Raw genomic sequence first — 57,506 nt, 5'->3', positions numbered from 1 at the left:
GCGTGCGCGTGATAACCCGTGCCTCTGGTGTCACCCTGACCGACAGCGAGGGGCATGAAATTCTCGATGCGATGGCGGGCCTGTGGTGCGTCAACATTGGCTATGGCCGTGAAGAGCTGGCCGATGTCGCCGCCCGCCAGATGCGCGAGCTGCCGTATTACAACACGTTTTTCCAGACCACGCATGTGCCCGCGATTGCCCTCGCGGCGAAGATTGCCGAGCTGGCACCGGGCGATCTGAACAATGTCTTCTTTGCGGGCTCCGGCTCCGAGGCGAATGACACCAATATCCGGATGGTGCGCCACTACTGGGCGATGAAAGGTAAACCGACAAAGTCCGTCATCATTTCGCGCAGGAATGCCTATCACGGGTCCTCGGTCGGCTCCGGTTCCCTCGGGGGGATGTCGGCCATGCATGCGCAGGGCGGCTTGCCGATCCCGGACGTTCACCACATCAATCAGCCGCACTGGTGGGCCGAAGGCGGGGATATGTCCCCCGAAGACTTCGGTCTGGCGCGCGCGCAGGAGCTGGAGCAGGCGATTCTCGACCTGGGCGAAGACCGTGTCGCGGCCTTTATCGCCGAGCCCGTACAGGGGGCCGGCGGTGTCATTGTGCCGCCCGCAACCTACTGGCCGGAGATTCAGCGGATCTGCGACAAGTATGAGATCCTGTTGATCGCAGATGAGGTCATCTGTGGCTTCGGGCGTACCGGTGAGTGGTTCGGCAGCCAGACGCTGGGGATCCGTCCTGACATCATGACCATCGCCAAGGGCCTGTCCTCGGGCTATGCGCCGATCGGGGGCTCCATCGTCTCGGATGAGGTCGCAGGCGTGATCGCGCAGGGGGAATTCAACCACGGCTACACCTATTCCGGGCACCCGGTTGCCGCGGCGGTTGCGTTGGAAAACCTGCGCATCCTTGAGGAAGAAGACATCATCGGCCACGTGCAGAAGGTCGCCGCCCCCTACCTCAAGGAAAAATGGCAGGCCCTGACCGATCATCCCCTGGTGGGCGAGGCCAATATCGTCGGCATGATGGGCTCTCTCGTCCTGACGCCGAACAAGGCGACCAGGGCTGCGTTTGCGGCCGAAGCGGGCACCGTGGGATTCATCTGCCGCGAACGGTGTTTTGCCAACAATCTGGTGATGCGTCACGTGGGCGACCGGATGATCATTTCGCCGCCGCTGGTGATCACACCGGAAGAGATCGATACGTTGATTTCCCGCGCCAGAACCTCGCTGGATGAATGTCTGGCCCGGATCGAAGCGGAGGGTCTGAACCGGTCCGCGTGACTTTCGGTTGTCGATAAGCGACCTGGACCAACTGAAAACATGTCGTTTTTGGTTGGTCAGCCTGCCTGGTGGGGCGAATCTGCCTGTTTGGCGGCGCGGACGGTTTCTCTATGGAATTCAAATCGCGGGTCAGACGTGCAATTTGCCCCCTCAATCAGCGTAATTTGGCCTGCGATGCCCGCTTTTTAGAGCCGAACGGCCTGCAATAGCGGAATTGCGCAGGGGACGGTTGCGCCCGGTTGCCCTTGTGTGCTTACAATTCAGTCAAGAAGCGCGGAAAAATATCCGGCACGAAGAAAAAAACGGGGAGCCTGCTTTTGGCTGATGCGTCGATGACAGATGCGTTCGTAGAGTTCGAACGTGTGCAAAAAAGCTATGACGGTGAGACACTTGTCGTCAAAGACCTGAACCTCACAATGCCCAAGGGCGAGTTTCTGACCATGCTCGGGCCGTCAGGGTCCGGCAAGACAACCTGCCTGATGATGCTGGCAGGATTTGAAACGGCAACCCACGGTGACATAAGGCTCGCCGGTACATCGATCAACAACATCCCGCCGCACAAACGCGGCATCGGCATGGTTTTTCAGAACTACGCCCTGTTCCCGCATATGACGATTGCCGAGAACCTCAGCTTCCCGCTGGAAGTGCGCGGCATGGGCAAATCCGAACGCGAACAGAAGGTCAAGCGCGCCCTCGACATGGTCGAGATGGGCACGTTTGGTGGCCGTCGTCCGGCGCAATTGTCGGGCGGTCAACAGCAGCGTGTGGCCCTGGCCCGCGCCCTGGTGTTTGAACCGGAACTGGTGTTGATGGACGAACCGCTTGGCGCTCTGGACAAGCAGCTGCGCGAAAAGATGCAGTTTGAAATCACCCACCTGGCCCATGAACTCGGCATCACGACGGTCTATGTCACCCACGACCAGACCGAGGCTCTGACCATGTCGGACCGCGTCGCCGTGTTCAACGACGGCCGCATCCAGCAACTGGCGCCGCCGGACCAGCTCTATGAAGAGCCCGCCAACAGCTTTGTGGCGCAGTTCATCGGCGAAAATAACACGCTCGAAGGTGTCGTGAAGGAAATCAGCAAGAACCACGCGCTGGTTCAGCTGGATGACGGCGAAGTGATTGACTGCATGCCCGTGAACGTCACCGAGGCCGGACAGCGCACCCGCGTGTCGATCCGCCCGGAGCGGGTGGAATACAACAAGGAACGCCTGCAGGAGGGCGCCCATACCCTCAAGGCAGAAGTGCTGGAATTCATCTATATGGGTGATATTTTCCGCACGCGTCTTCGGGTCGCGGGCAACGATGAGTTCATCATCAAGACCCGCAATGCCCCGGACCAGGTCCGTCTCAAGCCCGGACAGCAGATCGAAATCGGTTGGCTGCCCGAGGACTGCCGCGCGCTGGACGCCTGAGGCGAACTCCGGCAGCGCATCTGAACCCCTGGCGACACGACATGGACCGGGGGCCAATCACCTGAAAATACAGTGTCTCAACAAGGAGTATACACTTATGAAACTGCGTAACCTGACGGCACTTGCCGCTACGACCGCTCTCTGCGCGCCGTTGGCCTTTGCTGCGGATATGGCTGACGAAATGACCATTGTGTCCTGGGGCGGAGCCTACTCCAACTCCCAGATCAAAGCCTACAGCGAACCCTATGCTGAAAAGACCGGCGTCACCATCATCAACGATGAAAGCTCCGCCGAAGCGGTGGCCAAGCTGCGCGCGATGAACGAAGCGGGCAATGTCACCTGGGATGTGGTTGACGTGGTTGCGGCGGATGCGATGCGTCTGTGCGACGAAGGTCTGGCGATGGAAATCGACCCGGACGAGCATCTCGCGGCCGCTCCCGATGGCACCTCCGCCGAGGATGACTTTGGCGACCTGCTGGTGTCCGACTGCTTCATTCCGCAGATCGTCTATTCCACCACCTTCGGCTATCGCACCGATCTGGTTGGCGACACGCCGCCGTCCAAAATCTGCGACGTGTTCGATCTCGAAGCCTATCCGGGCAAACGTGCGCTGGAAAAGCGTCCGATCAACAACATGGAATGGGCTCTGCTTTGCGACGGTGTCGCCAAGGAGGACGTCTATGACGTGCTGGAAACCGAAGAAGGTCAGGAGCAGGCGCTGGCCAAGCTCGACACCATCAAGGACAGCGTGATCTGGTGGTCCGCAGGCGCCGATACGCCGCAATTGCTGGCGGATGGCGAAGTCGTGATGGGCTCCACCTACAACGGCCGCCTGTTCTCCGTGATCGAAGAGCAGAAGCAGCCGGTTGCGATGCTCTGGGACGCGCAGGTCTTCGATCTGGATGGCTGGATCATTCCCGCAGGCCTGTCGGACGAGCGGAAAGCCCGCGCGCTGGACTACATCTATTTTGCCACAGACACGCAGCGTCTGGCCGATCAGGCGAAATACATCTCCTACGGTCCGGCCCGTGCCTCTTCCGCGCCGCTGGTGGGTCAGCACGCCGAACTGGGCATCGACATGGCACCGCACATGCCGACCGACCCGAACAATGCGCAGAACACGTTCCTCTACAACTACGAGTTCTGGGCTGACTATCGCGACGATATCGACGCGAAATTCCAGGCGTGGCTGGCCAAGTAATCTGGTCTGACGTCTTTGCCGGAGAGCGTTTCCCGCTCTCCGGTCCCCTCTCCGGCGCGGCGCCCGATGGCGTTCAGACAGGCCGGAGACCAAGCCCGCTCCTGTTCATCACGCGGGAAGAAAACAGGGACAATCATGAGTGACACAACTCAATCCGGCCCGGTCCTCGCGGCTGATGGTACGCCGCTGAAACGCAGCCTTGCCCGCGCGCTGAGGATGCAGAAGGTCCGGGCGCTGATGCTGATCGCGCCGCTTTTGATCTTTATCTTGCTGACTTTCATCCTCCCGATTGCGGATATGCTGTTCCGCTCGGTCGAGAACCGCATCGTCTCCGACACGCTTTCCGAAACCGTCGTCACCCTGCGGGACTGGGATCCCATCACCGGCGAGGCGCCGGATGAAGCGGTCTTTGAAAGCCTCTATTACGACATGTTCGTGGCGGCCGAAGCCAAGGAACATACCAAACTCGGCACCCGGCTGAACTATGAGCAGACCGGCATTTCGTCGCTCTTCCGCAGCAGTGGCCGCAAGCTCGACGACATCGGCGAAGACCACGTCAAGGCGCTGGAAAAAGCCGGTGACGGCGCGCTCAAGGACGAGGCGCTGTGGTTCGAGATCATGACCGGCGGCAGCAGCGGCGCAGGCGACAGCGCGCTGCTGGAGGCGCAACGGACCAAGATGGCGCAGCTGACCGGCGAGGATTTCTCCGCTGATATCGGCTTTGTCCCCGGCGCGGAGATCTCTGATCTCTTCCCGCGCATGGCCATGGCCTACACTGATTTCGCCCTCTTCACCGCTGTGATGGACGAGGATACCGTATCCGAGGAAGACCCCTGGGAGACGGTCTTTGTCGCCTTTGCCCAGGAGGTACAGGCCCCGGGTGGCGCTGAAAAGCTGGCCGCATACACAGGCCCGGGCGCCGCCGAGCTGACAGCCGCCGCCGAAGCGCTGGCCGGACTGGAGCCGGTGTCGTTCAAGGCGAGCTTCCTCGATCTAGACGAGGACTGGGGCGATGTGGGCAACTGGCGCACCATCCAGACCTACAGCCCGACCTATACCAGCGGCTATTTCCTGAATTCCATCGACATGCAGAAAGGCACCGATGGTGCCGAGGCCCGCCCCGAGAACCAGCAGATCTATATCACGCTGTTCAAGCGGACGATGTTCATGTCTCTGGTCATCACCGCGTCCTGCATCGTGCTGGGCTACCCGGTGGCCTGGATTCTCGCGAATCTGCCGACGCGCTCGGCCAACCTGCTGATGATCCTGGTGCTGCTGCCGTTCTGGACATCGCTGCTGGTGCGGACCTCGGCCTGGAAGGTGATGCTGCAGCAGCAGGGCGTGATCAACGATGTTCTGGTCTGGCTCGGACTGGTGGCGGATGATGCCCGGCTGGTGATGATCAACAACCAGTTCGGCACCATCGTGGCGATGACGCATATCCTGCTGCCCTTCATGATCCTGCCGATGTATTCGGTGATGCAGACGATCAATCCGACCTATCTGCGGGCGGCGAAATCTCTGGGCGCGACCAACTGGACGGCGTTCTGGCGGGTTTATTTCCCGCAGTCGGTGCCGGGCATCGGGGCGGGGTCCATCCTCGTGTTCATCCTGTCGATCGGCTATTACATCACGCCCGAAATCGTCGGCGGCACCAAAGGTGTCTTCATTTCGAACCGGATCGCCTACCACATCTCCTCCTCGCTGAACTGGGGGTTGGCGGCGGCGCTCGGGACCATCCTTCTGGCGGTCGTGCTGCTCCTCTACTGGGCCTACGACAAGATCGTCGGCATCGACAACGTGAAGCTGGGATAAGATCAGATGGCATTGACACCCGTAGAAAATCAAACGCCTGCCTTCACCGCATCGGTGGCGGCCGGGGCAGGGGCGCTGTTTGGCCTCTTCGTCGGCACCGCTCAGGGCTCCGGTCTGCTTGGCCTTCTGGCGGGCGCGGTCCTGCTGGGCGCGATGGGCTTCGTCTTCACCGGCCTGATCGCGCAGGCCAGGCTGATCCGGCTGGCCACCGTCGTGGTCTTCGCCCTTGCCGGGCTGGCGTTCGGCGGATTGCCGGCGCTGGTGCTGGGGGCGCTGTTCGGCCTCTTTGCCGGATGGTTCATCTTCTGGCTCGCCACCTCCGGATACCGCAAGCATCTGGTGCCCTATCTGACACCGGGACAGGTGCTGTGGCACTACGGGTTCCGGGTGATCTGCGGCGCGATCTTCGTGTTCCTGATCACGCCCATCCTGGTGGTGATGCCGCTGTCGTTCAACGCCGAGGATTTCTTCACCTTCACGCCGGAAATGCTGCGCTTCGACCCGGCGGGATATTCGCTGAAACACTACCGCGATTTCCTGACCAACGAGGGCTGGCAGCAGGCGCTGTGGAATTCCCTGCGCATTGCACCCATGGCAACGGTCCTGTCGGTGGGCTTCGGTACTCTGGCGGCGATCGGTCTCAGCCAGCCGCATGTGCCGTTCCGCCGCGCCATCATGGCGGTGCTGATCTCGCCGATGATCGTTCCGCTCATCATTTCGGCGGCCGGCATGTATTTCTTCTACAGCCGCATCGGTCTGCAGGGCACCTACCTCGGCGTGGTTCTGGCGCATGCGGCGCTGGGCATTCCCTTCGTGATCATCACGGTCACGGCAACGCTGGTTGGGTTTGACCATTCGCTGACCCGTGCGGCGGCGAATATGGGCGCGGGCCCGATCACGACCTTCTTCCGGGTGCAGATGCCGCTGATCCTGCCGGGGGTGATTTCGGGTGGTCTGTTTGCCTTCATCACCTCCTTTGACGAGGTCGTGGTGGTGCTCTTTGTCGGCTCTGCCGGACAGAAAACCCTGCCCTGGCAGATGTTCATCGGCCTGCGCGAACAGATCTCGCCCACGATCCTCGCGGTGGCCACGATCCTGGTGGGCATTTCCATCTGCCTGCTGACCACGGTCGAGCTGCTGCGCCGCAGATCAGAGCGGCTGCGGGGCATGTCGCCGAGCTGATCCGCCCGCCCCCTGGCACCGCGCCTAGATATGCAAAAAGCCCCGAAAAAGCCCTGCCAACCCGCAGGGCTTTTTGTCATCTCACGGGTCTGATGCACCCGGGAGGTCCGGAAGTGAACCGATCCCCGGCCGCCACCGTCAGCGCAGTTTCTTCAGCAGGCTGAGCGATGCATAGCCGTCGGGGACTATCCCGCGTGCGTTTTGAAAGGCCCGGATGGCGGCGATGGTATTGGGACCGATCTTCCCGTCCACGCCTTGGGTGTTGAACCCGGCCCGGGTCAGCCGCTTTTGCATTTCCTTCCGCTCGGAAAAGGTCAGCGCCCGGTCGCCACGGGGCCATTTGCCTTTGATCTCTGGCCCCCCTTTCAACCGGTCGCTCAGGTGGCCGACCCCGATCACATAGGCGTCGGCTGCGTTGTAGCGCTCGATCACGGCAAAGTTCTTGAAGATCATGAAGGCCGCGCCGTTGCCGCCTGCGGGCAGCAGGATCGAGCCGCTGCCATAGTTCGGGACCGCCTTGCCATCCATGCCGCGCACCCCCAGTTTCGCCCAGTCGCCGGGGCTCTTCTTGATCTTGCGCGAGGCCAGCGCGTAGTTGAAACCACGGGGCAGGGTAACCTCGACCCCCCAGGGCTGGCCCGTCACCCAGCCGAACCGCTTCAGATAGGCCGCGGTCGAGGCCAGGGCGTCCGACGGGTCGTCAGACCAGATATCGCGCTTGCCATCGCCTGTGAAATCCACCGCATAGGCGAGGTATGAGGTCGGGATGAACTGCGTGTGCCCCATGGCGCCGGCCCAGCTGCCGGTCATGTTACGCGGGGCGACATCGCCGGATTGAAGGATCTTGAGCGCCGCGATCAGCTGCGCCTCAAAGAACCGTCCGCGCCGCCCGTCAAAGGCCAGCGTCGCCAGCGACTGCACAATGTCATTGTCGCCGCGATAGGTGCCGTAGTTGCTCTCCAGCCCCCAGACGGCGACCACGACCTCCTTCTCGACGCCATAGGCCTTTTCGATCCGGTCCAGTACCCGTCGTTGCTTGCGCAGGGCGCTCTGACCATTGCTCACCCGGCTGTCAGAGGCGGCACTGTCGAGATAGTCCCAGATGGTTTTGGTGAATTCGGATTGATTGCGGTCCCGTTTGATCACGTCCGAATCGTAGGTCACACCGCGAAAGGCGCGGTTGAGGGTCACCTGGCTGATGCCCTGTGCTCGCGCGCGCCCCTGAAAGGCTCCGATCCAGGCCTGAAACCGGTTGTTTGCGGCGGCATCGATCGGGGCAGCGAGCGCCGGTTTCACCGCCTCTGCCGCAGAGGCGCGGGCCACCGGCCGGATGGTGCTGTCCGCGGCTGCCAGAACCACCGTTTCGGGCTTTTCCGCCGGACGCATCACCGGGCGGGGGGTGCCCGCCGGAGCGCCCTGTTCCAATACCGCCGCCTGTATCGTAGCCGCCGGAAAGACGACCCCGACACAGAGCGCTGCTTTTACCCAACTGCGCATAATATTAACCTCAACACCTGCTTTTGCTCGTTGACCCCACTCTACGCCGGGATGGCCCCGCACAAAAGCGTTCTCGTCCCGACCGAAGGTGCTGCGCGTCGCTTTGCCCATCTGTGGCGGCGTTCACGGCGCAAAGGGTCCTGTCTACCCGGCCCTTGGTGGTTCTTGGTGGCATATGCGGGATATCTGGCCAGTGTCGCATGTCGGCCTGCAGGCAGCGCGCGGCAGGCCGTTCATCCGGCGCCTATTTGCGGCGCCGGGTCACCTTGCGCTTGACCTTGGCGGCCTTGTGTTTGGATCGTGCCGCCTTCGGGCGCTCCGATGTGCGGCCCGCCGGGCTGCGACGGCGATCGCCCTTTCCTGATCCTCCGCCCCGGCCGCTGGGCAGTTCGGCATCCTCCAGCGCCAGCAGCTCGAGTTCCAGCCCGCCCGTCACCGGTGCCGCCTGCGTCAACCGGACGGTCACCCGCTGACCAATGGTGATCAGCAACCCCGTCTCGGACCCCATCAGGGTGCCGGCCTGCGGGTCAAAGTGGAAATACTCCCGCCCGATGGTGCGCACGGGGATCAGGCCGTCGGCTCCGGTCTCGTCCAGTTTCACAAAGGCCCCGAACCGCGCGATGCCCGAGATGCGGCCGGTGAATTCATTGCCGACCCGTTCCGCCAGATAGGAGGCCAGATACCGGTCGGTGGTGTCGCGTTCCGCCAGCATGGAGCGCCGCTCGGTCGCGGAAATATGCGTTGCGGTGTCTTCCAGGCGTTCGATTTCGTCCCCACTCAGCCCGTCCTTGCCCCAGCCATGGGCGGTGATCAGGGCCCGGTGCACGATCAGATCCGCATAGCGACGGATGGGAGAGGTAAAATGGGCGTAATTGCGCAATGCCAGGCCGAAATGGCCAAAGTTTTCCGGGAAATAATAGGCCTGCTGCATCGAGCGCAGGGTGGATATGTTGATCAGCTCCGCATCGTCGGTGCCAGCCGCGGCATTCAGCAGCGCATTCAGATGCCGGGTCTGCAGCACCTGCCCCTTGGCCAGATTGAGCCCCGCCGCCCGCGCGGTTTCACGCAGATTGTCGAGCTTTTCGGTGCTGGGTTCCTCGTGGACCCGAAACAGCAGCGGCTGGCGCTTTTTGGTGAGCTCTTCGGCGGCGGCGACATTGGCGAGGATCATGAACTCCTCGATCAGCCGATGCGCATCCAGCCGTCCGCGAAAGTTGACCGAGGCGACCTTGCCGCTGTCGTCCAGCACGATCTTGCGCTCGGGCAGGTCGAGGTCCAGCGGCTGGCGGCTCTCGCGCGCCGTGCACAGCGCCTCATATGCGGCATAGAGCGGTTCTATTACCTCCTCCAGAAATGGCGCGGTCCGGTCAGTGGGGGCGCCATCCATCGCGGCCTGCACCTCGTCATAATGGAGCGAGGCCTGCGATTTCATCAAGCCGCGTACAAAGCGGTGGCCGATCTTGTTGCCTGCGGCATCAATCTGCATGCGCACCGCCAGGCAGGGACGCGGAACCCCTTCGTGCAGCGAACACAGGTCGCCAGACAGGCGGTCCGGCAGCATCGGCACAACCCGGTCGGGGAAATAGCTGGAATTGCCGCGTTTGCGGGCTTCGCGGTCCAGCGCCGTGCCGGGTTTCACATAGGCGGCCACATCGGCAATCGCGACCCAGATCACATGGCCGTCGGCGTTCTTTGGATCGTCATCCGCATGGGCAAAGCAGGCGTCATCATGGTCGCGGGCATCCGCCGGATCAATGGTGATCAGCGGCAGATCGCGCAAATCCTCGCGCCCCTTCAGGCCCATCGGCTTGGCGCTGTCGGCTTCGGCAATGACGGCGTCGGGAAAATGGTCCGGAATGCCGTGCTGGTGAATGGCGATCAGCGACACGGCCTTGGGGGCGGAGGGATCACCGAGCCGCTCGACCACGCGCGCCTTCGGCAGGCCGAGACGGGTCTTGGGACCGGCTTGTTCCGCCTCCACCAGTTCGCCATCGCGGGCGCCATGGGTGTTGGCCTCGGGGACCATCCATTCCGTGGCGCTGGCCTTGTCGATGGGAACGATGCGCCCGCCTTCGGAGCCCTGGCGATAGATGCCGAGAATGCGTTTCGGGTTGGTGCCGATCCGGCGGATCAGGCGGGCCTCGTAGTTGTGGTCCTGCTCCTGCACGACGGTCAGCCGGGCCAGAATGCGGTCGCCTTCGCCCAGCGCGGGATCAGAGGCGCGGGTGATCATCATGACGATGGGCTCTATGCCGTCGCCATGCCACTCCAGCGGCCGGGCGAACAGGTCACCGTCGTCATTGGGCGCTTTGATCTGCAGAATGGAGACCGGTGGCAGGCGATCGGGATCGCCGTAGCTGCGTTTGCGTTTTTCCAGATGGCCCTCGGCCTCCAGTTCTTTCAGCACCCGCTTGAGGTCAATCCGCTCAGCGCCTTTGATGCCAAAAGCCTTGGCGATGTCACGTTTGGAGGTCTGGGTCGGGTGGGCGGAGATCCATTCCAGAATCTCGGCCTTTGTAGGGATGCGCGCCATATCTCTGCCCTAGCATGACCCGGTCGGGACGTCATGCCGAAAAGCGTGACCCTGACACAAAGGGCAGCGCTCCCGCCCGTCGGTCGATCATCTCCCGAGATGATCTCCTCCCGTTGGGCCGGGCGCCATGCCTTGCGGCATGGCGGCGCAGTCGAGGAACGGGTGATCAGACAGGCCGGTTGCTGCACGCTTGCGGCGCCACGGGCGGTGGGGCAGCGCGCCCGTCAGGGCGCGCTGCCGGGCCCAAGGGGAGGGCCTCTATCTCTGATAGTGGCCCGACGCGCGGGAGAGCCCCCCGGATCGGAACGGAACGGACAGCGCTCAGGTCAGCGATTTCACCATGTCACGATGGTCGATACCTGCATCCAGATAGACCGGGCCGAAAGCTGCGAAGCCGAGCTTCTCATAAAACCCGAGCGCCTGCATCTGCGCGCCGAGCTTGACCGTGGTGACCCCCAGGCGGTTTCGCGCCTCTGCCACGCAGGCCTCGATCAACTGGGCACCGAGGCCGGTCCCCCGCGCGGCCTTCACCACGCAGACACGGCCGATTTTGGCCGTCTCCCCATCAAACAGGATCCGCGCCGTGCCGACCGGTGTCCCGTCATCGCGGGTGGCCAGCAAATGGGTGGCTCTGTCGTCATGCGCGTCGCGTTCTTCTTCGACCGGAACGCCCTGCTCCCCGACGAAAACCTCAAACCGCAACCTGAGGCAGCTGTCGAGATCTTCGGTGACTTTGATGCGCGCTGTCATGCGAAATAATCCTGCAGGATGCGTGTGTAGATCGATTTCAGCTGGTGGATCTGCGCCACCTCCACGCATTCATCGACCTGATGCATGGTCTTGCCGACGAGGCCAAATTCGACCACCGGGCAATGCGCCTTTATGAACCGGGCGTCAGATGTGCCGCCGGTCGTCGACAACTCAGGCAGCTGATTGGTTTCCGTCTGCACCGCTGCGCTGACCAGATCCGACAGCGCGCCGGGGGGCGTGATGAAGCTCTCGCCGGAAATCTTCACCTCCATCTCGACCCTGAGGCCAAGCTCCTCGGAAAGCCGGTCGGCCTCGCCCTGCAGCCAATCCGTCAAGGATGCGCCGCTGTGCAGCTCGTTGAACCGGATGTTGACGGCCGCACGGCTCTGCGCCGGGATCACGTTGGTGGCCGGATTGCCGGTGTCGATGGTCACGATCGCCAGGGTGGAGGCGTCGAAATGGGCGCTGCCCTCGTCGAGCGTATGGCGCGCCAGCCGGTCCATCAACCGCGCCATGCCTGTCAGCGGATTGTTGGCGCGGTGGGGGTAGGCGGAGTGGCCCTGAACCCCTGTCACCGTGAACCAGGCCGTCATCGATCCGCGGCGCCCGATCTTGATCATCTCGCCCATATGGTTCGGGCAGGTGGGTTCGCCCACCAGACAGACGGACATCCGTTCGCCGGCGGCCTCCATATGGTCCAGCAGCGCGGTCGTTCCGTCGATGGCATCCCCTTCCTCGTCGCCGGTGATCGCCAGAACCACGGCGCCGTCCGGCGGTGTCTGCCGGACAAAATCGATTGCTGCGGCGGCAAAGGCTGCCACACCCGATTTCATGTCGGTGGCACCGCGCCCGTACATCACGCCGTCAACCACCTCGGCACCGAAGGGATCCCGGGTCCAGGCATCCGCATCGCCAACCGGCACCACATCGGTGTGCCCGTTGAAACCGAACGTCCTGTCATGCCCCTTGTCCCCCCAGCGGGCAAAGAGGTTGCAGACCCCGCCCCGATCCGCCCGCGCACAGGAAAACCCCGCCTCGGTCAGGACCCGCTCCAACAGCACCAACGCGCCGCCTTCCTGCGGGGTGACCGAAGGGCAGCGGATCAGGTCTGCGGTCAGCTGAACGGGATCGGTGGCGGTCATGCGGGGTCCTCCTGAGTGTTTTCGGGACAGGACCTAGCGCGGTTTCGGGGGCGGGCGCAATCTCCTGTGGCGCCTGTGGCTGAAATGCGCGGCCGGCCCGCTGCGCTGCATTCGTGGTCCTGACAGCGCCGCGCCGTCGTGCTAGACTTCCGCCACGAACAGACCGAAGCATGGACAGAAGCACGGACCGGGGCGGCGCCAAGATCGCCCGGACGCGCGCCGAGCAGGACCACAGAACATCCGTACGGGGACCATTGGGCCAGGGCACACCCCAGCCAGTGGTTTTGAAGCCGTCGCATGGATCACCCTGTCGCGCGTGGCCCTGTCCGGGAACGTCGGGACTGAAACTGAGGGACGCGCCCCGGGCCAAAAGGCCGCGCAACGTGCCGCCCGGGGCGCACGACACATGACGACGGATGAAGACACAGGTCAAAACAGGGCGACACAGTTTGAAACAGGGCGCAGACTGGAACGGCGCGGCGAGGTGCAGGATGGCGGACAGGCAAGGCATGGTGATGCGGACCGGACCCCTCCCGCGGCGGGGGCAGCCATGAGCTGGCTTGGTCTTTGGCATCGTGACGCGCAGTATTTCGACGCGGCCGGGCTCACACCCGAGGGCGAGCGCAGCTGTCTGCTGCTGCAGGACGCGGATGCGCTGCTGACGCGCGGGTCGCTGGTGATGGAATTCCACCTGCCGGACAGCCGCAAGCTCGACCCTCTGATCCGGTTCGTACAGGAAGGCGACTGGCCCTTTCACTTTGCGGTGACAGCCGTGCCCGGCGCCGGGATCAATCTGGTGGCCGATCTCTATGGCACCTCGCTGCGCCAGACGGTGAAGCCTGCGCTGACGGCAGGCGCGGATGCGATGCGCCTGACCTACAGTTGGGACGCGCCCGCCTTTCGCGGCAGGCTGGCACTGGAGCGACTGGACGGTGGCCGGGCCGACATCATCGAGATCGAGGCCCCCCGGCCCTGGCGCCTGACGGATCTGCGCAGGCTGCTGACGGGCGCGCGGCCGGGCTTCATCGCAGGCAATGTGGACTATATCGCCCTGTCATCCGATCTCGAACCGGTGGGCCCGATGCCGGGGCTGTCGCCGCGGACGCCATTGGAAACCGACACTGGCCCGCGTCCGATCGGCGAACTGAAGCGGGGCGACGTGTTGCGCAGCAGCTCCGGCAAACTGGTGCCGGTGCTGCATGTGATCACGCGGCAGGTCCCGGCCGTCGGGGCCTTTCAGCCGGTGCTGTTGCGGGCGCCCTTTTTCGGATTGACCCAGGATCTGCAGGTCGCGCCCGGTCAGCGCATGGTGCTGTCCGGCAGCGATGTGGAGTATCACTTCGGCGGCGACGCGGTACTGGCCCCGGCGGAGATTCTGGCCACCACCCGCGTCGCCACGCGGATCGGACGCGGCAGCGTGCTGGCCACCTATATGCAGGTCGTGCTGCCGGGGCAGGAGGTGCCGGTGGCCGCCGGGCTGGGGGTCGAGAGCCTGTTTCTTGGGCGCATCCGGCGTGACCCGGTCGCCCTGTCGGCGAGCGTGCTTGCCGGGCTTGATCGCAACAGTCTGCCAGAGCACGCTCCGTCAGGCTGCCCCGTGGTTCGCGCGTTTGATGTCGCAGTTCTGACAGAACAGCGCATTGCCTGAGCGGCAGGGCTTGAAAATCACGTCCCATCCCTTCTAGGGCATGGTTATCGCTGCCTGAAAGTACGGACCCATGACTCTGCGCCTCCTTTGCTTTTGCCTGCTGCTCGCAGGCCTGATGACCCTGATCTCTCCTGCCGCCCATGCTCAATCTGTTGCTGCGCAGGCGGAACCTGTCGGCGCGCAGGCGCAGCAGGTGGTGGTCAACACCGTGACCCGGCCACCCTTCTCCATGCCGCTCGGCGGGCAGGACACCGGGTTCACCATGGACCTGATGCGCGAAATCGCCCTCCGGCTCGGGTGGGACATGCGCATCAACCGGGTGGACAGCTTCGCCCAGATGCTCGACGAGGTGCAGCGCGGCGAGGCCGATCTGGCGGCGGCCAATATCTCCATTACGGCGGGCCGTGAGGCAGTGATGGACTTCAGCCAGCCGATTTTCGAAAGCGGCCTTCAGATCATGCTGCATAGGGATGACGTCTTGCAGCCCAGCCTGTTTGCCGCGTTGCTGTCGTGGGATCTGTTTGCCGCGATCGGTATCGCCTTTGTCCTGCTGCTGATCGGCGGTATGCTGATGTGGCTGTTCGAGCGCCGCGCGCAGCCCTATTTCGACCGCCCCCTGAAGGAGGCCTGGTTTCCCTCGTTCTGGTGGGCCCTCAATCTGGTGGTCAACGGCGGCTTTGAGGAGCGGGTGCCACGCAGCCTGCCGGGGCGGATCTTCGGTCCGCTTCTGGTGCTGTCCTCGCTGTTCATCGTCTCGGTTTTTGTCGCCAAGATCACCGCGGCAATGACGGTCGAGGCCATCAGCGGCACGGTGAATTCGGTCAATGACCTCTATGGCAAGCAGGTGGCGACCATTCAGGGATCGACCGCTGCGGGCTTTCTGGACCGTCGCGAGATCGACTATGTGGGGTTTTCCGGGCTGGCCGAAATGCTCGAGTCGTTCGAGACCGGACAGACCCGGATCGTGGTCTTTGATGCGCCGGTTCTCAACCACTATGTCAAGACCAGTGGCGCGGGCATCGGCCAGGTCATGAGCGGTCGGTTTCTGACCGAATATTACGGCCTCATCTTTCCGCAGGGGTCCGGCAATGTGGAACCGGTCAATCAGGCCTTGTTGTCGATGCAGGAAGACGGCAGCTATGACACGCTCTATCGCAAGTGGTTCGGCGCGCGTCCCTGATGCGCCGCCCCACAGGCCTGTGTCCTGTCGCGCAGCCTAGTGCAGCGCCGCCTCATCCCCATGCGGGCCATCGCCGTAAAAGGGCGTCATCTGGGCCACGATGACAGCGTTCTCATCCAGCGCCCGCTGCATCAGCGCGCGTTCTTCGGCCTGGATGTCGTGGCCTTCTTCCTCGCGCTCTGCGATGGTGCCATAGCCGGTGACATCCAATGGCGCCGTATCCGCCTGTTTCAGGATTGCAACGGTTTCACGCACGGCTTCGGCCTCATCCACGCCGGAGGCATAGATCATGAGCGCCGCACCGGTGGCGTCAGCGGGCAGACCGTCGCCGTCTTTGCGACCGATTTGCACCAACAAAGTGTAGACTTGTTGACGGGAAGGTTTTTTCTGTGTCATGCGTCCTGCATTAGACGGGGGGGTGTAGTAAGGTCAAACCAAATTGACTACACTTTGAGTTAACTCCCGCTGCAGTTTCCACGTTTTTGACTTCAACCCAACGTGGACGTCCGGGCTTCGACGTGGACGAAGCGTAATTTATTGTCAGAAACGGTGGTCACAATGGCGATAGCAACAGAATTGCCGATCAATACCAATGCCACGGCGGACCAGATGGCGGAGGCGATGTTCGGAAACGGTATCTCGGTCCAGTCCTCGAGCTATACCGGTGCCGGTTCGGCCTCCGGGATCTACAGCGACGGCGACACGGTGGCACCGGGCGTCACACCTTCGGACACGGGGGTGATTCTCTCGACCGGACGGGCCACGGATTTCACCAACAGCTCTGGTACCACGAACACCAATACCTCCTCCCGGACCACGACAGAGCATGGCACCCCCGGGGATGCCGCCCTGAGCGAGATCGCAGGCGGGCAGACCTATGATGCGGCGATTTTTGAGGCCGAGTTCGTCCCCGAAGGCTCCACCCTGTCGATGCAGTTCGTTTTCTCCTCCGAGGAATATCTGGAATATGTCGGTTCCGGCTTCAACGATGCGGTGTCGGTCTGGGTCAACGGGGTCGAGGCGCAGCTGGTGGTGGGGGATGGGAACGTCACCATCAACAATATCAACCCCGGCTCGAACGAGAACCTCTATATCGACAATCCGCGCGATGACGACCCCTACAACACCGAGATGGACGGGTTCACGGTTACGCTGCGCCTGACCGCTCCGGTCACTGCGGGCGAGGTCAACACGATCCGGATCGCCATCGCGGACACAGGCGATGCGAGATACGATTCGAACCTGCTGATCGCCGGAGATTCGATCCAGACCGCCCTGATTGCGGGCGATGACGAGGTTGAGGTCCGCGAAGGCAATACGGTCACGGTCGACGTTCTGGGCAATGATACCCAGGCCAATGGCGCGCAGTTGGCAATCACCCATATCAACAATCAGGAGGTGACAGCCGGCAGCACTGTGGTGCTTGCCTCCGGCGAAGTGGTCACCCTGAACGCCGATGGCACCTTTGATATCACCGGCCTGGACGATGTGGATGAGGACGAGTCCACGGTCTTTACCTATACGGTGGTGGATACCGAGGGCAATTCCGACATCGGCTATGTCGACCTGACCACGACGCCCTGCTTTGTCGCAGGAACGCGGATCGACACGACCGCAGGCCCGGTGCCGGTAGAGGCGCTGACCGTCGGCACCAGGGTGTGGACCCGCGACCACGGCGAACAGGCAATCCGCTGGATCGGCTCCTGCACGCGGATGGCCACGGGGGCGCATGCGCCGGTGCGGATCTCTGCGGATGCGCTGGGGCAGCATGGCGAAATCCTGGTCTCGCCCAGCCACCGCATTCTGCTGCAATCCGGGGCGGCGGACATGCTGTTCGGCCACCGGGAGGTACTGGTTCCGGCCCATCATCTGGTCAATGGCACCACGATCCAGCGCCAGGAGGACGGGCAGCCGGTGACCTATTTTCACCTCCTCTTCGACCGCCATGAAATCATTCGCGGCAACGGGCTGGAGAGCGAGAGCTTTCATCCCGGCAAAGCCAGCCTCGACGGGCTGGACGCGGACACCCGCGCGGAGTTCTTCGATTTGATGGGCGACAGCTGGCAGACCTACGCCCCGATGGCGCGCCCCACCTTGAAATCCTACGAGGCCAAGGTGCTCCTGACGGCCGATCAGTAGCGGCTGCGCATGCGGTAGCCCGGATGAAAGGTGATGCGGGCGAATGTGACGGGCGCGTCCTGAAACCAGGTGGACCGCTCCATCTGAAACAGGGCGGTGCCTGAGGGGCAGGCGAGGTATTGCGCCAGCGCGTCATCCGCCGCCGTCGCCGTGAAACTCACGTCGGCGTTGGAAAACGGGACCGCAGCCAACAGCCATTCGCCCGGGGGGACGGCGCCAAAATCGGCGTCTGCGCTCTCCGGAACCGCCGCGATATTGATCCAGCGATCCTCAAAGTGAAAGGGCTGACCATCGGCGTAATGCATTGTTTCCAGATGCAGAACCTCCGATCCCGGCGACAGGCCTATCTGAGAGCTGAGCCAGCCCGGCGCCGGTTGCAGGTGGCGCGATACCAACGCGTAGCGATAGGCGGCATTGCGGTCTTCCACCAGACGGCGGGCGGTTGCGATGTCCAGCTTCGCCTGTTTCACCGGCTGCAGGGTGACGCGTGTGCCGCTTTTGCGTTTGCGGTCGATCACGCCCCGGTCCGCCAGCTCCCGCAGCGCCCGGTTGACGGTTGCCCGGGCACATCCGAACTCTTCGGCCAGATCCGTTTCCGCCGGTAGCAGGGCCCCCTGCTCCCAGACCCGGGCCTCGATCCGCCGCATGACCTCGTCGCGCACCTCCTGAAAGCCGGTTCTCTTTTGCTGCGGCACGTCTGTCCTCCGTGATGCCTGATAACTCGGGCTTAACTAGCATATGTCTGCAGTATAGGGCAGGCACAAAGGAACCCGCTTTGCGGGGGGCTATATGACTGTTCACAGGGCGCCTGATAGCGTGCCGATGGCCCTGCGGTAGCGGTCGAGGATTGCGTCGCGCGCCACATGGCGGCCGTTGCGCACCATATGGCGGCCGGCAGCCCAGACGTCACTGACCGTATGGTCGTCGGCGGCAAAACACAGCCCGTCGAGGATCTGCTCCGGGGGCAGGCCGAACAGGGCGGGGTGTGACCGGTCAATCGCCACCAGATCCGCCAGCGCGCCCACTTCGAGACGGCCGGCATCGCGACCCAGCGCCTGAGCGCCGCCCCGCGCCGCGCCGAGGTAGAGGGTCTCGCCCACGGAGCCGGCATCCTGCGCCAGCAGATTGCGCCCGAGATCGCGCAGCCGTTGGGAATATTCCAGCGTGCGCAGCTCCTCGACCAGCGAAATCCGGACGTTGGAATCCGACCCGACGCCGAACCGCCCCCCGGCAGACAGATAGCCGGTGCCGTTGAAGGGACCGTCGCCGAGATTGGACTCGGTGATGGGACAGAGCCCCGCCACGGCCCCGCTCTGCGCCAGGGCGCGGGTCTCGGCCCCGGTCATATGGGTGGCGTGGATCAGGCACCAGTGCGGACCGACCGGCGCGGCGTCGAGCAGCCATTCGACCGGGCGCGCGCCGAGCCAGCCCTTGACCTCCTCCACTTCGCGGGGCTGTTCGGCGATGTGGATGTGGATCGGGTTGCCCCCGGCCAGGGGCAAAACCGCAGCGAGGTCCTCGGGGCAGGTGGCGCGCAGGGAGTGCGGCGCGATACCGACCCGCGTGTCGCGAGGCAGCTCTTGCGCCGCACCGCGGGCGGCAGTGACAAGATCCGAAAACCGCTCCACCGTATTGCCAAACCGCTGCTGACCGCCGACCAGCGGCTGTTGCTGCGCCCCTCCATAGCTGTAGAGCACCGGCAGATGGGTCAGGCCGATCCCGGTCTCGGCAGCCCCGGCCATGACCCGGATGCTCAGCTCTGCGAGGGCCTCATAGGGCGCACCGCCGGGCTGGTGATGGACGTAGTGGAATTCACCCACCGAGGCGTAGCCCGCCTCCAGCATCTCCATGAAGGTGAGCGCCGCGACGGCCTCGTAGTGCTCTGGGGTGAGGTGATCCAGGAACCGGTACATCAAACTGCGCCAGCTCCAGAAACTGTCCTGTCCGGCGGCGGTCCCGGGGGCGCGATGCTCTGTCCGCCCGGCCATTGCGCGCTGAAAGCTGTGAGAATGGAGATTGGCCAGTGCGGGCAGCAGAACATCGGTCCGGAGATCTCCGGCCTGCGCCGGGACGTCTGTCACGATCCCGGTGATCGCCCCACCGTCGAGGGTCACCCGGACGTCATTGGCCCAGCCGGAGGGCAAACAGGCGGTTGCGGCAAAAAGTGTCTGCATCTGACCCTCATATGTATAGACATAATGACGTTATGCGCATAGCGTTTACCGGGCAAGTGAAATCGAAGGGAGCGAAATGGGCGATCACTACGTGCTGACCGAGGCGCATCTGGCCACGCTGGAGGGGCCTGCCGCATATGGGGCCCTGGCAGCGGGCGCCGTGGCCGTATCGGCCGGGCGCATTGTCTGGTGCGGGCCGATGGCGGCCGTGCCTGACGCATATGCCGATTGGCCCCGGCAGGCGCTGGCAGGGCGGCTGGTGACACCGGGGCTGATCGATTGCCACACCCATATCGTCTTTGGCGGCGACCGCGCGGGCGAGTTCGAGATGCGCCTGAAGGGGGCCTCCTACGAAGAGGTCGCGCGCGCCGGGGGCGGTATTGTCTCGACGGTGGCGGCGACGCGGGCTGCGGATATCGTCACCCTGGTAGAGACCGCCCTGCCCCGACTGGCACAATTGATCGCCGAAGGGGTGACCACGATCGAGGTGAAATCCGGCTATGGCCTTGACCGTGAAACCGAGCTGAACATGCTGCGGGCGGCCCGCAGGCTGGGACAACAGCAGAATGTGACGATCCGGACGAGTTTCCTCGGGGCCCACGCGGTGCCGCCGGAATTTGCAGGGCGCGCCGATGCCTATCTGGACGAGGTCTGCCTGCCGACCCTGCGGGCCGCCCATGCCGAGGGGCTGGTCGATGCGGTGGACGGGTTCTGCGAGACGATCGCCTTTTCCCCGGATCAGATCGCCCGGGTCTTTGACCTCGCGGCGGAGCTGAACCTGCCGGTCAAGCTGCACGCCGAGCAGCTGTCGCATCAGGGGGGCGCGGCGCTGGCCGCCGACCGTGGTGCGCTGTCGGTGGATCACGTGGAATACGCCACAGAGGCCGACGCAAGCGCCATGGCCGAGGCAGGCTCGGTCGCTGTGCTGTTGCCTGGGGCGTTTTATACGCTCCGCGAAACGCAGGCGCCTCCGGTTGAATATTTCCGCCAGCACGGGGTGGCGATGGCGCTGGCCACGGACTGCAATCCCGGCTCTTCGCCGCTCACCTCGCTGCTGCTGGCGCTGAACATGGGCTGCACCCTGTTCCGTCTGACCCCGGAAGAAGCCCTCGCGGGGGTGACGGTCAATGCAGCCCGCGCGCTGGGTCTGGCCGACCGTGGCCGCATCGCGGCCGGTCTGCGCGCCGATCTTGCCATCTGGGACGTGGAGCACCCGGCCGAGCTGGCCTACCGCATCGGGTTCAACCCGCTTCATGCCCGGATTACGGGCGGCATATTGGAGAAAACCACATGATCGAGCTGCTGCCCGGCGCCGTCACCCTCGCCACCCTTGCAGAGATCTATCGCAACGGCACGCCCGCCCGTCTGGATCCATCCGCCCGCCCGGGAGTCGAGGCCGCCGCCGCATTGGTTGCCGCCGCTGCGGCAGGGGATGCGCCCGTCTATGGCATCAACACGGGATTTGGCAAACTGGCCTCCACCAAGATCGCCGCTGCGGATACGGCGACCCTGCAACGCAACCTCATCCTCAGCCATTCCTGCGGTGTCGGCGCGCCGCTGGCCGAGGACAAGGTCCGCCTGATGATGGTGCTGAAGCTGCTGTCGCTGGGGCGCGGCGCGTCCGGGGTGCGCTGGCAGGTGATCGAACAGATCGAGCAGATGCTGGCGCGCGGGGTGATCCCGGTGGTGCCCTCGCAGGGCTCTGTCGGCGCGTCCGGCGACCTTGCGCCGCTGGCCCATATGACCGCCGCGATGATCGGCGCGGGCGAGGCGACCTTTGACGGCACCCGCCTGCCCGCAGCCGAAGCCCTGAGCCGCGCCGGGCTGGAGCCGATCGTGCTGGGCCCCAAGGAAGGCCTCGGCCTGATCAACGGCACGCAATTCTCGACCGCCTGCGCCCTGGTCGGGCTGTTTCAGGCTTGGGATCTGGCCGAAGCCTCCATCGGGATCGCCGCCCTTTCGACCGACGCGATCATGGGATCGACCGCGCCTCTGATCGCCGAGATTCACGCCCTGCGCGGCCATGCGGGCCAGATCGACGTGGCCCGCGAAATGCGCGCGATCATGGAGGGCTCCGAAATCCGCGAAAGCCACCGCGACGGCGACACAAGGGTGCAGGACCCCTATTGCATCCGCTGCCAGCCGCAGGTGCTCGGCGCGGCGCTGGATGTGCTGCGCATGTCGGCCCGCACGCTGGAGGTGGAGGCCAATGCGGTCACCGACAATCCGCTGGTGCTGGTGAGCGAGGGGCGCATCGTGTCGGGCGGCAACTTTCATGCCGAATATGTGGGCTTTGCCGCCGATCAGATCGCCCTGGCGGTGGCCGAGATCGGTGCCATCGCGCAACGGCGGGTGGCGCTGATGGTGGACCCGACGCTGTCCCACGATCTGCCGCCCTTTCTGACCCCGAACCCCGGGCTGAACTCCGGTTTCATGATCGCCGAGGTCACAACCGCCGCTTTGATGAGCGAGAACAAACATCTCGCCAACCCCTGTGTCACCGATTCCACACCGACCTCCGCCAATCAGGAAGACCACGTCTCCATGGCGGCCCATGGCGCGCTGCGGCTGGGACGCATGACCGCGAACCTGTCGGTGATCCTCGGGGTGGAGCTGCTCTGCGCGGCGCAGGGCGTCGAGGCGCGGGCGCCGCTTCGGACCTCGGCGCGGCTGCAGGATGTGCTGGCCCTGTTGCGCACAGAGATCCCCAGCCTGGGCGAGGATCGCTATCTGGCGCCGGACATCGAAACCGCCAGCGCCATGGTGCGCGACGGCCATGTCGCTCGCGCCGCAGGCATCGGGGTGCGCCTATGATCGAGGTCACCCAGGGCGCCTCCCCGCTGATCCTTGGCCTGCCCCATACCGGCACCGAGGTGCCCCCGGAGATCCGCGCCACATTGAACGACCGGGGCCGGGCGCTGGCCGATACCGACTGGCATATCCACACCCTCTATGATGGGTTGGTGCCGGATGTCACCACCGTCCGGACGCCGGTCCACCGCTATGTGATCGACGTGAACCGCGACCCCGGGGGCCGGAGCCTCTATCCCGGGCAGAACACCACCACGCTGGTGCCGCTGACCGATTTCGATGGCAATCCGATCTGGACCGAGGTGCCGGATGCCGCCGAAATCTCCCGCCGGCGCGCCCGCTATCACGCGCCCTATCACGCGGCGCTGGAGGCGGAAATGACGCGGGTGGCGGCGCTCCACGGCTTTGCCATTCTCTATGATTGCCACTCGATCCGGGGCGACATCCCGTTCCTGTTCGAGGGCCGGTTGCCGGATTTCAATCTGGGCACCAACATGGGCACCACCTGCGCGCGCGATATCGAAACACGCATGCTGGCTCTTTGCCGCCAGGCCAAGGGCTATACCTCGGTGCTCAATGGCCGTTTCAAGGGCGGCTGGACCACGCGCCACTACGGTCGCCCCGCCGCGGGCTGGCACGCGATCCAGATGGAGCTGGCCCAGGCCACCTATTGCGATGAATGCCCGCCCTGGCGCTATGACCCGGAGCGCGCGGCGCGTCTGCGCGCATTCCTTTCCCGCCTTCTCACCGACCTGTCAGACTGGAGACCCGCATGAGCGACCCCCGCAAGAACACCCGTGACGTCTATCCTGCGACGGGCCCCGAACTCACCGCGAAATCCTGGCTGACCGAGGCCCCGATGCGGATGCTGATGAACAACCTGCACCCGGATGTGGCGGAAAACCCGCACGAGCTGGTGGTCTACGGCGGCATCGGCCGCGCCGCCCGCACCTGGCAGGACTTCGACCGCATCGTCGACAGCCTGAAGACGCTGGAGGAGGACGAGACCCTGCTGGTGCAATCTGGCAAACCGGTGGGCGTGTTCCCGACCCACAAGGACGCCCCCCGGGTTCTGATCGCCAACTCCAATCTGGTGCCCCATTGGGCCAATTGGGATCATTTCAACGAGCTCGATAAAAAGGGGCTGATGATGTACGGCCAGATGACCGCCGGCTCCTGGATCTACATCGGCACCCAGGGCATCGTGCAGGGCACCTACGAGACCTTCGCCGAGGCCGGCCGTCAGCACTATGGCGGCGATCTGACCGGCAAGTGGATCCTGACCGGCGGCCTCGGCGGCATGGGCGGCGCGCAGCCCCTCGCGGCGGTCTTTGCCGGCGCCTGCTGTCTGGCGGTGGACTGCAATCCCGCGTCGATCGACTTCCGCCTGCGCACCAGATACCTCGACGAGAAGGCCGAAACGCTGGACGAGGCGCTGGCGATGATCGACCGCTGGACCCGCGCCGGTGAGGCGAAATCGGTGGGGCTACTGGGCAATGCCGCCGAGATCTTTCCCGAGATCCACAACCGCATGCAGGCCGGTGGCCTGCGCCCCGATATCGTGACCGACCAGACCTCGGCCCACGACCCGGTGAATGGCTACCTGCCGCTGGGCTGGACCATGGGAGAGTGGAAACAGCGCCGCGAAAGTGACCCCAAAGCGGTGGAAAGGGCCGCCCGTGCCTCGATGAAAATTCAGGTCGCGGCCATGTGCGAGTTCCACGCCGCAGGCATCCCGACCGTGGATTATGGCAACAATATCCGCCAGATGGCCCTGGAAGAAGGGCTGGAGAACGCCTTTGATTTCCCCGGGTTTGTGCCGGCCTACATCCGGCCATTGTTCTGTCGCGGCATCGGTCCCTTTCGCTGGGTTGCGCTCTCGGGCGACCCCGAGGATATCCGCAAGACCGACGCCAAGATGAAGGAGCTGTTTCCCGACAACGACGGCCTGCACCGCTGGCTCGATATGGCGGCGGACCGGATTGCGTTCCAGGGCCTGCCCGCGCGGATTTGCTGGATCGGTCTGGGCGACCGTCACAAGGCAGGCCTCGCCTTCAACGAGATGGTCCGCACCGGCGAGCTCTCGGCGCCGGTGGTGATTGGCCGCGATCACCTCGACAGCGGCTCTGTCGCCTCTCCGAACCGGGAAACCGAGGCGATGCAGGATGGCTCTGACGCGGTCTCCGACTGGCCGCTTCTGAACGCGCTGCTCAATACCGCCTCCGGGGCGACCTGGGTGTCGCTGCATCATGGCGGCGGCGTCGGCATGGGGTTTTCGCAGCATTCCGGCGTCGTGATCTGCTGTGACGGCACCGAGGACGCCGACCGCCGCATTGCCCGCGTGCTGTGGAATGACCCGGCCACAGGTGTCATGCGCCATGCCGATGCGGGCTATGAGATCGCCCGGGACTGCGCCCGCGAGCACGGTCTGACGCTGCCCGCGATCCTCGACTAGGGCAGGCCGGGCACCACCCCAGTTCAGCCCCGTCCGGCTCAGGCCAGCTCCGTCTCCCCCTGGCCCCAAAGGCAAACAGGCAGCCGAAGCTGCCTGTTTTTATCTGCAGGCCCGGTTCCGGGCCGCGCTGTGTCCCTGCCGGTCACGGACCGGGGCAGGGGATCAGTCGCGCAGCAGCTCGTTGATCCCGGTCTTGGAGCGGGTCTTCTCGTCCACGCGCTTCACGATCACGGCGCAATAGAGGTTGATGCCGTTCTTCGACGGCATGGAGCCTGCGACAACCACCGAATAGGGCGGCACTTCACCGTACATGACTTCGCCGGTTTCGCGATCGACGATCTTGGTGGACTGGCCGATGAAGACCCCCATGCCGAGGACGGACCCTTCGCGGATGATACAGCCCTCGACCACCTCGGAGCGCGCCCCGATAAAACAGTTGTCCTCGATGATGGTCGGTCCGGCCTGCATCGGCTCCAGCACGCCCCCGATGCCGACGCCGCCGGACAGGTGCACATTCTTGCCGATCTGGGCGCAGGAGCCGACGGTGGCCCATGTATCGACCATGGTGCCCTCATCGACATAGGCGCCGAGGTTCACGAAAGACGGCATCAGCACCACGCCGGGCGCGATATAGGCGGATTTGCGGACAACAGCGTTCGGCACCGCGCGAAACCCTGCGGTTTTCCAGTCGGAGGCGGCCCAGCCCTTGAACTTGCTGTCGACCTTGTCCCACCAGCCGGACCCCTGCGGGCCGCCGGATTGCTCTTCCATGTCCTTGATGCGAAAGCCGAGCAAGACGGCTTTTTTGGCCCATTGGTTCACATGCCAGTCGCCCGAGGCCTGCTTTTCCGCAACCCGCAATGTGCCCCCGTCGAGTGCCGCGAGGGTTTCCTCGATGGCGTCGCGGGTTTCGCCGGTTGTGGCGGGGGTGATAGTGTCACGGGCCTCCCAGGCGGCCTCGATTGCGGTTTCCAGCTCAGCGTTGGACATGTGTTCCGGCTCCGGGTTTTGTTGGATTCGCGCGCTTATAGCCGCAATTGGCGGGCAGGTCATGCCCAGAACGCCGCCCACGCCACGACAGGCGGCCACCGGGACCACAAACGCCGTCCAGCCAGCCCGTCCAATTGCCCCGTCCAATTGCCCTGTCCTACCGGCCTGTCCTACCGGCCTGACCAGCCAGCCTGACCCGTGCTGCGCCCTAGCTGACCCGGCGCAGGTGATCGCGCAGCAGATCACAGGCCAGTTTGCTGTCCTGCCGACGGACCGCATCCAGAAGCGCGGCATGATCGCTGTCGGGGCGCGCCACCCAGCGGTCTTTCCAATAGGCAAACAAATGTCGCGCAGCGGCGATATGCAGATCCTCCACAGCAGAGAGAACCCGCGGCATCGCACAGGGGGCCAACAGGCACCGGTGGAACTGGCGATTGCAACGGTCCCACTCGAACATGTCCACGGCGGCGTCACAGGCAATCCGCGCCAGGTTCAGCTCCGCCAGCGTTTCCGCATCGTGGCGGGCCACCGCATGAGACAGCGCCAGCACCTCCAGCGCCACCCGCATTTCGATCACTTCCCGGATTTCCGTGGGCTCCAGATCGGTCACCCGCATGCCCCGGCGGGGCACGGATTTCGCCAGTCCCTTGGCTTCGAGCCTCAGGAACGCCTCGCGCACCGGCACATGTGAGGCGTCATATTCACGGGCGATGTGATCCTGTCGCAGCTTTTCACCTGCGGCAAGGTCGCCGGTAATGACCCGCTCCATGAGGGCGCGAAAAATCTTGTCGGCTGTGGTCTCACTCATGCCTGCTCGATAGGCTGCACGGTGCCGCGCCGCAAGGGTTTGTGCCGTTCAGCTGAACAGGACATCCAATTGTGTGGCGGGATCGCTCAGCGGCTCCGGGTCGATATTGCCGCCACAAAGCAGGACAGCGACCCTCTCGCCCTCGGCAGGCAGGTAGGCCCCGGACATCAAGGCCGCGAGCGCCGTCGCGCCGGCCGGCTCCACCAGCAGGCGATGGTCCCGCCACAGCGCATGCTGCGCCGTCTCGATCGCCGCATCCGAGACGATAACGCTGGGAATGCGCAACTCGTGGGCCAGCTCAAAGCTCAGATCGCCGATCCGGCGCGCGCCCAGCGCATTGGCGGCGATGCCGCTGACATCCACATCCACCGGCCTGTGCGCCATCAGCGCCGCTTTCATCGCACAGGAGGTGGCGGGTTCCACGGCCACCACCTTGCGCCGGCCCTGCAGCCAGCCCAGCGCCCCCCCGATCAAGCCGCCGCCGCCGACCGCGACCAGAATCGTATCGGCCTCCAGCCCCTGCGCCTCCCATTCGGCAAACAGCGTGCCCTGACCGGCAATCGTGGCGGGCGCATCATAGGCGTGGATCTGCATCGCGCCGGTCTCCTGCTCCCAGATGCGGGCGGCGTCCAGGGCATTGGCATAGGCACCGGGGACCACCTCCAGGTCGGCGCCGGTGGACCGGATCAGGTCGATCTTTGTCTGCCCCGCGATCTCCGGCACGTAGATCCGCGCCTTGTGGCCCAGCGCCCGCGCCGCAAAGGCCACGGCGGCGCCATGGTTGCCACCGGATGCGGCCACCAGACCGGCCTCGGGCACCGGATGCGACAGCAGCGTATTGAACGCGCCGCGCGCCTTGAAACTGCCTGCGTGCTGCATCTGTTCCAGCTTCAGCTCCACCGGATAGGCCAGCCCGAAGCTCTGCACGGTCATAACCGGGGTTTTCACAACATGCGCCGCAATCCGGGTGCAGGCTCCGGAGATCAGGGGCTTCCAGTCCATCATCATGCCTCGTGTCTGTGTATTCGCGGCGAACCCTAGGCCATTCCTGACCGGAGGCAAGAGGGACCCCGCCGGTTTCGGCGCTGGTTTGCGCGCCGCATCCGGGCTATGTCAGGGGCTGATTATCGATTTCGCAACACAGGCAGCATTAAATATGAGTGACGATCGCCACAGCAGTTTCCCCGACGCCAGCTCTGACCGCAACCGCGCAGAGCACGTGCCCGTGACCCCCCAGACCCAATCCCCGGTCTATCAGCTCGCCTTCGCGGACGAAGGGTTTCTGTGCCGGGACGAATTGCGCCCGGTCCGTCTGCAGCTGGAGCTACTGAAGCCGCAGCTGATGCTGGATGAAAGGGGCATCGAAAGCACCGTGGTGATGTTCGGCGGCGCCCGCATTCCCGCCCCTGCCGACAAGCACAAGGCCCGCACGCAGACGCTGGCCGATCTCAGCCATTTCTATGATGAGGCCCGGCTGTTCGCGCAGAAAATGACGGAGAAGTCGCAAACCACCGGCGGGCGGCGTCATGTCGTGGTGACCGGCGGCGGCCCCGGCGTGATGGAGGCGGGCAACCGTGGCGCTGTGGACGCGGGCGGCGAGTCGGTCGGCCTCAATATCGTGTTGCCGCATGAGCAGGCCCCGAACGAATATGTCACCCCGGAGCTGTGCTTCAACTTCCACTATTTTGCGATCCGCAAGATGCATTTCCTGATGCGGGCCGAGGCGATCTGCATCTTTCCCGGCGGCTTTGGCACCCTCGATGAGATGTTCGAGGCGCTGACCCTGATCCAGACCGGCCGGATGGAGCCGATGCCCTTTGTGCTGTTCGGTCGCGCCTTTTGGGAAAAGATCATCAACTGGGAGGCGCTGGCCGATGCCGGCACCATATCGGACCAGGATCTGGAGCTGTTCAAATTCGTGGAAACCGCTGATGAGGCGATTGCCGTGATCGAGGCCTGGAACCCGCAACCTCCGCGCCAGAGCCTGCCCGGGCGCGATCGCTGAGGGCCGCGCCGCCTGTCCCGGTTCTCGCCAGATCCAGACCCGCGCCGGGATACCTTCGGCGCGGAGCCCCTGTGATGGCCTGAAGGACCCTCAGGCCGTCTCTCAAGTCATGTCAGGCCATATCGGCGGGCAAGACGCCGATGGCTTCACCACGTGGCAGACGGGTCAGAATTTTCGCGCCGTCCTCATCCTGAACGGCCAGGCCGTAGCCCCGCAGACGGAACTGCCATTCGCGCGTGCTCAGCGCCTTGCGCCGCTCTTCGCGCAGCAGTGAGAGAATGCCGTCGTCCATCGTAGTTACCTGCTGTGCCAACATTGTCATGCCTCTTTTTCTTTTTTATCCGCTCAGGATACTGTTTCTGATTCCGAGACTGTCCGCAGGAAATGGCGCAAATTTTGCATAACTTGGGTAAGAATAAGGCGCCCCGGTTTTTCGGGACGCCTGTGGTGGTCTTGCCCAGGTCTTGAGGTCATCTTGTGGACCGTCTTGCCCACGTCCGGCCCACGTCTTGCCGAGCGTCTGCGCGCTTGCCCCGCTTGTTGCCGCCCGCGTGGCCGGGCGGAGCCACGGCGCTAGGCTTTGGCGACGCCCGCCTCGGCCTCGATCTGTTTGCGGCTCTCGCGGGCGCGTTCGGTGGCGGATTTCAACTGGCCGCAGGCCGCCATGATATCGTCGCCGCGCGTCTTGCGGATGGGCGAGGCATAGCCCGCCTGATAGATGATATTCGCAAAGGCCCGGATCCGGTTGTTCGACGACCGTTTGTAGGGCGCACCGGGCCATTCGTTGAACGGGATCAGGTTGATCTTGGCCGGGATCTTGTGCCGCTTGATATGATCCAGCAGACGGTGCGCATCCTCATCGCTGTCATTCACCCCGTCCAGCATCACATATTCAAACGTGATCCGCTCCGAGTTCGACACCTTGGGATAATGCGCCAGCGCCTCCAGCAGGGTTTCGATGTTCCAGCGCCGGTTGATCGGGACCAGCACATCGCGCACCTCATCCGTGGTGGCATGGAACGAGATCGCGAGCAGACAGCCGATCTCCTGCGCCGTGCGGGCAATCTCCGGCACCACACCCGAGGTCGACAGGGTGATGCGACGGCGCGACAAGGAAATCCCCTCCGGGTCCATCGCGATCTTCATCGCATCGCGCACATTGTCGAAATTGTAGAGCGGTTCGCCCATGCCCATCAGCACGATATTGGACAGCAGACGGGTCTCGTCCTTGGGCGCGCCGGGGGTCGGCCATTCCTCCAGATCGTCCCGCGCCATCATCACCTGACCGACGATTTCCGCAGGTGTCAGGTTGCGCACCAGTTTCTGGGTGCCGGTGTGGCAGAACGTGCAGGTCAGCGTACAGCCGACCTGGCTCGAAATACACAGGGTGCCGCGATCGTCTTCGGGAATATAGACCACCTCGACCTCATGGCCGCCGGCGATCCGCACCAGATATTTGCGGGTGCCATCGGTCGACACTTGCTTGCTCACAACCTCGGGGATGCGGATTTCAAAGGTCTCTTCCAGTTGCGCGCGATAGGCTTTGGCCAGATTGGTCATCGCGGCAAAGTCGCGCACACCCCATTGGTAGATCCACTGCCAGATCTGTCCGACCCGCATCTTGGCCTGTTTCTCGGGCGTGCCGTTTTCGATCAGCACCTCCCGCATCCGGTCACGGGTCAGGCCGACAAGGTTGATCTTGTCCCCCTCCGGCTCCTTGCGGGGCAGGGTCAGGACATCTTGGGTAATCGGCGCGGAGGCGGTCATGAGGCGGACTCGCTGGCTGGTGAACAGAATAAGGGTGGATGCGGCTCTATATAGGAGATCGGCCCAAGATCAAAAGGAATCTCACGCAAAAGGTGCCCGCGGCCAGCCGCATTGCGTGGATTGCATGGCGGTGGCGGGCGCCCGTTTGCTGTGAAACCGCGCGGCCCCCCGGCCGGGAGTGCGGCCAGGATTACGACCTGATCCTCTGATTTGGCACGAAAAAGGCGGCAGGGCCAATGCCCGCCGCCAAAGATCTGCCGCCCAATATCCGTGGCCCCGCTGGCTGGCCGGGACCCCGCCAGCACGCTCAGTCCCGAAACAGTCTGCTGCTCAAGACCTGCCGCTTTAGGCCTGCGCCCGAAGGGGCAGCCGCGCGCTCAGGACCGGATCACCCGGCGCAGCGTTTCTCCGCATCCTCGATCGCTGCGGTGAAGCCGAGCAAGGAGAACGTATCCTTGGTCTGGGTCCCGCGCGAGGATCGCGCTGTCAGCACCGCATCGGTGCCGCGTTTCATCGCGGTAATGATCTTGGCGTCGTCGGTGGGGGTCGCAGGCCAGGCCCACTCGCCTTCGGTGAACAGCTCGAATTCCGCGTCACCAATCAGCATGTTCACGGTCGAACCCGGCGCAAACGGGTAGCCGCCGGTGAAGGTCACCTGACCCTTGTTGTCGTTGTCGGGGCGGTAGAAGACGAACAGGCGGACTTCGCTGCGCCGGACCGCAACCACACGACCGTCGCGGGTGTTCACCTTTTCCTTGGGCGCTGATACGCCGATGCACTCACGGGGCGAGGTCTCCTCAAAGACGCTCCAGTCCACATGTGCGCCGACGCGGTTTTCGGTTGTTGCTTGCTGTGCGCCCGCCGAGGTGGCCATGCCAATCAGCAATAGCGCGCCTGCCAAGCGACGGAGATTCAATGCCATTCGTCCCGCCTCCAAGACTGTCTTGTCTTTAATGTCCCACGGCCGTTTGCAGTGTTTGCGCACTGTCTTTGCCCGTACCTCATGATCATCGACACAAGCATATTAGCGGCAGGAGGGCCATGTGCAAATGACGGATTTGGCAGGATTTCGCCGGCTTTTCCCCGAATAGGGACCGCATCCGATGCCCGCTGCCTGCAATTCTGCTTTTGTGGACGGGTTACGGGCGGTTTATCTGCCCCTCAGCGCCTGCCTGCCCCTACCTGTCTAGCACTGTCTGTCGACCCCTGCCTGCCAGCGCCCGGATCAAAACCGGGCAAAACCGGGCCAAACCGGATCAGACCAGATCCCAGATCAGTTTGACGGCCAGAACAACCGTGGTCAGCACCAGAAGCGGTTTGATGATCTTTGCGCCCTGCTTCTGCGCCAGTCCCGCCCCGACCCGGGCGCCGGCGATCTGCGCCAGTCCCATCGCGAGGCCGGTGACCCACCAGGGCGTTGCCACAACCGCAAAGGCCGCCAGAGCGCCGGCATTGGAGGCAAAGTTCAGCATCTTCGTATGGGCCGTCGCCTTCAGCACGCCGTAGCCCGCAAGAGAGACAAAGGCCAGCATGTAGAAACTGCCCGCCCCCGGCCCCAACAGACCGTCATAGGCGGCACAGAGCGGCACCATCGTGGCCGCAAACAGCACAGGCGGCATCCGCCGGGCGCGGTCCGCATCGCCAAGGCCCTTCTTGGTGGCAAAGAACACCGCAATGGCAATCAGCAGCACCGGTAGCGCATAGCGGATCAGCTCGACCGGCAGCACAGTGACCAGCAGCGCCCCCGCGATGGAGGCGAAAAAGGCGATCACCGCCGATCTCCATTGGGCGCGCAAATCCACATGCCCGCCGCGCGCATAGGAGAGCGCCGCCGTCGCAGCGCCAAACAGGCCCTGGATCTTGTTGGTGGCCAATGCGGTCACCGGCCCGGCGCCGGCAATCAGCAGCACCGGCACCGTGATCAACCCGCCGCCACCGGCCACCGCGTCGATGAACCCGGCCGCAAACCCCGCCACCATCAACAGCAGCAGGGTCTCGATCCCCACTTCGAGCATGTCTTTGACTATCCTTTGAAATCAGTCCGGGCATAGCCCTGGATATAGAGCAGCGCAGACAGGTCGCCGTGGTTGATGCGGATATCGCATTCCGCCGCGACCGAGGGTTTGGCATGCAGCGCAACCCCCGCGCCGGCCCGGCCCAGCATGCCGAGATCATTGGCGCCATCGCCCACCGCCATCACATCGGCGGCGCTGAGGCCCAGACGGGCGCTGATCTGCTCCAGCGCCTCGACCTTGGCGTCGCGGCCCAGGATCGGCCGGGCGACCTCTCCGGTCAGATGGCCATCCGCAACGATCAGCGTATTGGCGCGGTTCTCGTCAAAGCTCAACGTCTCGGCCACCCGCGCGGTAAAGGCGGTGAACCCACCCGAGACCAGCGCCGCATAGGCGCCCTCCGCTTTCATCGTCGCCAGCAGCGCCGGGCCGCCGGGCATCAGCGTGATCCGCGTGTCCAGCACCTGTGCGATCACCGTCTCGGGCAGGCCTTTCAGCAGTCCGACCCGTTCGGTCAGCGCGCCCTCGAAATCCAGCTCGCCGTTCATGGCCCGGGCGGTGATGTCCTTCACCCGCGCGCCGACACCGGCCTCATCCGCCAGCTCGTCGATGCATTCCTGCTGGATCATGGTGCTGTCCATATCCGCCAGCAGCATCTTTTTGCGCCGCCCCTCAGCGGGTTGCACCACAAGGTCCACCCCCATTCCCTGCAGGTCCGCCCAGACATCCCAGCGGTTGGCAGGCACCTCGGTCAGGGCAAATTCCGCCGCGATGCCGGGATCGAGCCAGAGCGCCTCGCCACCGCCCCAGGCATTCCTGAGCGATTCGACCAAAGTCGGCTCCAGCGTCGGGCGGTTGGGGTTCACAAGCAATGTGGCGACATACATGTCAGTTCTCCGGGCAAATCGGCCTGCCTTCTCTTAACGGGACCTTACCGGAGGTGCCAGTCCGGAGCCTGCGTGCCGTGAAAGTTTCCGATCGGCGTCATGCAGGGTCGCATTTTTTGGCCAAAGGGCCGCAAACGGGCGATTTTTCCAGTTGCAAGCCGACCCGCCGCCGCATAGCCCTGTCGGCGGGACACCCTTCCCCAACGAAGGGCGCTTATCTGGAAGGATAGCATAAATGGCTATTGAACAACCGGCAACGCGGCCGGCAAATCCGCGTTTTTCTTCTGGCCCCTGTGCCAAACCCCCCACCTATGACCTGTCCAAACTCGCCGGCGCGCCTCTGGGTCGCAGCCACCGCGCTGCTGTCGGCAAGGCCAAACTGCTGGCCGCCATCGAAGGCACCCGCGAGCTTCTGGGCATCCCCGAGGACTACAGGATCGGCATCGTGCCCGCCTCCGACACCGGTGCGGTTGAAATGGCGATGTGGAACCTGCTGGGCCAGCGCAAGGTCGAGATGATCGCCTGGGAAAGCTTTGGCGCGGGCTGGGTCACCGATGTGGTGAAACAGCTGAAAATCGACGCCGAGGTGAAGACCGCCGACTATGGCGAGATCGTCGACCTCAGCACCGTGGACCCGAAAAATGACGTGGTTTTCACCTGGAACGGCACCACCTCCGGCGTCCGGGTGCCCAATGGCGACTGGATCGCGGATGACCGCGAGGGGCTGACCATCTGCGATGCGACCTCTGCCGCCTTTGCGCAGGAGCTGCCCTGGGACAAGCTGGATGTGACCACCTTCTCCTGGCAAAAAGTGCTCGGGGGCGAGGCCGCGCATGGGGTGATCGTCCTGTCGCCGCGCGCCGTTGAACGGCTGGAGACCTACACGCCCGCATGGCCGCTGCCCAAGATCTTCCGCCTGACCAAGGGCGGCAAGCTGATCGACGGGATCTTCCGGGGCGAAACCATCAACACCCCGTCGATGCTCGCCGTCGAAGACTACCTCTTTGCGCTCGACTGGGCGCGCTCTGTCGGCGGCCTCAAGGGGCTGATTGCGCGGGCGGATGCCAATGCCGGGGCGATCCATGCCTTCACCTACGCCAACGACTGGATCGAAAACCTGGCAAATGACCCGGCGACGCGGTCCAATACCTCGGTCTGTCTGAAATTCACCGACAAGCGGATCAAGGACGGCGCCAGCTTTGCCAAGGCCGTGGCCAAACGGCTGGATGGCGAAAGCATCGCCTGGGACATCGGCGCCTACCGCGACGCGCCTGCCGGTCTGCGGATCTGGTGCGGCGGCACGGTCGAGACCCGCGACATCGAGGCCATGCTGCCCTGGCTGGCCTGGGCCTTCGAGGCCGAGATCGCCGCACAAGGCTGACGGGCGGCGCCCGGCGGTCACGTCGCGGCGCCCCCAACCCCAGTTTCCAATTTCAGGCCGCTTCCCGGCCCCCGCAGACAAAGGACCACCATCATGGCCCCCAAAGTACTCATTTCCGACAAACTCTCCGACGCCGCCGTGCAGATCTTCCGCGATCGCGGCATCGACGTGGATTTCCTGCCCGACGTGGGCAAGGACAAGGACAAGCTGGCCGAGATCATCGGTCAGTATGACGGTCTCGCCATCCGCTCCGCCACCCGCGTCACCCCGACCATTCTGGAGGCCGCCACCAATCTGAAGGTGATCGGCCGGGCCGGAATCGGCACCGACAATATCGACAAGGACGCCGCATCGAAAAAGGGTGTGATCGTCATGAACACCCCCTTCGGCAACATGATCACCACCGCCGAACATGCCATTGCGATGATGTTCGCCGTGGCGCGTCAGATCCCCGAGGCCTCTGCCTCGACCCATGCGGGCAAATGGGAAAAGTCCAAATTCATGGGCGTGGAGCTGACCGGCAAGACCCTCGGCGTGATCGGGGCCGGCAATATCGGCGGCATCGTCTGCGACCGGGCCCGTGGCCTGAAGATGAAAGTCGTGGCCTATGACCCCTTCCTCACCGAGGAAAAGGCCAGGAAGATGCAAGTCGAAAAGGTTGAGCTGGACGAGCTGCTGGCACGCGCCGATTTCATCACCCTGCACGTGCCGCTGACCGAGCAGACCAAGAACATCCTGAGCCGCGAGAACCTTGCCAAGACCAAGAAAGGCGTGCGCATCATCAACTGTGCTCGTGGCGGATTGGTGGATGAGGCCGCTCTGGCCGAGGCGCTGACCTCCGGCCATGTGGCCGGCGCCGCCTTTGACGTGTTCTCTGTCGAGCCGGCCAAGGAAAACCCCCTCTTCGCCCTGCCGAATGTGGTCTGCACCCCGCACCTTGGGGCCGCAACCACCGAAGCACAGGAAAACGTCGCCCTGCAGGTTGCCGATCAGATGGCGAACTACCTGCTGACCGGTGCCGTTGAAAACGCGCTCAACATGCCGTCGGTCACCGCAGAAGAGGCCAAGGTCATGGGCCCCTGGATCAAGCTGGCCGAACACCTCGGGGCCTTTGCAGGCCAGATGACGGACGAGCCGATCACCGCGATCAACGTGCTCTATGATGGTGTCGCGGCGGAAATGAACCTCGAGGCGCTGAACTGCGCCACCGTGGCGGGGATCATGAAAAAGGTGAACCCGGATGTGAACATGGTCTCGGCTCCGGTTGTGGCCAAGGAACGCGGCATCCAGATTTCCACCACCAATCAGGACAAATCCGGCACCTTCGACGGCTATGTGAAGGTCACCGTGGTCACCTCCAAGCGCGAGCGTTCGGTGGCGGGCACCGTGTTCTCTGACGGCAAGCCCCGGTTCATCCAGATCAAGGGCATCAACATCGACGCCGAGGTGGGCGCGCATATGCTCTATACTACCAACAACGACGTGCCGGGCATCATCGGCGCGCTGGGCCACACCATGGGCGACATGGACGTGAACATCGCGAACTTCACCCTCGGCCGGTCCGAGGTCGGCGGCGAGGCGATTGCGCTGCTGTATGTGGACGCTCCGGTCCCGGCCGAGGCCCGCGCAAAGCTGGCGGAAACCGGTCTGTTCACCCAGATCAAGCCGCTGGAATTCGACGTCGTCTGAGCGCGCGGCGCAATCACACAGCTACGGGCGGGCTCATCGAAGGATGGGCCCGTTTTGTCTTGCACCCCGGGCGTGATTTGTCTTTGGTGCGCGTAAAGGCCCTATTTCCTTCCTGATTTTCAACGAACCCGCCCTTGGGGGACAGACCATGAAAGCATCAAAGCCATGACCAGACCCATTTACGCCATCGGTGATATTCACGGCCAGACCGGGCAGCTCGAAGAGGCGCTGGATCTGATCCAGGCCGATGGCGGTCCGGAGGCCGAAGTGGTATTCACCGGCGACTTTGTGGATCGTGGTCCGGACAGCAACGGCGTGATCGAGCGGTTGATGCAGGGGCAGGCAGAGGGTCGCAACTGGACCTGTCTCAAGGGCAATCACGACCGCTTGTTCTGCTGGTTCATGGAGGCCTTCCCGCGCGAGGATCCGTTCCTGCCGGTCGAGCTTTATTATCTCAACGACAGAATTGGCGGGGCTGCGACGCTGGCGTCATACGGGGTGGACTGCGGCCCCCATGATCGCAAATGGGCCGTCCACAGCGCCGCCCGCGCCGCGGTGCCGCAGGCGCATCTGGACTATCTCGCAAAGCTTCCCCTGACGTATCAGACCGGAGATCTGCTTTTCGTGCATGCGGGCATCCGCCCGGGAGTGGCGCTGGCCGATCAGGACGAAGAGGACCTGCTGTGGATCCGGAAGGGCTTTCTGGAAGATACCCGCGAGTATCCCTGGCTCGTGGTGCATGGTCACACCGCCGAACAGCAGCCCGTCCACTATGGAAACCGCGTCGATATCGACTGCGGCGCGGGCTATGGGCGACCTTTGGTTCCCGTTGTCTTCGAGGGGCGCGAGGCCTGGTGTCTGACACCCAATGGCCGCACAAAGCTGGCGCCCAAGGGGTGAGTTGCGCAAAATTCGGCGAAAATCCCCATCTTTTGCGGTAGCAGTATTGTGATTTATACCGCAGAGGTTGTATAAGGGGGCGTACGGCTGACGTGCCGACCGATCTGCAGTCCCCAGCGGAACGGCTCCCTGTCATTACGAGGCGCTCAGCCGTACCTCACGGTGTCCACTCCAAGGCAGGTCCCAACGATCCGGGACCTGCCTTTTTTCTTCCGGCTCTTCATCAGCTCTTCCGCAGGCCTTCACCGCGTTTTGGGTGGCGTTCAGCCCGCACTCTGGGCGACGGCCGTCAAGCGCCGGTCCAATCCAGCACCACCTTGCCGCTCTGGCCGGACTTCATCGCGGCGAAACCAGCGGCAAAATCATCGACCCCGAACCGGTGGGTGATGACCTTGCTGACATCCAGACCGTTCTGCAGCATGGCGATCATCTTGTACCAGGTCTCGAACATCTCGCGGCCGTATACCCCTTTGAGCGTGATCGCCTTGAACACGATCCGCGACCAATCCACCGGGGATTTGCCCGGCGGAATGCCCAGCAGGGCGATCTTGCCGCCCATCACCAGCGCCTCGACCATCTGGTCCAATGCGGCCTGATTGCCGGACATCTCCAGCCCGACGTCAAAGCCCTCTTTCAGGCCCAGCTCGTGTTTGACGTCCTGCAGATCCTCCTTGGCGACATTCACCGCCCGCACCCGCGTGACCTCCTGCGCCAGCGCCAGCCGGTCCGGGTTCACATCGGTGATCACCACATTGCGCGCCCCCGCATGGCGCGCGACGGCGGCAGCCATGATGCCGATCGGCCCGGCCCCGGTGATCAGCACATCCTCGCCCAGCAGATCAAAGCTCAGCGCCGTATGCACCGCATTGCCCAGCGGATCGAGGATCGCGCCGATTTCGTCCGGGATGTCATCGGGCAGCGGCACCACATTGAAGGCAGGCAGGCGCAGATAGCGGGCAAAGGCCCCCTGTTCATTGACGCCAATGCCGCGGGTGCCGGGGTCGAGGTGAAACTTGCCCGACCGCGACTGCCGACTGTCCTTGCCGATCAGATGCCCCTCGCCGGAACAACGCTGCCCCAGCGAAAGCCCGGTCACATTGCGGCCCAGCTCGACAATCTCGCCGGCGAACTCATGGCCGGTGATCATCGGCACCGGCACCGTATGGGCGGCCCAGTCGTCCCAGTTCCAGATGTGAATGTCGGTGCCGCAGATGCCGGTCTTGTTGACCCGGATCAGCACCTCGTCCGGGCCGATCTCGGGGACCGGGGCCTGCACCATCCACAAACCTTCCTCGGGTTTGGATTTCTCCAGTGCTTTCATTGTGTTGGGCAACATGTCAGATCACTCCACAGGCCTTGCCGGCCCGTTCAAACGCACCAAGCGCCCGGGTCAGATCGTCCCGGGTCAGGGCAGCATTCATCTGGGTTCGGATGCGCGCCTGCCCCTTGGGGACGACCGGAAAGAAAAAGCCCGAGACATAGACCCCTTCGTCAAACAGCGCCGCCGCCATCGCCTGTGCCAGCTTGGCATCGCCCAGCATCACCGGAATGATCGGGTGTTCGCCGGGCAGAAGATCGAACCCCAGCGCCGTCAGCCCGTCGCGCCAGAAACGCGCGTTTTCAAACAGCTGTGCCCGCAGCTCCGCGCCGTTCTCGACCAGACGCAGGGCCTCGATCCCGGCGGCAACGACGGCAGGCGGCAGGGAGTTGGAAAACAGATAGGGCCGGGCGCGCTGGCGCAACAGGTCGATCACCGGTTGCGGCCCGGCGATATAGCCGCCGATGGCGCCGCCAAGCGCCTTGCCCAGCGTGCCGGTCAGAATATCCACCTCGACGCCGAAATGATCCGGGGTGCCGGCGCCGCGCGGGCCCATGAAACCGGTGGCATGGCAATCATCGACCATCACCACCGCGTCGTGGCGATCCGCAATGTCCCGGATCGCAGGCAGGTTGGCGAGGGTGCCATCCATGGAAAAGACCCCGTCGGTGGCAATCATCACATGCCGAGCCCCTTTGGCCCGTGCGGCTTTCACCTGCGCCTCCAGATCCTCCATGTCGTTGTTGGCATAGCGATAGCGCTGCGCCTTGCACAGGCGGATGCCGTCGATGATGGAGGCATGGTTCAGACTGTCCGACACGATGGCATCTTCCGGCCCGAGGAGCGGTTCGAACAATCCGCCATTGGCGTCAAAACACGCCGCAAAGAGAATCGAATCGTCGGTGCCGAGGAACTGCGCCAGACGCTGCTCCAGCTCCCGGTGCAGATCCTGGGTCCCGCAGATGAACCGCACGGAGGCCATGCCGAATCCTTTGTCGTCCATCACCTCCTTGGCGGCCCGGATCAGGTCCGGGTGATCGGCAAGACCCAGATAGTTGTTCGCGCATAGGTTGATCACCTCATGGCGGCCGACGGTAATATGGCCGGCCTGAGGCGAGGTGATCAGGCGCTCGCGTTTAAAGAGACCGTCCGCTTCGATCTGCGTCAGGGTTTCGCTGATGTGGCTGAGAAAGGCAGTAGTGGACATGGGCAGAACTCCGGCTGTTTCCCGAAGTCTGTCATATTGGATACATGTCCGTAAAGACGGAATATACGCGTATCACGGAAAACTATCCGTGATTACGGATTCTGCGCCGTTCAGCGGAAATTTCGCATGAGGATTTGGGGAGGGGAGGCCTTTCGGGCGGTGTCTCAGCCATTTTTGACGATCAGAAACACCCGCGCTGCCCCGGCCGGCGCCATGATCGCATGGGTCACATCGGCGGGATAGCGTGCGGTATCGCCGGGAAACAGTTCCTCGCGGGCGGTGCCCGAGGTCACGACAACTGTGCCCTCCAGCACCGTCAGCTGCTCCTGCGTGCCGGGCCCATGTGGCGGGCTGACCAGCGCCCCATCCGGTTTGAAGCGGATATCATAGACCTCATGGCCGCCCACATCTTCGGGCGGGGACAGGATGGCGATGCTGCAATGCGCGGATTTGTTATCGATGACAGGGGCTTGTGCGGCGCGTAGCACATTGATCCTATCCTCGGCATCGCGAGTCTCCAGCAGGCCTGCGAAATCCACCTGCAAGGCCCGCGTCAGGTTCCACAGGGTCGCAATCGTGGGTGAGCTCTCGCCGCGTTCGATCTGGCTCACCATGGAGCGGCTGACCCCGGAGAGGTTCGCGACCGCTTCCAGGCTCAGACCCTGCGCCCGCCGCGCCTCTTTCAGGCGTGCAGGCAAAAGGGTTAATATGTCATTCGTCGTGTCCGTCATAACGGAGTCATGGCCTGCGGCGCAGGAGCTGTCAATGACGGGACGTTGCGCGCGACAGCACCATGCTGCGGATGCATACTACGCCGCAACAGATATGAGGAGAGAGAGATGACGGATATCGTGATTCTGGATGGCGCACGCACGGCCATCGGCACCTTTGGCGGAGCGCTTTCCAACACCGCGCCCATCGACCTTGGCACCGTGGTGGCACAGGCTGCGATGGAGCGGTCCGGGGTTGAGCCTGCGCAGATCGGCTCGGTGGTTTATGGCCATGTAATCAATACCGAACCGCGCGATATGTACCTGTCGCGGGTGGCGGCGATGCAGGCGGGGGTGCCCGAAAGCGTGCCCGCAATGAACGTCAATCGCCTTTGCGGGTCGGGGGCGCAGGCGATTGTCTCGGGCATCCAGGCGCTGATGCTGGGGGATGCGGACTTTGCCCTGACCGGCGGTGCCGAGAGCATGTCGCGCAGCCCTTTCATCATGCCCGCAACGCGCTGGGGGCAGAAGATGGGCGATGTGAAATCTCTCGACATGATGCTGGGCGCCCTGAATTGTCCCTTTGGAACCGGGCACATGGGGGTCACGGCGGAAAATGTGGCGGATGAACATGACATCACCCGCGCGCAGATGGATGAGTTCGCCATGGCGAGCCAGACCCGCGCCGCAGCGGCCATCGAGGCGGGATATTTCAAGGATCAGATTGTCCCGGTCGAGGTGAAGGTCAAACGCGATCTGGTGGCGTTTGATGTGGACGAGCACCCGAAAGCCACCTCCATGGAGGCCCTGGCCGGGTTGCGGGCGGTGTTCAAGAAGGATGGCCGGGTGACGGCGGGCAATGCCTCCGGGATCAACGACGGTGCGGCTGCGCTGGTATTGGCCCGTGCGGATGCGGCGGAAAAGGCCGGGCTGAAGCCGAAGGCGCGGATCCTCGGCTACGCCCATGCGGGTGTCCGCCCGGAGGTGATGGGCATCGGTCCGATCCCCGCGGTCGAAAAGCTGCTGGCCCGGATCGACATGACGGCCGGCGATTTCGACGTGATCGAATCCAACGAGGCCTTTGCCGCTCAGGCGCTGGCGGTGAACAAGGCGCTGGGGCTGGATGCCTCCAGGGTCAACCCCAATGGCGGTGCGATTGCGCTGGGCCATCCGGTGGGGGCAACAGGTGCCATCATCACCGTCAAGGCGCTCTATGAGCTGGAACGGACCGGCGGTAAGCGGGCGATCATCACCATGTGCATCGGTGGTGGTCAGGGCATCGCACTGGCAATCGAGCGGCTGTGAGGGGCTGCCTGCGGTAGGGGCTTTGCCCCTCTGACCCTGCGGGTCATTCACCCCAAGGTATTTGAGAAAAGATGAAAGGGCGCGGCTGCGAAACATGACGCGGCCGCGCCCTTTGGTGTTCTGGGATGTGGGCCCGCGTTCAGAGCAGCTGGCTGACGAGCAGAGTTGCGAGGACGCCTGCGGCGGCGCCAAGCGCTGCGGCGCGTTTCCAGGAGCGGCGCACCTGCTGCGGCTCGGGTGTCTGGGCCTGGGCGATCAGGGCGCGTTCCACCAGACCCGGCAGGCGGGGGCCGAAGCGGGCAAGCACCATGGCGGTCTTGCCGAGATCCGAGGCAATGGCGCGCGGGCCGATGGAGGATTTGATGTATTCCTCTACCACCGGCTTGGCCACATCCCAGATGTTGATGCGCGGATCCAGCGAGCGCGCCACGCCCTCGACCACCACCATGGTGCGCTGCAGCAGGATCAGCTCGGTGCGGGTTTCCATGCCGAAGCGTTCGGTCACTTCAAAGAGATAGTTCAGCAACCGCCCCATCGAGATATGAGAGGCATCCATGCCGAAGATCGGCTCGCCCACGGCGCGCAGGGCGCGGGCGAATTCATCGACGTCCTGCGTGGCCGGCACATAGCCCGCCTCGAAATGCACCTCGGCCACGCGCTGGTAGTCGCGTTTGATGAAACCATAGAGGATCTCGGCGTAGACCCGGCGGGTATAGAGATCAATATGTCCCATGATGCCAAAGTCATAGGCGATGATGTCGCCATTGGCCGCGACCTTCATGTTGCCCTGATGCATGTCCGCGTGGAAAAACCCGTCGCGCAGGGCGTGGTTGAGAAACAGCGACAACACCCGCTCGCCCAGAGCGTGGCGGTCGTGGCCTGCGGCGTCCAATGCGGCATTGTCACCGATCGGCAGCCCGTCTGCCCAGCCGAGGGTCATGACCCGGCGGGCCGACAGGTCCCACTGGACGGGGGGCAGGGCAAAACCTGCATCGCCTGCGGTATTGTCGGCAAATTCCGATGCGGCAGAGCTTTCGAGGCGCAGGTCCAGTTCGCCGCGCACGACACCGTCGAAATGGGTAACCACCTCCATCGGGCGCAGACGCCGGGCCCCCGGCGCGCAGAGCTCGACGATGCGGGCGGCAAAGTAGAAGGCGTCCACATCCTTGCGGAAGGCACGTTCCACGCCGGGACGCAGCACTTTGACTGCCACATCCAGACCGGTTCCCGCCACGCGGGCGCGGTGCACCTGTGCGATGGAGGCGGCGGCGATGGGGTCGGAAAATTCGGAAAAGATCTCTGATACCGGGCGGCCCAGTTCCTTTTCCACCTCGGCCATGGCGACCTCGCGCGGGAAGGGCGGCAGCTTGTCCTGCAGCACGCGCAGCTGCCGGGCCATGTCATCGCCCACCACATCGGGCCGGGTAGAGAGCACCTGACCGAATTTGATATAGGCCGGTCCCAGCGCCGTCAGGGCGCGGGTGGCGGGGGGCATGGCGGGGTCGCCCTTGTAGCCAAGCCACTGAAACGGCCAGCCCAGCGTATAGGCGACCATGCGCAGCGGCGCCGGTGCGTCAAAGGCGTCGAGCACCACATTCATGGCCCCGGCGCGGACCAGGGTGGCGCCGGTGCGGATCAGGCGGATGATGTTGTGAGGGCCGCGCATGGGTCAGATCTTCCAGCCGGAGTGCAGCGCGGCGATCCCCATCGACAGGTTGCGGTATTTGGCATTCTCAAAACCCGCCTGCCGCACCATCGCAAGGAACCTGTCCTGATCGGGGAAGTTGCGGATCGATTCCACCAGGTATTTGTAGCTGTCATAGTCATTGGCGATCATCTGACCCATGCGCGGGATCACGTTGAAACTATAGAGATCATAGAGTTTCTGCAGCCCGTCGTTCGGCAGTTGGCTGAATTCCAGAACCATCAGGCGGCCGCCGGGTTTCAGCACCCGGAAGGCTTCGTTCAGGGCCTCCTGCGGGCGGGTCACGTTCCGGATGCCAAAGGAAATGGTGTAGACGTCAAAGGTATTGTCCTTGAACGGCAGGGCCATGGCGTCGCCGGTCACCCAATCAAGGCTGTCTGCCATCTGTTCCGCCTCGGCCCGTTTGCGCCCCTCTTCCAGCATCGGCGCGGTGAGATCCAGCACGGTGGAATGGCCGGAGCCCGCGCGTTTCAGGAAGCGGAAGGAAATGTCGCCGGTGCCGCCGGCCACATCCAGCAGCCGCTGACCGGGGCGGGGCGCCAGCCAATCCATCATCGCGTCTTTCCAGACCCGGTGGATGCCCATGCTCATCACATCGTTCATGATGTCATACTTCGAGGCGACGGAGTTGAAGACTCCCTGCACCCGGCCCGCCTTTTCGTGCTCCGGCACGGTTTCAAAGCCGAAGTGGGTGGTGCTGTCAGAATTCTCGGTCATATGGCTTGCTGTCCTCGAAGTTTCGCCCTTGTTATAGGGCGCATACGGGGCAGCACAATGCGCCCTTCTGTCAGGGAGCCATCTAATGCCTGAATTGCCCGAGGTCGAGACGGTGATGCGGGGGCTGCAGCCTTCGATGGAGGGGGCGGTGATTCTGCGCGCCGACGTGAACCGGCCCGATCTGCGCTGGCCGTTTCCGGACCGGATGGCCGAGCGGCTGACGGGGCGCCGTATTGTCGCGATGCGGCGGCGGTCGAAATACATCCTGGCCGATCTCGACAGCGGCGAAACGCTGCTGGTCCATCTGGGCATGTCCGGGCGGATGACCGTGTCGGGGGATCCGCTGGGGCAGTTCGTGCATGACCACCCGGCGCTGCAGAAACACGACCATGTGGTGTTTCATATGGACAATGGCGCGCAGGTCACCTTCAACGACCCGCGCCGCTTCGGGGCGATGGATCTGTTAGACACGGCCACGGCCGAGAGCCACAAACTGCTGTCGGTGCTCGGGCCGGAACCCTTTGGTAACGGGTTCAACGACTCGCATCTGATCGCGGCCTTTGCCGGGCGCAGGACACCGGTGAAATCCGCCCTGCTGGATCAGGGAATCATCGCCGGACTGGGCAATATTTACGTCTGTGAGGTGCTTTTTCGGGCAGGGCTTTCGCCACGTCGCGAAGCAGGGCGGATCGCAAAAAACCGGGTGGCGGCGCTGGTTCCGATCATCCGTCAGGTGCTGCAGGAGGCGATCGAGGCGGGGGGGGCCTCGTTGAAGGATTTTCGCCAAGCCAATGGAGAACTTGGGTATTTTCAGCACACATTCGATGTCTACGGACGCGAAGGCGCACCGTGTCGCCGCGCCGGATGCGAGGGCGAAATCAGTAGAATCACCCAGTCAGGACGGTCTTCCTTCTACTGTGGCAAGTGCCAAAGATAACTTGAAAGAGGACGCCGCCGTGATAAGGACTCGGATTCAGGAACAACAACCGAAAGCGAATTGTCATGGCCTATGAGACGATCAACGTCGATATTCAGGACCACGTCTGCCTTATCAAGCTGAACCGGCCTGAGGCGTTGAACGCGCTTAATTCTGTCCTTCTGGGCGAGCTGTGTTCAGCACTGGAAGAGGCGGACGCCAGCGACAAGGTCCGATGCATCGTCCTGACCGGGTCGGAAAAGGCCTTTGCCGCCGGGGCTGACATCAAGGAAATGTCAGAGCTGAGCTATGTGGATGTGTTTTCATCCAACCTGTTCGCCGACACCAACGACCGGATCGCCGCCATCCGCAAACCGATCATCGCGGCTGTTGCAGGCTACGCGCTGGGCGGTGGCTGTGAAGTGGCAATGATGTGCGACTTCATCATCGCGGCCGAGACCGCAAAATTCGGCCAGCCGGAAATAAACCTCGGCGTGATTGCCGGCATGGGCGGCACGCAGCGGCTGACGCGTTTCGTGGGCAAGTCCAAATCCATGGACATGAACCTGACGGGCCGCTTCATGACGGCGGAAGAGGCCGAGCGTGTTGGTCTCGTGTCGCGGGTGGTCCCGGCCAAGAAACTGATCGAAGAGGCAATGGCGGCGGCACAGAAAATCACCGAGAAATCGATTCTCACGTCGATTGCCGCCAAAGAGGCCGTGAATCGGGCCTATGAGTTGCCGCTGAGCGAGGGCATGCTGTTCGAGCGGCGGGTCTTTCACTCCATGTTTGCAACGGAAGATCAAAAAGAGGGCATGGCTGCTTTCCTAGAAAAGCGCGAAGCTCAGTTCCGGGACAAGTAACTATTTATGGGGAGGGGCGACGTGTTTTTGCCCCTTTCCGACCGGTCCTGCGGCTGGCGGGCTGCCCCGGTCAATTTCGGATATGTGATATCGTCCCGACGTGAGAGTCGCAAATTCATCCGCACGCCCCGTGTCTCAGCCCAATTGCAGGCCAATCCGGGCTGAACCCCAACTAAATCCGAGGCAACTCCCGGACAGCTCCCAGCCAATGAAACCGGCTCTTGGGAACAATGGTGGGGAGCAATAGGTGCTTGCGTATCCATCCCGAATCCCTTAGAAGCCGCCGCTATACATGCGCGTGCAGCCCGCTCTGGCTAGAATCTCACCCGATGGATCTGATCCGGGTTCGGCTGGCATACGCCTTTTTGAATAAAACGAACCCGTAGATAAGGTCAGTACACCATGGCAAATAGCCCTCAGGCAAAGAAACGCGCCCGTCAGAACGAAAAGCGTTTTGCTGTCAACAAAGCACGTCGTTCGCGCATCCGCACATTCCTGCGTAAAGTTGAAGAAGCCATCGCATCCGGCGACAAGGAAGCGGCGACCGCGGCCCTGCGCGCGGCCCAGCCCGAACTGATGCGCGGCGTCACCAAAGGCGTCTACCACAAGAACACGGCATCGCGGAAAATCTCCCGCCTGGCTGCGCGCGTGAATTCGATCGCCTGAGCGATTCCCGGGCACTGTCTCTGACGGCTCATTTTCAGATTTCAACATTAAAAGGCACCGCTCCGGCGGTGTCTTTTTTTGTGTGAAGGATTTCGGTCACTTCGGTCGAGTCGTAGAGATTCTTTGCCGGTGAATGCCGAGTCAACATCATAGTTTCGTTGCCGCTTCCGGTCCGAAATTGTTACCAAGGGTACAGCGATTCATTCGCTGGGGGGACAGGCTGCTCGCAACGATTCTAACGGGCATTAGAGTCGTTATAGCTGGTGTTATGCGCATGCGTGACACCGGTCCGGTGATCTATAGGCATACCGTGTCGATCACTGCGTTCTGGCATCTGTCCTGATCAGTGAATTAAGGGCCAGCGTTTTTACGTCGCAGCGACGGTTTTGCGTCTGCGCGTTTGTCAACGTTGTTTTCGGTTTTCGAAACACGTGAGAGCCAGTTTGCTTGCAGGCTGGCGACGCTCTCTTTGTGTCCGATTGCTGCCGGTGTGTTCTGAAAAGAGCAGCCGGAACGGGACGAAACGACAGGCCGGTGAAATCCAGCCATAACACAGGATGCGTGAGGCGCAGCATGACAGACGACACATGGGGTCAACTAAGACAACGTTTGCTAAAAACGGTCGGGCAGAACAATTTTACGACGTGGATCGAGCCGCTGGAATTTGCAGAGGTTGATGGTGGCGTGGCAACCTTTCACGTGCCCACCAACTTTATGGGCAATTACGTCAGCCAGAACTTTGCCGATCTGATCCTGCACGAGTTGAGCATGTCCGGTGAGCCCGTGCAGCGCCTTGCCTTCAAGGTCGCGGCCAATTCGCCGACCCGCCCTGTGCAACCCACCGCCGCAGAAGCGATCGAATCGTCGGCGGGATATTCGGCCCCGGCTGCCCGCAGCCCAGAAGCCCGCGGCACAGAAGAAGGAACCGCAGCCGTGAAATCGCCGCTGGATGATCTTCAGGCTGCTCCGCTGGATGCGCGGTTCACCTTTGACAGTTTCGTGGTCGGAAAGCCAAACGAGCTGGCCCATGCAGCGGCGCGGCGCGTCGGCGAGGGCGGCCCCGTGACCTTCAACCCGCTGGTTCTTTATGGTGGCGTTGGCCTCGGTAAAACGCACCTGATGCACGCCATCGCCTGGGAGCTGAAAGAGCGGAACCCGGAGCTGAACGTGCTGTATCTGTCGGCGGAACAGTTCATGTACCGCTTCGTGCAGGCGCTGCGCGAGCGCAAGATGATGGATTTCAAACATCTGTTCCGGTCGGTTGATGTGCTGATGGTGGATGACGTGCAGTTCATCGCCGGAAAGGACTCCACACAGGAAGAATTCTTCCACACGTTCAATGCGTTAGTGGATCAGAACAAGCAGATCATCATCTCGGCCGACCGCGCCCCGGGTGAAATCAAGGATCTGGAGGACCGGGTGAAATCCCGCCTGCAATGTGGTCTCGTGGTGGATTTGCACCCGACGGATTACGAGCTGCGTCTCGGCATCCTGCAGACCAAGGTGCAGCAGAACCTGAAGAGCTATCCGGATCTGCAGATTGCGGATGGGGTGCTGGAGCTGCTGGCGCATCGGATTTCGACCAATGTGCGGGTGCTGGAGGGGGCTCTGACCCGTCTGTTCGCCTTTGCCTCGCTGGTGGGGCGCGAGATCGACATGGATCTGACGCAGGATTGTCTGGCCGATGTGCTGCGCGCGTCAGAGCGCAAGATCACCGTCGAGGAGATCCAGCGCAAGGTATCGGAATATTACAACATTCGCATGTCCGACATCATCGGCCCCAAGCGTCTGCGGTCCTACGCGCGGCCGCGTCAGGTGGCGATGTATCTGTGCAAGCAGCTGACCAGCCGGAGCCTGCCGGAAATCGGACGGCGTTTTGGTGGCCGCGATCATACCACCGTGATGCATGGCGTGCGCCGGATCGAAGAGCTGAAGACGATCGACGGCCAGATTGCCGAAGATGTTGAAATGCTGCGCCGCTCGCTGGAGGCGTAACGTGCCCAAGGACGAATAATCGGACAGGCCGCGCCTCACATCGGTCTGTTCCGTCTTTACCGGCTCCGGGTGCCCACCGGGGCCGGTTTTTTTCCGGGGGTGCCTGAGGGAAATCAGGCGCATCTGCCATTGTTTCGGGACTTTGTGAGCCCGTGTGGCTGTCAGCCCTTGACGCTCCTCTCAAACCCTTGGAGAAATCAATAAAAAACCTTGTGTTGAAGGGTGGGGGCGCTAATCTGCCGGTCCCGGCCAAAGGCCGTTCGCCCGAGACTGCCAGTCGAAGAGGAATGAGGGACATGAAGATCAGCATTGAACGCGGAACGCTTCTGAAGGCTGTGGCTCAGGCACAGTCGGTGGTCGAGCGGCGCAACACCATCCCGATCCTGGCGAATGTGCTGATCGAGGCGGAAGGCAGCGATGTGATGTTCCGCGCCACCGACCTTGATATCGAGGTTGTGGACAAGGCGCCTGCACAGGTTGAGCGGGCCGGGGCGACAACGGTGGCGGCGACGACGCTGCACGAAATCGTTCGCAAACTGCCGGACGGCGCGCTGGTGACGCTGACGGCGGATGCCGCGTCGGGCCGGTTGACGGTCGAGGCGGGACGGTCGAATTTCTCGCTCGCGACGCTGCCGCGCGAGGATTTCCCGGTGATGGCGAGTTCCGAGTATCATTCCAATTTCACCGGCAAGGCGGCGATGTTGCGTCGTTTGTTCGACAAGTCGAAATTCGCAATTTCCACCGAGGAAACCCGCTACTATCTGAACGGCGTGTATATGCATGTGGCCGACGGGGAGTCGGGCCGAAAGGCGCTGCGCTGTGTGGCCACCGACGGTCACCGTCTGGCGCGGATCGATGCGGATCTGCCGCTTGGGGCCGAGGATATGCCGGGCGTCATCGTGCCGCGCAAGACGGTGGGCGAATTGCGCAAGCTTCTGGATGATGACGACATGGATATTGCAGTGTCGGTGTCCGAGACCAAGGTCCGCTTTGCCACGCCGTCGATCACGCTGACGTCGAAGGTCATCGATGGCACCTTCCCCGATTACACGCGGGTGATCCCGGTCGGCAACACCCGCCGTCTGGAGGTGGATGCCAGCGAGTTCGCCAAGGCGGTCGACCGCGTGGCGACCGTCTCGTCAGAGCGGTCGCGGGCTGTGAAGCTGCAGCTGGACGAAGATCGGTTGATCCTGTCTGTCAATGCGCCCGACAGCGGTGCGGCAGAAGAGGAGCTGGCGGTGGCCTATAATGACGAGCGGCTGGAAATTGGCTTTAACGCCAAGTATCTGCTGGAGATCGCCAACCAGGTGGATCGCGAAAACGCCGTGTTCATGTTCAACTCCTCCGGCGATCCGACCCTGATGCGCGAAGGCAGCGATGAAAGCGCGGTCTACGTTGTCATGCCGATGCGGGTTTGATGTGGCCGGTTTGATGTGCCTGGCGGCACGGCCTCCGGCAGAGGTATTTTTAAAAAGATGAAGAGCTGACGCCTTTGCTCGCCCTGACCTCTCTTTTCATGTCCCATTTCCGCTCGCATTTGCGGGCGGATTTGCATTTGGACGCCCGCCCGGTGGTCATCCACGGCAACAACGGCGCGGGGAAGACCAATATCCTTGAGGCGGTGTCCCTGTTTTCGCCCGGGCGCGGGCTGCGGCGGGCCTCTGCTGCGGAGATGGCGCGGCAACCGGAAAGTCTGGGCTGGAAGCTGCGCGGCGTTCTGCAGACGGGGTCTCAGGCCTATGAGGTCGAGACCTCCTCGGAGGGGGGGAATGCGCGGCAGGTGCGGATCGACAACAAGGCCGCCAGTCAGGTGGCGTTGGGGCGTATCGCGCGGGTTGTCTGGCTGGTCCCGGCGATGGACCGGTTGTGGATCGAGGGGGCCGAAGGGCGGCGCCGGTTTCTGGACCGCATTGCGCTGAGTTTCGACCCGGATCACGCGGAGGCGACTTTGGCCTATGAAAAGGCCATGCGGGAGCGAAATCGCCTGTTGAAGGACAATGTCAGGGATGCGGCCTGGTATCGGGTTCTGGAGGGGCAGATGGCCGAGGCCGGGCATCGCATTCATCAGGCCAGGGGGATTGCGGTCACCCGTTTGCGTGCGGCGCAGGCCGAGGCGGAGACGGCCTTTCCCGTGGCGGAGCTGGAGCTGATCCAGGCCGAGGGGGAGATGCCCGCAAGCGCGGCGGATCTGCGCGCGGCTCTGGATGCGGGGCGGGGGCGGGATCTGGCCGTGGGGCGCACGCTTGTGGGGCCGCACCGGAGCGATCTGATCGGGCGCTACGCGGCCAAGGGTCTGCCTGCAAAGGATTGTTCGACGGGAGAGCAGAAGGCGCTCCTGGTCTCGCTTGTGCTGGCCAATGCGCGCGCGCTGCAGGCCGAAGAGGGGGCGGCGCCTATTCTTTTGCTGGATGAGGTGGCGGCCCATCTGGACGCGGGGCGGCGGGCAGCGCTCTATGATGAAATCTGCGCTCTTGGGACGCAGGCCTGGATGACGGGCACGGGGCCGGAGTTGTTTTCCGAACTCGGGTCGCGCGCGCAGCATTTGAATGTTGCCGACCATGACGCAACAAGCGAGGTGACGGTGTTGTGACGCTGACGCTATGGGATCTGGTGATATATGCGGGGGGCGTGTTTGCGCTGTTTCTGACGCCGGGGCCGGTGTGGCTGGCCCTGGTGGCGCGGGCGGTCTCGGGCGGCTTTCATGCGGGCTGGCCGCTGGCACTGGGCGTGGCCATCGGAGATGTCTTCTGGCCGTTGGTGGCCATTCTCGGGGTCAGCTGGATCACTGCGGCTTCAGAGCAGATCGCGCTGGTGCTGAAGGGGGTCGCAGTCCTCGTCTTCCTGATGATGGGGATCGCAACCATCCGCAGCGCGGGGGCACCGATCGCCAGCAACAGCCGCCTGACGCGGCCGGGGCGCTGGGCCGGGTTCGTGGCGGGCGTGATCGTGATCCTCGGCAACCCGAAGGCTGCATTGTTCTACATGGGGATCCTGCCGGGGTTCTTTGACCTGTCGGCGGTCACCGGGCGCGACATTGCCGCCATTTGCGCTGTGTCGATGGTGGTGCCCTTGCTGGGCAACGTCATGCTCGCGGGGTTCGTGGGGCGGGTGCGCGAGGTGCTGCGCTCTCCGACGGCGTTGCGGCGGATGAATTTGGGCGCCGGATATCTGCTGATCGCGGTCGCCTGCATCATCCCCTTCACCTAGGCCAGCCAAATGCGGAGATAGGGCAGGATCGCCTCGGCGGCGGGCTGCTTATCGTGGTCCATGCAGAAGCCGATGGCCAGCACGTGGTTGAGAAAGGCCTGTATGCCCTCGGCGAGGAGCGTGGGGTCCTGATCGGGCCGCACCTGTCCGCTGGCCTGAAGCCCGGCGATCCACTCTGCGAACATGGTGATCTGCCGGAGGAAGCTCTGGGTTATGATCTCGTCGACTTCGGTGCCGGTGGTGCCGGAGTAGCGCAGCAGAAGGTCAAAGATAACGCGGTCCTGGGCGATGAAATCCAGCAGCGGCGCCAGGAGGGTGGCGATGTCACCTGGGTGTTGCGGTTTTGGCGCGGCTTCCATCGCGTCGAGAAATTCAGTGACCCTGGCGCCGAGAATCACCGCCAGAAGGCCGTCTTTGTCGCCGAAATGGGCGAAGAATGTGCCTTTGGCGACGCCGGCCTGGGCTACGACATCCTCCACGCGGAGGGCGGAGTAGCCGTGTTCGGCGACAATGGACTCCGCCACGGTCAGGAGCTTGGCCCTTGTTTCCAAACGACGTTTTTGCGGTGCGCGGGGCATGCTCCGATGTCCTTCTCAATTCACAAACTGACCAGGGTCAATTTTATAGTTGACCGTGGTCAGTTTTGACGGCAACAAATGACCACGGTCATGTTTATTGTCACGGAGCCCCTCATGTCTATGCGAAAAATTGTCCTTTTGAACGGTCACCCCGGCGATGCGTCGCTCAACAAGACTCTGGCCGAGGCCTATTGCGCGGCGGCGATCCGTGCAGGTCATGAGGTCCGCTATCACAATCTGCCTGATATGGATTTCGATGCGGATTACGGCACCGGTGGCTACAGCGATCCAAAGCCGCTGGAGCCCGATCTTGAGGCTTTCACGGCCGATTTGGAATGGGCGGAGCACGTGGTGCTGACGACGCCGCTGTGGTGGGGGGCACTCCCTGCGCGGCTCAAGGGCGTGTTCGACCGCGCCCTGCTGCCGGGGCGGGCGTTTGACACCCGAAACACCTCCCGTCTGGGCGTACCGGCCCCAATGCTCCACGGCAAGACGGCGCGCGTTTTGCTGACCTCGGACACGCCGCCAGTGTTGCTCAGGCTGATGTACAGCAACGCGATCAAGAAGATCCTGTCGCGTCAGATCTTCGGTTTCGTGGGCATCAAGCCGACGCGGTTCACCTCCTTTGCGCCGGCCTCGCACGCGGTCGAGTCGCGGGTCAGGGAGTGGTGCGAAAAAGTCTCTGCACTTGGTGCGCGCGGAGCGTGATTCTGCCAAGAAAAAAGGGGGGTTGCGCGTGACATCCCCCCCCGGACAGCGTATAAAATCCGAAAGCAAGAATAGGAAAGCGCGAATGTCCGAAAACGAGCAAACCCCGGCAGAATATGGCGCAGATTCGATCAAAGTTCTCAAGGGGTTAGAGGCGGTTCGTAAAAGGCCCGGAATGTACATCGGTGACACCGATGATGGCTCTGGTCTGCACCACATGGTTTATGAGGTGGTGGACAACGGCATCGATGAGGCGCTGGCGGGCCACGCGGACCGGGTGACGGTCACCATCCATGCGGATTCCAGTGTCTCGGTGAGCGACAACGGTCGCGGCATTCCTGTCGATATCCACCAGGAAGAGGGCGTGTCGGCGGCCGAGGTCATCATGACCCAATTGCACGCCGGCGGTAAGTTTGACAGCAATTCCTACAAGGTCTCCGGCGGTCTGCACGGCGTGGGTGTTTCAGTTGTGAATGCTCTGTCCGACTGGCTGGAGCTGCGCGTCTGGCGCAATGGCAAGGAACATATGGCGCGCTTTGAGGGCGGCTATACGACCGAGCACCTGAAGGTGATGGGGGACTGTGGCGACCGGACGGGAACCGAGGTCCGGTTCCTGGCCTCGCTTGAGACGTTTTCGAACCTGGAGTTTTCCTACGAGACCCTTGAAAAGCGTCTGCGCGAACTGGCGTTCCTGAATTCCGGCGTGCGGATCCTGCTGCGCGATGAACGGCCGGCGGAGGCGCTGGAGATCGAGCTTTATTACGAAGGCGGCGTCAAGGAGTTCGTCAAATACCTCGACCGGTCCAAAAGCCCTGTCATGGATGCGCCGATCTACATCCTTGGCGAAAAGGACGATATCGGCGTCGAGATCGCAATGTGGTGGAACGACAGCTACCACGAAACGGTGCTGCCGTTTACCAACAATATCCCGCAGCGGGACGGGGGCACTCATGTGGCCGGTTTTCGCGGGGCGCTGACCCGGACGATCAACAACTACGCCCAGACCTCTGGCATCGCCAAACGCGAAAAGATCAGCTTTACCGGCGACGATGCCCGCGAAGGGCTGACCTGCGTCTTGTCGGTCAAGGTGCCGGATCCGAAATTCTCCAGCCAGACCAAGGACAAGCTCGTCTCCTCCGAGGTGCGCCCGGTGGTCGAGAGCCTGATGAACGAAAAGCTGGCGGAATGGTTCGAGGAAAATCCCAATGTCGCCAAGCAGGTGGTCGGCAAGATCATCGAGGCCGCGCTGGCGCGGGAGGCGGCCCGCAAGGCGCGCGAACTGACCCGGCGCAAGACGGCGATGGATGTGAATTTCCTTGCAGGCAAGTTGAAGGATTGTTCGGAGAAAGACCCCTCCAAAACCGAAGTCTTCCTCGTCGAGGGGGACTCCGCCGGAGGCTCGGCGCAGACCGGCCGTGACCGCCAGACGCAGGCGATCCTGCCATTGAAGGGCAAGATCCTGAACGTGGAACGGGCCCGCTTTGACCGCATGCTGGGGAGCCAGGAAATCGGCAACCTGGTGATGGCGCTTGGCACCGGGATTGGTCGCGACGAATTCAACATCGACAAGCTGCGCTACCACAAGATTGTCATCATGACCGATGCGGATGTGGATGGTGCGCACATCCGGACGCTGCTTCTGACCTTCTTCTACCGGCAGATGCCGGAGCTGATCGAGGGTGGCTATCTCTATATTGCGCAGCCGCCGCTCTACAAGGTCGCGCGGGGCAAGTCGGAGGTCTATCTGAAGGACCAGGCCGCAATGGAAGAATACCTGATCAATCAGGGGGTTGAGGGGGCTACCCTGCGGCTTGGTACGGGTGCGGAGATCGCCGGGCAGGATTTGACCCGTGTCGTCGATGAGGCGCGCCGTCTGAAGCGTCTGCTGGACGCCTTCCCGACCCATTACCCGCGTCATATTCTCGAACAGGCCGCAATCGCCGGCGGGTTCGTGCCCGGCGCGGTAGACGCTGATCTGCAGGGCGTGGCGGATAAAGTCGCGGCGCGTCTGGATCTGATCGCGCTGGAATATGAACGCGGCTGGCAAGGCCGGATCACGCAGGATCATGGTATCCGCCTCGCGCGCATTCTGCGGGGCGTGGAGGAGGTCCGGACCCTTGACGGTCCGATGCTGCGCTCGGGCGAGGCCCGCAAGACCGGGAGCTTTACCCAGTCCCTGCAGGAAATCTACGGCTCCCCTGCTGTGCTCCACCGCAAGGACCGTCAGCAGTTCATCCACGGTCCGCTGGAGCTGTTGAAGGCGGTGCTCGACGAGGGTGAAAAGGGCCTGTCGCTGCAGCGCTACAAGGGGCTGGGCGAAATGAACCCCGATCAGCTCTGGGAGACCACGCTGGACCCCGATGCGCGCACATTGCTGCAGGTGCGGGTGGACGACATGATCGAGGCAGACGATCTGTTCACCAAGCTGATGGGGGACGTGGTGGAGCCGCGCCGCGAGTTCATCCAGAAGAACGCCCTCAGCGTCGAAAACCTGGATTTCTGACGGGTTGTAGGGAAGCGGAAAAGTTTGCGTGGCGCGCATAAGTTTGCGCGTCTCTCACAGCTTTCGTGGACATATGGTAACTATTAATCAGTGTTTTGCGGATTTTTTGTCACGATGGCAATATTGCTGAACCATGTCGAAGCCATCACCCTCCTGTAAAGCGTAGACGATTCCACTACCCTGCCAACGGCCAGACTTCACCAATTGCCCATGACAGCTTAGGTCTTGTCTATGGGTGTGACCTTCCCCCCCCCGGTGTAGTGTTACCGGCTCTATACCGAGCACGGCTTGCAGGGTCGCACCAAAAAGCGGCGCAAGCTGCCCAAGCGGGATCGCGTCGAGCCTCAGGTGCCCGACAGGCCGATGCAAAGATGGTCCCCGGACTTCGTCAGCGACCAGTTGGCTGACTGCCGCCGGTTTCGTGTGCTGAACATCGTAGACGATCACAGCCGGTTTTGCCCCGGCCAGATCGCCGATGTGTCGATCCCCGGGGCTCGCGTTGCTCGGTTCCTCGATGACCTGACTTTGCGCGTTGAGCCGCCTCGCGCTCCTTCAGCCCGCTGATGATCTCGTTTACATGGGCTTACGCGGCCTCGCTGGGGCCACGGTCCCATTCCAGCTCTGTGAAACGCTTCCGCTTCATGAGTCTTCCTCCTTCCTCCATTCGAAGGTGGAAAATTCCAGTTCTCAATGGCCCAGATACCGGGGGAAGGCCACCGGTAGCACAACAGTTACAGCGCAACTCCGCAAAGAGCTGGAGTGAGCTTGGAGGCGGGTGTCACGCAGGTTGATCACGATTGGATGCTGCGTGGGCAAGGAACGACGCGAATGTAATTTTGCATCTTGCAAAGGCCCGACAAAGTGAGTATTCCGCCGCGCAAGCCCCTATAGCTCAGCTGGTAGAGCAACTGATTTGTAATCAGTAGGTCCGCGGTTCGAGTCCGTGTGGGGGCACCATTTCACCATCCTTAGAAATCCAAAGACGTCCGATATCCCCTGTGTTATAAGGGTTTTGGCGATGCTCTTTGTCCGGTAGCGGTTTTTGCTGTCCGATGGAATACCCCCAGAATTGGGGGTGTTTTGGGGGTATCGTTGTTCTAGCGGAAAGGTGATACCCCCAGATGCCTCTAAGCGATGTTCAGATTCGAAACCTGAAGCCGAGGGACAAGCAGTACAAAGTTTCCGATTTTGAGGGCCTTTACATCCTTGTGAAACCGTCTGGATCTCGGTTGTGGCAGTTGAAATATAGGTTCTTCGGGAAAGAGCGCCTATTATCGTTCGGCGCGTATCCGGCAATCTCGCTGGCGCAGGCACGTAAGCTCAAGGACGAGGCTCGCGCTCTTCTCGCGCAAGACATTGACCCGAGCGAAGCCAAGCAGGAAGCCAAGAGAACCAAACAAGAGGCTCAGGGGTAATCCCCCCTAAAAATAGT

General features: G+C 63.1%; 48 protein-coding genes, 1 tRNA gene and 1 pseudogene (1 of these 50 running past the window's edge). 29 read left to right on the top strand and 21 right to left on the bottom strand.

The window, feature by feature from the left end:
- From FGE21_RS11230 to FGE21_RS11210, 5 genes are all read left to right on the top strand, one after another.
- Positions 1-1,292: the 3' portion of an aspartate aminotransferase family protein gene (locus FGE21_RS11230; protein ID WP_139663384.1), read on the top strand. Its footprint begins 103 nt before the window's first position; 1,292 of the gene's 1,395 nt are visible here — the last part of the coding sequence; the start codon falls outside the window, past its left edge; it ends in the stop codon at positions 1,290-1,292.
- A gap of 332 nt (positions 1,293-1,624) precedes the next feature.
- On the top strand, positions 1,625-2,710 hold the full coding sequence (locus FGE21_RS11225) for an ABC transporter ATP-binding protein (RefSeq protein ID WP_370285641.1): 1,086 nt from the start codon (positions 1,625-1,627) through the stop codon (positions 2,708-2,710).
- Between the two features lie 97 nt (positions 2,711-2,807).
- Positions 2,808-3,911: an extracellular solute-binding protein gene (locus FGE21_RS11220; protein WP_139663382.1), complete on the top strand. Its 1,104-nt coding sequence runs from the start codon at positions 2,808-2,810 to the stop codon at positions 3,909-3,911.
- Between the two features lie 135 nt (positions 3,912-4,046).
- Positions 4,047-5,726 (top strand): ABC transporter permease, encoded by a 1,680-nt coding sequence (locus FGE21_RS11215; protein WP_139663381.1) that lies wholly within the window; start codon positions 4,047-4,049, stop codon positions 5,724-5,726.
- 6 nt (positions 5,727-5,732) lie between these two features.
- A complete protein-coding gene (locus tag FGE21_RS11210; protein ID WP_139663380.1) occupies positions 5,733-6,908 on the top strand; it encodes an ABC transporter permease in 1,176 nt (391 codons plus the stop codon).
- A gap of 138 nt (positions 6,909-7,046) precedes the next feature.
- Here FGE21_RS11210 and FGE21_RS11205 read toward each other — a convergent pair whose 3' ends face one another.
- From FGE21_RS11205 to dapE, 4 genes are all read right to left on the bottom strand, one after another.
- Complete coding sequence (locus FGE21_RS11205; RefSeq protein ID WP_139663379.1) at positions 7,047-8,405, bottom strand: lytic murein transglycosylase; 1,359 nt, start codon at positions 8,403-8,405, stop codon at positions 7,047-7,049.
- 244 nt (positions 8,406-8,649) lie between these two features.
- Entirely contained in the window at positions 8,650-10,938 is a 2,289-nt protein-coding gene (gene rnr / locus FGE21_RS11200; RefSeq protein ID WP_139663378.1) for a ribonuclease R, read from the bottom strand.
- Between the two features lie 321 nt (positions 10,939-11,259).
- Positions 11,260-11,688 carry a GNAT family N-acetyltransferase gene (locus FGE21_RS11195; protein ID WP_139663377.1) on the bottom strand — a complete coding sequence of 143 codons (429 nt, stop codon included), beginning with the start codon at positions 11,686-11,688 and terminating at the stop codon, positions 11,260-11,262.
- A complete protein-coding gene (gene dapE, locus FGE21_RS11190; protein WP_139663376.1) occupies positions 11,685-12,830 on the bottom strand; it encodes a succinyl-diaminopimelate desuccinylase in 1,146 nt (381 codons plus the stop codon). Before dapE ends, FGE21_RS11195 begins: the two co-directional genes overlap by 4 nt.
- A 406-nt stretch (positions 12,831-13,236) precedes the next feature.
- Here dapE and FGE21_RS11185 point away from each other — a divergent pair, with 406 nt between their 5' ends.
- Together FGE21_RS11185 and FGE21_RS11180 are read left to right on the top strand one after the other, a co-directional pair.
- The gene (locus FGE21_RS11185; RefSeq protein ID WP_255731524.1) at positions 13,237-14,478 is read left to right on the top strand and encodes a Hint domain-containing protein; all 1,242 of its coding nucleotides are present in this window, start codon (positions 13,237-13,239) and stop codon (positions 14,476-14,478) included.
- A 70-nt stretch (positions 14,479-14,548) separates the two neighbouring features.
- Positions 14,549-15,658 carry a transporter substrate-binding domain-containing protein gene (locus FGE21_RS11180; RefSeq protein ID WP_176695421.1) on the top strand — a complete coding sequence of 370 codons (1,110 nt, stop codon included), beginning with the start codon at positions 14,549-14,551 and terminating at the stop codon, positions 15,656-15,658.
- A 36-nt stretch (positions 15,659-15,694) separates the two neighbouring features.
- On the opposite strand, the gene FGE21_RS11175 is transcribed toward FGE21_RS11180, so the two are convergent.
- On the bottom strand, positions 15,695-16,054 hold the full coding sequence (locus FGE21_RS11175; RefSeq protein ID WP_139663375.1) for a hypothetical protein: 360 nt from the start codon (positions 16,052-16,054) through the stop codon (positions 15,695-15,697).
- 162 nt (positions 16,055-16,216) lie between these two features.
- Between FGE21_RS11175 and FGE21_RS11170 the strand changes: the two genes are divergently transcribed.
- Positions 16,217-17,797 (top strand): choice-of-anchor L domain-containing protein, encoded by a 1,581-nt coding sequence (locus tag FGE21_RS11170; RefSeq protein ID WP_139663374.1) that lies wholly within the window; start codon positions 16,217-16,219, stop codon positions 17,795-17,797.
- On the opposite strand, the gene FGE21_RS11165 is transcribed toward FGE21_RS11170, so the two are convergent.
- Together FGE21_RS11165 and FGE21_RS11160 are read right to left on the bottom strand one after the other, a co-directional pair.
- A complete protein-coding gene (locus FGE21_RS11165) occupies positions 17,791-18,492 on the bottom strand; it encodes a GntR family transcriptional regulator (protein ID WP_176695420.1) in 702 nt (233 codons plus the stop codon). The two genes, FGE21_RS11170 and FGE21_RS11165, sit on opposite strands and share 7 nt — an antisense overlap.
- Before the next feature lie 102 nt (positions 18,493-18,594).
- Positions 18,595-19,971: a formimidoylglutamate deiminase gene (locus FGE21_RS11160; protein ID WP_139663373.1), complete on the bottom strand. Its 1,377-nt coding sequence runs from the start codon at positions 19,969-19,971 to the stop codon at positions 18,595-18,597.
- 76 nt (positions 19,972-20,047) lie between these two features.
- On the opposite strand from FGE21_RS11160, the gene hutI reads away from it, so the two are divergent.
- Genes hutI through hutU form a run of 4 tightly spaced genes read left to right on the top strand, consistent with a single transcriptional unit; the run spans position 20,048 to position 25,237 of the window.
- Entirely contained in the window at positions 20,048-21,265 is a 1,218-nt protein-coding gene (gene hutI, locus FGE21_RS11155) for an imidazolonepropionase (RefSeq protein ID WP_139663372.1), read from the top strand.
- Complete coding sequence (hutH, locus tag FGE21_RS11150) at positions 21,262-22,785, top strand: histidine ammonia-lyase (RefSeq protein WP_139663371.1); 1,524 nt, start codon at positions 21,262-21,264, stop codon at positions 22,783-22,785. Before hutI ends, hutH begins: the two co-directional genes overlap by 4 nt.
- Entirely contained in the window at positions 22,782-23,558 is a 777-nt protein-coding gene (gene hutG, locus FGE21_RS11145) for an N-formylglutamate deformylase (protein WP_139663370.1), read from the top strand. Before hutH ends, hutG begins: the two co-directional genes overlap by 4 nt.
- The gene (hutU, locus tag FGE21_RS11140; RefSeq protein WP_139663369.1) at positions 23,555-25,237 is read left to right on the top strand and encodes a urocanate hydratase; all 1,683 of its coding nucleotides are present in this window, start codon (positions 23,555-23,557) and stop codon (positions 25,235-25,237) included. The genes hutG and hutU overlap by 4 nt, the downstream gene beginning before the upstream one ends.
- A gap of 162 nt (positions 25,238-25,399) precedes the next feature.
- Here hutU and dapD read toward each other — a convergent pair whose 3' ends face one another.
- The 3 genes from dapD to FGE21_RS11125 all read right to left on the bottom strand — a co-directional run bounded on the left by dapD (position 25,400) and on the right by FGE21_RS11125 (position 28,037).
- Complete coding sequence (dapD, locus tag FGE21_RS11135; RefSeq protein WP_139663368.1) at positions 25,400-26,227, bottom strand: 2,3,4,5-tetrahydropyridine-2,6-dicarboxylate N-succinyltransferase; 828 nt, start codon at positions 26,225-26,227, stop codon at positions 25,400-25,402.
- A gap of 208 nt (positions 26,228-26,435) precedes the next feature.
- Positions 26,436-27,035: a GntR family transcriptional regulator gene (locus FGE21_RS11130; RefSeq protein ID WP_139663367.1), complete on the bottom strand. Its 600-nt coding sequence runs from the start codon at positions 27,033-27,035 to the stop codon at positions 26,436-26,438.
- Between the two features lie 48 nt (positions 27,036-27,083).
- On the bottom strand, positions 27,084-28,037 hold the full coding sequence (locus tag FGE21_RS11125) for a threonine/serine dehydratase (protein WP_139663499.1): 954 nt from the start codon (positions 28,035-28,037) through the stop codon (positions 27,084-27,086).
- A 154-nt stretch (positions 28,038-28,191) separates the two neighbouring features.
- On the opposite strand from FGE21_RS11125, the gene FGE21_RS11120 reads away from it, so the two are divergent.
- Positions 28,192-29,040, top strand: a complete 849-nt coding sequence (locus FGE21_RS11120) for a TIGR00730 family Rossman fold protein (protein ID WP_139663366.1) — start codon at positions 28,192-28,194, stop codon at positions 29,038-29,040.
- A 112-nt stretch (positions 29,041-29,152) separates the two neighbouring features.
- On the opposite strand, the gene FGE21_RS11115 is transcribed toward FGE21_RS11120, so the two are convergent.
- From FGE21_RS11115 to serB, 5 genes are all read right to left on the bottom strand, one after another.
- A complete protein-coding gene (locus FGE21_RS11115; protein ID WP_370285638.1) occupies positions 29,153-29,362 on the bottom strand; it encodes a hypothetical protein in 210 nt (69 codons plus the stop codon).
- 251 nt (positions 29,363-29,613) lie between these two features.
- Positions 29,614-30,807, bottom strand: a complete 1,194-nt coding sequence (gene rlmN / locus FGE21_RS11110) for a 23S rRNA (adenine(2503)-C(2))-methyltransferase RlmN (protein WP_139663365.1) — start codon at positions 30,805-30,807, stop codon at positions 29,614-29,616.
- Positions 30,808-31,195: 388 nt separating this feature from the next.
- Complete coding sequence (locus tag FGE21_RS11105) at positions 31,196-31,729, bottom strand: invasion associated locus B family protein (protein WP_139663364.1); 534 nt, start codon at positions 31,727-31,729, stop codon at positions 31,196-31,198.
- A 334-nt stretch (positions 31,730-32,063) separates the two neighbouring features.
- Complete coding sequence (locus tag FGE21_RS11100; protein ID WP_139663363.1) at positions 32,064-32,822, bottom strand: TSUP family transporter; 759 nt, start codon at positions 32,820-32,822, stop codon at positions 32,064-32,066.
- Positions 32,823-32,830: 8 nt separating this feature from the next.
- Positions 32,831-33,706 carry a phosphoserine phosphatase SerB gene (serB, locus tag FGE21_RS11095; protein ID WP_139663362.1) on the bottom strand — a complete coding sequence of 292 codons (876 nt, stop codon included), beginning with the start codon at positions 33,704-33,706 and terminating at the stop codon, positions 32,831-32,833.
- Positions 33,707-33,941: 235 nt separating this feature from the next.
- On the opposite strand from serB, the gene FGE21_RS11090 reads away from it, so the two are divergent.
- From FGE21_RS11090 to FGE21_RS11080, 3 genes are all read left to right on the top strand, one after another.
- Complete coding sequence (locus tag FGE21_RS11090) at positions 33,942-35,087, top strand: phosphoserine transaminase (protein WP_139663361.1); 1,146 nt, start codon at positions 33,942-33,944, stop codon at positions 35,085-35,087.
- 93 nt (positions 35,088-35,180) lie between these two features.
- Positions 35,181-36,776 carry a phosphoglycerate dehydrogenase gene (serA, locus tag FGE21_RS11085; RefSeq protein WP_139663360.1) on the top strand — a complete coding sequence of 532 codons (1,596 nt, stop codon included), beginning with the start codon at positions 35,181-35,183 and terminating at the stop codon, positions 36,774-36,776.
- 165 nt (positions 36,777-36,941) lie between these two features.
- The gene (locus tag FGE21_RS11080) at positions 36,942-37,676 is read left to right on the top strand and encodes a metallophosphoesterase family protein (RefSeq protein ID WP_139663359.1); all 735 of its coding nucleotides are present in this window, start codon (positions 36,942-36,944) and stop codon (positions 37,674-37,676) included.
- 289 nt (positions 37,677-37,965) lie between these two features.
- Here FGE21_RS11080 and tdh read toward each other — a convergent pair whose 3' ends face one another.
- The 3 genes from tdh to FGE21_RS11065 form a co-directional block, all read right to left on the bottom strand.
- Positions 37,966-38,997, bottom strand: a complete 1,032-nt coding sequence (gene tdh, locus FGE21_RS11075) for an L-threonine 3-dehydrogenase (RefSeq protein ID WP_139663497.1) — start codon at positions 38,995-38,997, stop codon at positions 37,966-37,968.
- A 16-nt stretch (positions 38,998-39,013) separates the two neighbouring features.
- The gene (locus FGE21_RS11070) at positions 39,014-40,201 is read right to left on the bottom strand and encodes a glycine C-acetyltransferase (RefSeq protein ID WP_139663358.1); all 1,188 of its coding nucleotides are present in this window, start codon (positions 40,199-40,201) and stop codon (positions 39,014-39,016) included.
- A 164-nt stretch (positions 40,202-40,365) separates the two neighbouring features.
- Positions 40,366-40,932, bottom strand: a complete 567-nt coding sequence (locus FGE21_RS11065) for a helix-turn-helix domain-containing protein (RefSeq protein WP_139663357.1) — start codon at positions 40,930-40,932, stop codon at positions 40,366-40,368.
- A 108-nt stretch (positions 40,933-41,040) separates the two neighbouring features.
- On the opposite strand from FGE21_RS11065, the gene FGE21_RS11060 reads away from it, so the two are divergent.
- Positions 41,041-42,216 carry an acetyl-CoA C-acyltransferase family protein gene (locus tag FGE21_RS11060; protein ID WP_139663356.1) on the top strand — a complete coding sequence of 392 codons (1,176 nt, stop codon included), beginning with the start codon at positions 41,041-41,043 and terminating at the stop codon, positions 42,214-42,216.
- 139 nt (positions 42,217-42,355) lie between these two features.
- On the opposite strand, the gene ubiB is transcribed toward FGE21_RS11060, so the two are convergent.
- The gene (gene ubiB / locus FGE21_RS11055) at positions 42,356-43,882 is read right to left on the bottom strand and encodes a 2-polyprenylphenol 6-hydroxylase (protein WP_139663355.1); all 1,527 of its coding nucleotides are present in this window, start codon (positions 43,880-43,882) and stop codon (positions 42,356-42,358) included.
- Positions 43,883-43,885: 3 nt separating this feature from the next.
- Positions 43,886-44,638 carry a bifunctional demethylmenaquinone methyltransferase/2-methoxy-6-polyprenyl-1,4-benzoquinol methylase UbiE gene (gene ubiE / locus FGE21_RS11050; RefSeq protein WP_139663354.1) on the bottom strand — a complete coding sequence of 251 codons (753 nt, stop codon included), beginning with the start codon at positions 44,636-44,638 and terminating at the stop codon, positions 43,886-43,888.
- An 85-nt stretch (positions 44,639-44,723) separates the two neighbouring features.
- Between ubiE and mutM the strand changes: the two genes are divergently transcribed.
- The 7 genes from mutM to FGE21_RS11015 all read left to right on the top strand — a co-directional run bounded on the left by mutM (position 44,724) and on the right by FGE21_RS11015 (position 52,285).
- Complete coding sequence (gene mutM / locus FGE21_RS11045) at positions 44,724-45,575, top strand: bifunctional DNA-formamidopyrimidine glycosylase/DNA-(apurinic or apyrimidinic site) lyase (protein WP_139663353.1); 852 nt, start codon at positions 44,724-44,726, stop codon at positions 45,573-45,575.
- 65 nt (positions 45,576-45,640) lie between these two features.
- Entirely contained in the window at positions 45,641-46,417 is a 777-nt protein-coding gene (locus FGE21_RS11040) for an enoyl-CoA hydratase (RefSeq protein WP_139663352.1), read from the top strand.
- 402 nt (positions 46,418-46,819) lie between these two features.
- Positions 46,820-47,083, top strand: a complete 264-nt coding sequence (gene rpsT / locus FGE21_RS11035; protein ID WP_139663351.1) for a 30S ribosomal protein S20 — start codon at positions 46,820-46,822, stop codon at positions 47,081-47,083.
- Between the two features lie 573 nt (positions 47,084-47,656).
- Positions 47,657-49,078: a chromosomal replication initiator protein DnaA gene (gene dnaA, locus FGE21_RS11030; RefSeq protein WP_139663350.1), complete on the top strand. Its 1,422-nt coding sequence runs from the start codon at positions 47,657-47,659 to the stop codon at positions 49,076-49,078.
- Between the two features lie 296 nt (positions 49,079-49,374).
- A complete protein-coding gene (gene dnaN / locus FGE21_RS11025) occupies positions 49,375-50,496 on the top strand; it encodes a DNA polymerase III subunit beta (protein ID WP_139663349.1) in 1,122 nt (373 codons plus the stop codon).
- Positions 50,497-50,570: 74 nt separating this feature from the next.
- Positions 50,571-51,668, top strand: coding sequence for a DNA replication/repair protein RecF (gene recF, locus FGE21_RS11020; protein WP_139663348.1), 1,098 nt, complete (start codon positions 50,571-50,573; stop codon positions 51,666-51,668).
- The gene (locus tag FGE21_RS11015; RefSeq protein WP_139663347.1) at positions 51,665-52,285 is read left to right on the top strand and encodes a LysE family translocator; all 621 of its coding nucleotides are present in this window, start codon (positions 51,665-51,667) and stop codon (positions 52,283-52,285) included. Before recF ends, FGE21_RS11015 begins: the two co-directional genes overlap by 4 nt.
- Here the strand turns inward: FGE21_RS11015 and FGE21_RS11010 are convergent.
- Positions 52,282-52,863 (bottom strand): TetR/AcrR family transcriptional regulator, encoded by a 582-nt coding sequence (locus FGE21_RS11010; RefSeq protein WP_139663346.1) that lies wholly within the window; start codon positions 52,861-52,863, stop codon positions 52,282-52,284. The two genes, FGE21_RS11015 and FGE21_RS11010, sit on opposite strands and share 4 nt — an antisense overlap.
- Positions 52,864-52,977: 114 nt before the next feature.
- Between FGE21_RS11010 and FGE21_RS11005 the strand changes: the two genes are divergently transcribed.
- The 5 genes and pseudogenes from FGE21_RS11005 to FGE21_RS10990 all read left to right on the top strand — a co-directional run bounded on the left by FGE21_RS11005 (position 52,978) and on the right by FGE21_RS10990 (position 57,489).
- On the top strand, positions 52,978-53,571 hold the full coding sequence (locus tag FGE21_RS11005; RefSeq protein ID WP_139663345.1) for an NAD(P)H-dependent oxidoreductase: 594 nt from the start codon (positions 52,978-52,980) through the stop codon (positions 53,569-53,571).
- An 85-nt stretch (positions 53,572-53,656) separates the two neighbouring features.
- Entirely contained in the window at positions 53,657-56,074 is a 2,418-nt protein-coding gene (gene gyrB / locus FGE21_RS11000) for a DNA topoisomerase (ATP-hydrolyzing) subunit B (protein WP_139663344.1), read from the top strand.
- Positions 56,075-56,338: 264 nt separating this feature from the next.
- A pseudogene (locus FGE21_RS20400) lies at positions 56,339-56,626 on the top strand (IS3 family transposase); the annotation flags it as partial.
- A 329-nt stretch (positions 56,627-56,955) separates the two neighbouring features.
- Positions 56,956-57,031 (top strand) — tRNA-Thr (locus FGE21_RS10995).
- A 164-nt stretch (positions 57,032-57,195) separates the two neighbouring features.
- Positions 57,196-57,489 carry an Arm DNA-binding domain-containing protein gene (locus FGE21_RS10990; protein ID WP_139663343.1) on the top strand — a complete coding sequence of 98 codons (294 nt, stop codon included), beginning with the start codon at positions 57,196-57,198 and terminating at the stop codon, positions 57,487-57,489.
- The last annotated feature ends 17 nt before the right edge of the window (positions 57,490-57,506 follow it).

Source organism: Phaeobacter sp. B1627, assembly GCF_006265095.1.
Taxonomy (GTDB): Bacteria; Pseudomonadota; Alphaproteobacteria; order Rhodobacterales; family Rhodobacteraceae; genus Epibacterium.
The sequence above is the reverse complement of the archived record's forward strand: the minus strand, read 5'-3'. Positions and strand labels throughout refer to the sequence as shown.

Bases quoted from the DNA above. Each gene is read 5' to 3' on its own strand.
- FGE21_RS11065 (WP_139663357.1), bottom strand. From the start codon at position 40,932: ATGACGGACACGACGAATGACATATTAACCCTTTTGCCTGCACGCCTG.
- ubiE (WP_139663354.1), bottom strand. From the start codon at position 44,638: ATGACCGAGAATTCTGACAGCACCACCCACTTCGGCTTTGAAACCGTG.
- FGE21_RS11225 (WP_370285641.1), top strand. From the start codon at position 1,625: ATGACAGATGCGTTCGTAGAGTTCGAACGTGTGCAAAAAAGCTATGAC.
- mutM (WP_139663353.1), top strand. From the start codon at position 44,724: ATGCCTGAATTGCCCGAGGTCGAGACGGTGATGCGGGGGCTGCAGCCT.
- FGE21_RS11100 (WP_139663363.1), bottom strand. From the start codon at position 32,822: ATGCTCGAAGTGGGGATCGAGACCCTGCTGCTGTTGATGGTGGCGGGG.
- FGE21_RS10990 (WP_139663343.1), top strand. From the start codon at position 57,196: ATGCCTCTAAGCGATGTTCAGATTCGAAACCTGAAGCCGAGGGACAAG.
- hutG (WP_139663370.1), top strand. From the start codon at position 22,782: ATGATCGAGGTCACCCAGGGCGCCTCCCCGCTGATCCTTGGCCTGCCC.
- FGE21_RS11125 (WP_139663499.1), bottom strand. From the start codon at position 28,037: ATGGACTGGAAGCCCCTGATCTCCGGAGCCTGCACCCGGATTGCGGCG.
- dnaA (WP_139663350.1), top strand. From the start codon at position 47,657: ATGACAGACGACACATGGGGTCAACTAAGACAACGTTTGCTAAAAACG.
- FGE21_RS11215 (WP_139663381.1), top strand. From the start codon at position 4,047: ATGAGTGACACAACTCAATCCGGCCCGGTCCTCGCGGCTGATGGTACG.
- dapD (WP_139663368.1), bottom strand. From the start codon at position 26,227: ATGTCCAACGCTGAGCTGGAAACCGCAATCGAGGCCGCCTGGGAGGCC.
- FGE21_RS11175 (WP_139663375.1), bottom strand. From the start codon at position 16,054: ATGACACAGAAAAAACCTTCCCGTCAACAAGTCTACACTTTGTTGGTG.
- FGE21_RS11005 (WP_139663345.1), top strand. From the start codon at position 52,978: ATGTCTATGCGAAAAATTGTCCTTTTGAACGGTCACCCCGGCGATGCG.
- FGE21_RS11130 (WP_139663367.1), bottom strand. From the start codon at position 27,035: ATGAGTGAGACCACAGCCGACAAGATTTTTCGCGCCCTCATGGAGCGG.
- FGE21_RS11210 (WP_139663380.1), top strand. From the start codon at position 5,733: ATGGCATTGACACCCGTAGAAAATCAAACGCCTGCCTTCACCGCATCG.
- rlmN (WP_139663365.1), bottom strand. From the start codon at position 30,807: ATGACCGCCTCCGCGCCGATTACCCAAGATGTCCTGACCCTGCCCCGC.
- FGE21_RS11010 (WP_139663346.1), bottom strand. From the start codon at position 52,863: ATGCCCCGCGCACCGCAAAAACGTCGTTTGGAAACAAGGGCCAAGCTC.
- dnaN (WP_139663349.1), top strand. From the start codon at position 49,375: ATGAAGATCAGCATTGAACGCGGAACGCTTCTGAAGGCTGTGGCTCAG.
- rnr (WP_139663378.1), bottom strand. From the start codon at position 10,938: ATGGCGCGCATCCCTACAAAGGCCGAGATTCTGGAATGGATCTCCGCC.
- FGE21_RS11160 (WP_139663373.1), bottom strand. From the start codon at position 19,971: ATGCAGACACTTTTTGCCGCAACCGCCTGTTTGCCCTCCGGCTGGGCC.
- serA (WP_139663360.1), top strand. From the start codon at position 35,181: ATGGCCCCCAAAGTACTCATTTCCGACAAACTCTCCGACGCCGCCGTG.
- dapE (WP_139663376.1), bottom strand. From the start codon at position 12,830: ATGACCGCCACCGATCCCGTTCAGCTGACCGCAGACCTGATCCGCTGC.
- FGE21_RS11180 (WP_176695421.1), top strand. From the start codon at position 14,549: ATGACTCTGCGCCTCCTTTGCTTTTGCCTGCTGCTCGCAGGCCTGATG.
- FGE21_RS11060 (WP_139663356.1), top strand. From the start codon at position 41,041: ATGACGGATATCGTGATTCTGGATGGCGCACGCACGGCCATCGGCACC.
- FGE21_RS11195 (WP_139663377.1), bottom strand. From the start codon at position 11,688: ATGACAGCGCGCATCAAAGTCACCGAAGATCTCGACAGCTGCCTCAGG.
- tdh (WP_139663497.1), bottom strand. From the start codon at position 38,997: ATGAAAGCACTGGAGAAATCCAAACCCGAGGAAGGTTTGTGGATGGTG.
- FGE21_RS11070 (WP_139663358.1), bottom strand. From the start codon at position 40,201: ATGTCCACTACTGCCTTTCTCAGCCACATCAGCGAAACCCTGACGCAG.
- FGE21_RS11105 (WP_139663364.1), bottom strand. From the start codon at position 31,729: ATGGCATTGAATCTCCGTCGCTTGGCAGGCGCGCTATTGCTGATTGGC.
- gyrB (WP_139663344.1), top strand. From the start codon at position 53,657: ATGTCCGAAAACGAGCAAACCCCGGCAGAATATGGCGCAGATTCGATC.
- FGE21_RS11080 (WP_139663359.1), top strand. From the start codon at position 36,942: ATGACCAGACCCATTTACGCCATCGGTGATATTCACGGCCAGACCGGG.
- FGE21_RS11090 (WP_139663361.1), top strand. From the start codon at position 33,942: ATGGCTATTGAACAACCGGCAACGCGGCCGGCAAATCCGCGTTTTTCT.
- FGE21_RS11120 (WP_139663366.1), top strand. From the start codon at position 28,192: ATGAGTGACGATCGCCACAGCAGTTTCCCCGACGCCAGCTCTGACCGC.
- ubiB (WP_139663355.1), bottom strand. From the start codon at position 43,882: ATGCGCGGCCCTCACAACATCATCCGCCTGATCCGCACCGGCGCCACC.
- FGE21_RS11115 (WP_370285638.1), bottom strand. From the start codon at position 29,362: ATGACAATGTTGGCACAGCAGGTAACTACGATGGACGACGGCATTCTC.
- hutI (WP_139663372.1), top strand. From the start codon at position 20,048: ATGGGCGATCACTACGTGCTGACCGAGGCGCATCTGGCCACGCTGGAG.
- hutH (WP_139663371.1), top strand. From the start codon at position 21,262: ATGATCGAGCTGCTGCCCGGCGCCGTCACCCTCGCCACCCTTGCAGAG.
- FGE21_RS11170 (WP_139663374.1), top strand. From the start codon at position 16,217: ATGGCGATAGCAACAGAATTGCCGATCAATACCAATGCCACGGCGGAC.
- FGE21_RS11205 (WP_139663379.1), bottom strand. From the start codon at position 8,405: ATGCGCAGTTGGGTAAAAGCAGCGCTCTGTGTCGGGGTCGTCTTTCCG.
- FGE21_RS11040 (WP_139663352.1), top strand. From the start codon at position 45,641: ATGGCCTATGAGACGATCAACGTCGATATTCAGGACCACGTCTGCCTT.
- FGE21_RS11220 (WP_139663382.1), top strand. From the start codon at position 2,808: ATGAAACTGCGTAACCTGACGGCACTTGCCGCTACGACCGCTCTCTGC.
- hutU (WP_139663369.1), top strand. From the start codon at position 23,555: ATGAGCGACCCCCGCAAGAACACCCGTGACGTCTATCCTGCGACGGGC.
- FGE21_RS11185 (WP_255731524.1), top strand. From the start codon at position 13,237: ATGACGACGGATGAAGACACAGGTCAAAACAGGGCGACACAGTTTGAA.
- serB (WP_139663362.1), bottom strand. From the start codon at position 33,706: ATGTATGTCGCCACATTGCTTGTGAACCCCAACCGCCCGACGCTGGAG.
- rpsT (WP_139663351.1), top strand. From the start codon at position 46,820: ATGGCAAATAGCCCTCAGGCAAAGAAACGCGCCCGTCAGAACGAAAAG.